The organism is Streptomyces sp. NPDC048185 (genome assembly GCF_043202495.1).
Taxonomy (GTDB): Bacteria; Actinomycetota; Actinomycetes; order Streptomycetales; family Streptomycetaceae; genus Streptomyces.
In genome coordinates, this window is record NZ_JBIDAN010000009.1 from 218,019 (window position 1) to 274,372 (window position 56,354).

Sequence of the window (56,354 nt, forward strand, 5' to 3'; positions counted from 1 at the left end):
CGACGGCAGGACCGCCACGAAGACCGGCTCGTCCGCGCTCTCGATCTTGTCGGCGAGCGCGTCCGCGTCCGCGTCGGACAGGAGGTCGGAGGCGGCCGGGTCCACGTAGACGGGACTCTCGCGCAGGGCCGCGCCGATCTCGGACACGTCCGTGGCCGCGTGGGCTCCGGGCGCACCGGCCATCAGCGCCGCGAGGGCGGCGACGACCGGCACGACCAGCAGGCGTATGAGGACTTGCATACGGACGTCCTTCATACGTTCGAAAGTACCCGAATCCCCCTCAATGAGACTTCAGTAAGGGGGCGGAAACCCTCGCTCACCGGGCCGGTGCGACCCCCGCGCGCAGCAGGCCGTACGTGTACGCGTCCTCCAGCGCCTGCCAGGACGCGGCGATGACGTTGTCCGCGACGCCGACCGTGGACCACTCGCCCGTCCCGTCGGACGTGGAGATGAGGACCCGGGTCGTGGACTGGGTGCCGTGCACGCCCTCCAGGATCCGGACCTTGTAGTCGACCAGGTCGAGCTTGGCGAGCTCCGGGTAGATCTTCTCCAGGGCGACCCGCAGGGCGCGGTCCAGGGCGTTGACCGGGCCGTTGCCCTCGGCCGTGGCGACGATGCGCTCGCCCTTGGCCCACAGCTTCACGGTGGCCTCGTTGGCGTGGGTGCCGTCGGGGCGGTCCTCGACGATCGCGCGCCAGGACTCGACCTCGAAGTACTCCAGCCGCCTGCCCTCGGCCTCCGCGCGCAGCAGGAGCTCGAAGCTCGCGTCGGCGGCCTCGTACGTGTAGCCCTTGAGCTCGCGCTCCTTGACCCGCTCGACGACCCGGCCGACGAGTTCCCGGTCGCCGCCGAGGTCGATGCCGAGCTCCTTGCCCTTGAGCTCGATGGAGGCGCGGCCGGCCATGTCGGAGACCAGCATGCGCATGGTGTTGCCGACCAGCTCGGGGTCGATGTGCTGGTACAGGTCCGGGTCGACCTTGATCGCGGAGGCGTGGAGGCCGGCCTTGTGCGCGAAGGCGGACACGCCGACGTAGGGCTGGTGGGTGGACGGGGTGAGGTTGACGACCTCGGCGATGGCGTGGGAGATCCGCGTCATCTCGCGCAGCCGGCCCTCGGGCAGCACCTTCTTGCCGTACTTCAGCTCGAGGGCGGCCACGACCGGGAACAGGTTGGCGTTGCCGACGCGCTCGCCGTAGCCGTTCGCCGTGCACTGGACGTGGGTCGCGCCCGCGTCGACCGCCGCGAGGGTGTTGGCGACCGCGCACCCGGTGTCGTCCTGGGCGTGGATGCCGAGCCGGGCGCCGGTGTCGGCCAGCACCGTGGCGACCACGGCCTGGATCTGCGCCGGGAGCATGCCGCCGTTGGTGTCGCACAGGACGACGACGTCGGCGCCCGCCTGGGAGGCGGCCCGGACGACGGCCTTCGCGTACTCGGGGTTGGCGCGGTAGCCGTCGAAGAAGTGCTCGCAGTCGACGAAGACCCGGCGGCCCTGGGCCTTCAGGTGGGAGACGGTGTCCGCGACCATGGCCAGGTTCTCGTCGAGCGTGGTGCGCAGCGCCAGTTCGACGTGCCGGTCGTGGGACTTGGCCACCAGCGTGATCACCTGGGCGCCGGACTCCAGCAGGGCCCTGACCTGGGGGTCCTCGGCGGCGGTCGTTCCGGCGCGACGGGTGGAGCCGAAGGCGACGAGCTGGGCGTGCCGGAAGTCGATCTCCTCCTGGGCGCGGGCGAAGAACTCGGTGTCGCGGGGGTTCGCGCCGGGCCAGCCGCCCTCGATGAAGCCCACGCCGAAGTCGTCCAGGTGCCGTGCGATGGCCAGCTTGTCCGCGACCGTGAGGTTGATGCCCTCGCGCTGCGCGCCGTCGCGCAGGGTGGTGTCGAAGACGTGGAACGAATCGTCGAGTTCGCTGGTTGCGGTCATGATCTGAAGGCTCCTGTATGGGATCTCGGTCTACCGGAATGACCGGCTCCACCATCCATCTATGATCCCTCGCGCTCTCTTCCCGGCTTGGGGTGGGCCAGGAAAACGAAAAACCTCTCGCGGGTGCGAGAGGTCTGCGCGCGGGTCGAGGACGACGGTGTCCACCCGTACCTGGTCGTACGTGGTGGTCACTGCGGACCGGCGCGCCTGCTGCCAATAATCATGGCGAACGAGAGCACGGGGGAAGTCTGGCACAGTCCCTCCCCGTTCTCACCGTCCGTCTCAGGATGCGGGCGGAGCGCGTCCGCGTCAGGACCGGGCGTAGAGGCCGTCGGTGAGGAACTCCCCCACGTGGCCGAGGACCTGCTCCCGATCCGTCCCGCGCAGCCCGATCGCGACGTGGATGGCGAAGCCGTCGAGGAGGGCGCGCAGCCGGGCCGCGAACCGGTCGGGGTCGACCGGGCGGAACTCGCCGCGCGAGACGCCCTCGGCGAGGAGGGCGACGAGGTCGCGGTGCCAGGCTCCCTCGATGGCGGCCTGCCGCTCGCGGGCGGCTGATTCGACGGCAGCGTTCTGCGAGCGGTTCCACACCTCCAGCCACAGCGTCCAGTGCGGGTCGCGGTGGCCGTCGGGCACATAGAGGTCGACGTAGGCGTCGAGGCGTGCCCGGGCCGTGCCGGTCCGGGTGAGCAGGCGGGCGCGCTCCGCGCCGAGGCGGCCCTCGCTCCACTCCAGGGTGCGCAGCAGCAGCTCGTCCTTGGAGTGGAAGTAGTAGAGGAGGTGCCCGCTGCTCATGCCGACCTCGCGGCCGAGCGCGGCCATGGTGAGCTTCTCCAGGCCGCGTTCGGCGATCATCTCCATGGCGGCGGCGAGCACGTTCTCGCGCGGCGGGGCCTGCCTGCGCCCACCACCGGCCATGTCGCTGCTCCTAGATCCTCGGCTGCTGCTGCGTGATGCAGTGGATGCCTCCGCCGCCCGCGAAGATCGTACGCGCGTCCACCAGGGTCACCGTGCGCTCGGGGAACAGGCGGCGGAAGATGCCCGCCGCGAGTTCGTCGTTCGGGTCGTCGAAGGCGCAGAGCACGACGCCGTCGTTGCACAGGTAGTGGTTGATGTACGAGTAGTCGACCCAGTCGCCCTCCTCGTCCTTCAGGACGGTCGGTGCGGGGATCTCGACGACCTCCAGGCGGCGGCCCCTGGCGTCGGTCTGGCCGCGGAGGATGTCCAGGTACAGCTGCGAGCGGGCGTGGTCGGGGTGGCGGGGGTCGCGCTGGCTGTGCACGACGACGGTGCCCGGCCGCGCGAAGGCCGCGACGATGTCGACGTGGCCCTGGGTGCCGTACATGCCGTAGTCGCCGGCCAGGCCGTGCGGGAGCCAGATCGCCTTGGTGGTGCCGAGCTTGGCGTGGATCTCCGCCTCGACCTCCGCGCGGGTCCAGCCGGGGTTGCGGCCGGAGCCGAGCTGGACGGTGTCGGTCAGCAGGACCGTGCCCTCGCCGTCGACGTGGATCGCGCCGCCCTCGTTGACGAGCGTGCTGCCGAGGACGGGGACACCCGCGAGATCCGCGACATGACGGCCGATCTTGGAGTCGTGCTCCCAGCGGGCCCAGTCCTGGGCGCCCCAGCCGTTGAACACCCAGTCCACGGCGGCCAGGCCGCCCTGCCCGTCCGTCACGAAGGTCGGGCCGATGTCCCGCATCCAGGCGTCGTCCAGCTCGCGCTCGACCAGCTCGACGTCGGGGCCGAGCAGCTCGCGCGCGGTGTCGCCCTGGCCGGGCCCGTGCACCATCGTCACCGGCTCGAAACGGCGCACCGCGCGGGCGACGGACGCCCAGGCCGCCCGGGCCTCGGCAAGCTCCTCGTCGTTCGTGAACGTCGGGTTGGGGCCGGGCCAGGCCATCCAGGTGCGTTCGTGCGGGGCCCACTCGGGGGGCATGCGGAAGGTCATGAAGGTGTCCCAGGAGGTCAGAGGAAGTAGAGACGGTTGAGGGAGACGGAGTCGGCCGGTTCGGAGCGCAGCGGGTCGCCGTCGAGGGTGACCAGGCCGGTGCGCTGGTCGACGTCGACCTGTCCGGTGCGGGAGTTCAGGCGCAGGTCGGCCGGGCCGATGCCGCGGGTGCCGCGTACGGCGACCCTGCGGCGGCGGGTCGGCATGGTGTCGCTGCCCTGGTCGAGGGCGGCCTGCGCGACGAAGGCCACCGAGATGTCGGCCGGTGTGGCGCCGTGCGCGCCGAACTGCGGGCCGAGGACGAGGGGTTCGCAACTGTCGGTGGCCGCGTTCGGGTCGCCGACCACGCCGTAGGCCGGGAAGCCGGACTTGAGGACCAGCTGCGGCTTGGCGCCGAAGTACTCCGGGCGCCACAGGACGATGTCGGCGAGCTTGCCGACCTCGATCGAGCCGACCTCGTGGGACAGCCCGTGGGCGATGGCGGGGTTGATGGTCAGCTTGGCGATGTAGCGCAGGACGCGTTCGTTGTCGTTGTCGTCGCCGGGGGCGCCGAACTCGGCCTTCATCTTGCCGGCCATGGCGAAGGTACGGCGGACCGTCTCGCCGGCCCGGCCCATGCCCTGCGCGTCGGAGGAGGTGATGCCGATCGCGCCCAGGTCGTGCAGCACGTCCTCGGCGCCCATGGTCCCGGCGCGGATGCGGTCACGGGCCATGGCGGCGTCGCCCGGCAGGTCGGTCTTGAGGTCGTGGACGGAGACGATCATGCCGTAGTGCTCGGCGACGGCGTCCCGGCCGAAGGGCAGGGTGGGGTTGGTGGAGGAGCCGATGACATTGGGGACGCCCGCCATCTTCAGCACGTTGGGGACGTGTCCGCCGCCGCAGCCCTCGATGTGGAAGGCGTGGATGGTGCGGCCCTCCAGGACGCGGAGGGTGTCCTCCACGGAGAGGCACTCGTTCAGGCCGTCGCTGTGCAGGGCGACCTGGACGTCGTGCTCCTCGGCGACGCGCAGCGCGGTGTCGAGGGCGCGTGTGTGGGCGCCCATGTCCTCGTGCACCTTGAAGCCGGACGCCCCGCCCTCGGCCAGGGCCTCGACGAGCGGCGCCTCGTGCGACGAGGAACCCCGGCCCAGGAAACCGATGTTGACCGGCCAGGCGTCGAACGCGCCGAACGCGTGTTTCAGGGCCCAGGGCGAGTTGACGCCGACGCCCCACACCGGGCCGAACTCCTGGCCGATGACCGTCGTCACGCCGGACGCGAGCGACGCCTCCATGATGCGCGGGGAGAGCAGGTGGACGTGGGTGTCGACGGCTCCGGCGGTGGCGATGAGGCCCTCGCCGGACACGATGGACGTGCCCGTGCCGACCACGACGTCGACGCCGTCGAGGGTGTCGGGGTTGCCGGCCCGGCCGATGGAGCAGATCCGGCCCTCGCGGATGCCGATGGAGACCTTGCGGATCCCCTGCGCCGCGTCGATCACGACGACGTTGCTGATGACGACGTCGCAGGTCTCGCGGACGGCGGCGGCCTTGAGGTGCAGCCCGTCGCGGGCGGTCTTGCCGAAGCCGGCGAGGAACTCGTCGCCGTGGCGCTGGGCGTCGGACTCGACGCGGACGGTCAGTCCCGAGTCGCCGAGACGGACGCGGTCGCCGGCGCGGGGGCCGTGGGTGGCGGCGTACTCGTACGGGGTGAGGCGGCGGGCCTCGGCGGGGTGGCCTCCTGGGCGGCTCATCGCTCTCCCTCCTGATCGGGTGTTTCCGTGACGCCGAGGTAGCCGCAGGCGGCGGCCCGGCGCAGGGCCTCCTCCTTCGCGCCCGGCGCGTCCAGCGGGCCGTCGACCAGACCGGCGAACCCGATCGCGACACGGCGCCCGCCGATCGGCACGAGCCCGACCTCGGCGCTCTCCCCCGGCCCGAAGCGGACGGAGGACCCGGCGGGCACGGCCAGGCGCATGCCGTAGGCCCGCTGCCGGTCGAAGTCCAGGCGCGGGTTGGCCTCGAAGAAGTGGAAGTGGGAGGTGACGGAGACGGGGACGGTCGCGGTGTTGGTGACCGTCAGCCGGATCACCGCCTCGGGGTCGGCGTGCTGCGGGCCGGGCAGCAGCGCGCCCGGGGCCCGCTCCCCCAGCCCGCCGCCGATGGGGTCGGAGACGACCGCGAGCCGGGAGCCGTCGTCGAAGACCGCCTCCACGTGCACCTCGGTGACGACGTCCGCGACACCGGGCAGCACGTCCTCGGGCCCGAGCACGGACCGGGCGCGCTCGATGGCCTCCGCGAGCCGGGCACCGTCGCGGGCGGCCTCGCAGACGGTGTCCGCGATCAGGGCCGTCGCCTCCGGGACGTTGAGCCGGAGCCCTCTGGCCCGGCGGGCACGGGCCAGTTCGGCCGCTCCGAAGAGCAGCAGCCGGTCACGTTCCGTGGGAGTCAGTCTCACGACGCGGCACCTCCTTGCCTTCCACGCGTTAGAGCATCACTCTAAACGCCGAGCACATGGATCGGAAACGTTGACGGACAGCCTTGGTGGACGTCACATTGAACGTCGCTCTAAACATCAGGCGGCCGTCGAAGGAGACCAGCCATGCCGATAGAACAGCGCGGTGTCGACACCATCCCCGAAGCCGAACGCACCAGCGGGCCCCGGGACCTGGTCTCGATCCTGCTGGGGTCCAACCTCTGCCTGGGCGTGATCGTCTTCGGCTGGCTGCCGCCGTCCTTCGGCCTCGACTGGTGGGGCTCGGTCAGTTCGGTGATGGCGGGAACGGTCGTCGGCACGCTGTTCACGGCCCCCCTCGCGCTGGTCTCGCTGCGCACGGCGACCAACCTGTCGACCTCGTCCGGCGCCCAGTTCGGCGTGCGCGGCCGGCTGGTGGGCTCGGTGGTCGGGCTGCTGCTGGCCCTCGGCTACACCGCGCTGACCGTCTGGATCGGCGGCGACGTCATGGTGGGGGTGCTCGGGCGGCTGTTCGGGCTGCCGGACGGCGGGGCCTCCTACGCCGTGGTGTACGGGCTGCTCGCGGCGGCGACCGTCGCGGGCGCGGTCTACGGCTACCGGGTACTGCTCGCCATGTCCCGGGTGCTGGCCTTCGGCATGACGGCCCTGCTGGTGCTGGGCGTGCTCGCCTACGCCCCCGACTTCACCACCGCCGCGCTGCCGGACGCGGGCGGCTATCTGCTGGGCGGGTTCTGGCCGACCTGGCTGCTGTCCGCCGTGGCCGCCGGACTGTCCGGGCCGATCGCCTTCATCACGCTGCTCGGCGACTACACCCGCTACATCTCCCCGGCCCGCTTCTCCTCCCGCCGCGTCCTGCACGCGACCTGGCTGGGGCTGCTGCTGGGCCTGCTGGTGCCGCAGCTCTTCGGCACCTTCACGGCGTACGCGGCGCGCGCCGCGCTGGACTACGCGGGCCCGCTGGTCGACGCCTCCCCCGGCTGGTACCTGGTCCCGCTGCTGCTCGCCGCCTCCGCGGGGTCGGTCGGCAACGCGGGTCTGATGCTGTACTCGATGGGCCTGGACCTGGACGCCATCCTGCCGCGCGCCTCCCGGGCGCGGGCCACCTGCACGGTGGCGGTCGTCGCCACGGTCTGCGTCTTCGCCGGGCACTACGCGTGGGACGCGCAGTCGGCGATGACGTCGTTCGTCCTGCTGCTCACGGCCATCGGCACGCCCTGGGCGGTCATCACCCTGATCGGCTTCGTCCGCTCCGGCGGGCAGTACGACGCGGACGCGCTGCAGGTCTTCAACCGGCGGGCGCGGGGCGGCGTCTACTGGTACCGGGCGGGCTGGAACGTCCCGGCCACGGTCGCCTGGGCGGCGGGCGCGCTCGTCGGCGTACTGGCGGTGTCCCTGCCGGCGTACGAGGGCCCGCTGCTGGCGTTCACCGGCGGGGTGGACTGCAGCTTCCTGCTGTCGGGGCTGGTGGGCGGGGTGGTGTACGTGCTCTCGACGCGGGGCGCGGTGGCGTCCGCGACAACGGAGCCCATCGCCCACACGCCCGAGCCACAGGGCGAACGCGCCTAGCCACACCTCCGGGAGGCCGCCGAGGCCCTCCGCACCCGCCCGGGCCACGCTCCGGACACGCCGCACGCAGGGCGCGGGGCCCGCTTCCCGGCCGACCGAGCCGCACGCGGGGCCGCCTGCTTCCCGGCCGACCGAGCCGGACGCGGGGCAGGGGCGCTGGGCCCGCTTCCCGGCCGGGCGAGCCGGGCGGTGGACGCGTGCAGCGCGCGTCGCGTCCCCGGTGCCGGGGGCCGGCCCGGTGGGCCCGGTGTGTCCGCTTCTCGGCCGACCGCGTCGGGTGGTGGCGGGCACGGGCCGGGGAACCCGGCGGTGCCCCCGGCGGGGCCCGCACCCGGACCCCCGGTGCCGGGCGCCTTACGCCAGGCGGTGCATCCAGCCGTGCTTGTCCTCGACCGTGCCCCGCTGGATGTCGAGCAGCGCGGCCCGCAGACGCAGCGTCACCTCACCCGGCTCGCCCCCGCTCTGCTTCCACTCCGCGCCGCTGCGCTTCACCGTGCCGACCGGCGTGATCACGGCCGCCGTACCGCAGGCGAAGACCTCCGTGAGGCTGCCGTTCTCCGAGTCGCGCTGCCACTGGTCCACCGACACGCGGCCCTCCTCGGCCTCGTAGCCGAGGTCGCGGGCGACGGTGAGCAGGGAGTCACGGGTGACGCCCTCCAGGATGGAGCCGGTGAGGGACGGCGTGATGATCTTGTCCCCGTACACGAAGTACAGGTTCATGCCGCCCAGCTCCTCGACCCACGTGCGCTCGATGGCGTCGAGGTAGCAAACCTGGTCGCAGCCCTTCGCTGCGGCCTCGGCCTGCGCGAGCAGCGACGCCGCGTAGTTGCCGCCGGTCTTGGCGTCACCCATGCCGCCGGGGACGGCGCGGACGCGGTCCTCGGAGACCCAGATGGAGACCGGCTTGACGCCGCCCGGGAAGTACGCGCCGGCCGGGGAGGCGATGACGATGAAGAGGTACTCGTTGGCCGGCTTCACGCCCAGGCCGACCTCGGTCGCGATCATGAAGGGGCGCAGGTAGAGGGACTCCTCGCCGCCGTGCGCCGGCACCCAGTCCTGGTCCTGGCCCACCAGCGCGTCACACGCCTCGATGAACGTCTCCACCGGCAGCTCGGGCATGCCGAGGCGGCGCGAGGACGCCTGGAAGCGCTGCGCGTTCTTCTCCGGGCGGAAGGTGGCGACGGACCCGTCGGGCCGGCGGTAGGCCTTCAGGCCCTCGAAGATCTCCTGCGCGTAGTGCAGGACCATGGTGGCCGGGTCGAGGGAGAGCGGGGCGTACGGGACGAGCTGGCCGTCGTGCCAGCCGCGGCCCTCCGTCCACTTGATCGTCACCATGTGGTCGGTGAAGTGGCGGCCGAACCCCGGATTGGCCAGGATCGCCCCCCGCTCGGCGTCGGAGAGCGGGTTGGCGGACGGCTTGAGCTCGATCGTGGGCGTCGTCATGGATTGATGTCCTTCACCGGTTGTCGTGACGGGCCGCGTTCACGCCCGTACGGCCGGTGGCCGGTGCTAGGACGTCCGAGCATTCCCTCATGTCGCGGCTTCGCGTTCGATTATCGCGCGCGGGCGGCGACGGATGAAACAGGGTGAATGCGGCCCAGGGTTCGATGGTCGCACCTGGCGGACGCAGCAGAAAGCCGCCGGGTGCCTTGGTTTTCGGACCCGGCGGCTTCGAAAGGTGTGGTTTCGCGTGCGCGGCCCGGTCAGCCGGCTACTCGTACGGCGAGGGCGTCGCCGATCTCGGAGGTGCTGCGGGCGGGCTTGCCGACCCGCTCGGCGAGGTCGGCGGCGACGGCCTCCTCGATCCGGGCCGCCTCGGCGTCGTGGCCGAGGTGGCGCAGCAGGAGGGCGACGGACAGGACCGTGGCGGTCGGGTCGGCCTTGCCCTGGCCGGCGATGTCGGGCGCGGAACCGTGCACCGGCTCGAACATCGAGGGGAATTCGCCGGACGGGTTGATGTTCCCGCTCGCGGCGACGCCGATGCCGCCGGAGACGGCCGCGGCGAGGTCGGTGATGATGTCGCCGAACAGGTTGTCGGTGACGATCACGTCGAAGCGCTCGGGCTGCGTGACGAGGTAGATCGTCGCCGCGTCGACGTGCATGTACTCCGTAGTGACCTCGGGGAACTCCTCGGCCACCTTGTTGAAGACGTTCGTCCACAGGTGACCGGCGAAGGTCAGCACGTTGTTCTTGTGGATCAGCGCGAGCTTCTTGCGGGGGCGGGCCTGGGCGCGGGCGAAGGCGTCGCGGACGACGCGCTCGACACCGTAGGCCGTGTTGACGGAGACCTCGGTGGCGACCTCGTGGGGGGTGCCCTTGCGGATGGTGCCGCCGTTGCCCGTGTACGGGCCCTCGGTGCCCTCGCGGACGACGACGAAGTCGATCTCCGGCTGGCCGGCGAGCGGGGTGGCGACACCGGGCAGGAGCTTCGACGGACGGAGGTTCACGTGGTGGTCGAAGGCGAAGCGGAGCTTGAGCAGGAAGCCGCGCTCCAGCACGCCGGACGGCACCGACGGGTCGCCGATCGCGCCGAGCAGGATGGCGTCGTGCGCCTTGAGGGCGTCGAGGTCGGCGTCGGTGAGGGTCTCACCGGTGGCGTGGTACCGCCGGGCGCCGAAGTCGAACTCCTTGGTCTCCAGCTTCACATCCTGCGGAAGGACGGCGGAGAGGACCTTCAGACCTTCGGCCACGACCTCCTGGCCGATGCCGTCACCCGGGATCACTGCGAGATTGATGCTGCGAGACATGACCGCACCCTACCCCTCGTCCCACGGGATGACATGCGGCGTCCGGCATGCGGACACCGCAGGCGTCACCCCGGGTCCCGCCCGTGCTCAGTGGCCGGTGGAGCCGCCGTTGTCCCGGCGGTCGAGGGCGCGCTGGAGGGCGGCCGCGGCGTTCTTGCGGTCGGAGTCGCTGGTACGGGAGGTGTGGCGGACTCGGCGGCGGACGGTCGTCTCGGCCATGGGGAATCGACTCCTTCGACGCAGATGCGGAGTGCGGAATGGGGGTTACGAGACGCCGGAAGGGGCGGGGAGCCGTGGGCCGCAGGGGTTGCCTGCACGGTGCCCGGCTCACGACCGCCATTCGCTTGATCGAGCGAGACGTTCGGCTCCTACAAAAGTAGGGGAGCGGCGCGCTTCTGTCTGCACAATTACTCGGACTTCCTACTATCTGAGACGGCCGAGCGGGTCACCCGGCGCCGACCTGCGGTTTCGCGTGAGCACGGCGTCCACACGACTGATCCTGCGCACGGCGTGTGGCATCGCGTTCCGGGCGCGGGAACGGTGAGGGCATGAGCGACACGGCCAGAGCACTTCTCGAGGGCGGCCCGCAGGATCTGCCCGAACGGGTCGTCCCGATCACGACCCCCGGTGAAGACCTGAAGATCGAGCTGCGGAACGGCTACGAGCACTTCAGGCCCACCGACCGCCGGGCGGACACACCGGAGGGCAGGCTCCGGGTGTACGAGTGGTGGGAGCGGACCGAGATGCCCGGCTAGACCCCCGGGCACGCGGACGGGCCAGGTCCGAAGACCTGGCCCGTCCGGGGTGCGCCGGGCGTCAGCCCATGTGCGGGTAGGTGTAGTCGGTCGGCGCGACCAGCGTCTCCTTGATGGCGCGGGTCAGGGTCCAGCGCATCAGGTTCTGCGGGGCGCCGGCCTTGTCGTTGGTGCCGGAGGCACGGCCGCCGCCGAAGGGCTGCTGGCCGACGACGGCGCCGGTCGACTTGTCGTTGATGTAAAAGTTGCCGGCCGCGTAGCGCAGCTTCTCCATCGTGTACGCCGCCGCCGCGCGGTCGTTGGAGATGACCGAGCCGGTGAGGGCGTAGTCGGACACCGACTCCATCTGGGTCAGCATCTCGTCGTACGCGTCGGCCTTGCTGTCGTCGTACACGTGCACCGCGAGGATCGGGCCGAAGTACTCGGTGCGGAACACCTCGTTCTCCGGGTCGGCGCACTCGATGACGGTCGGGCGGACGAAGTAGCCGACCGAGTCGTCGTAGGAGCCGCCGGCGACGATCGTGCAGGCGTCGTCCTCCTTGGCGCGGTCGATGGCGGCCTTGTTCTTGGCGAAGGACCGCTCGTCGATGACGGCGCCGATGAAGTTCGACAGGTCGGTGACGTCACCCATGGTGAGGTAGTCGACCTCGGCGGCGAACTCCTCCTTGAACCCGTCGTTCCAGATGGACGCCGGGATGTACGCGCGGGAGGTGGCGCTGCACTTCTGGCCCTGGTACTCGAAGGCGCCGCGGGTCAGCGCGGTCTTGAGCACGGCGCGGTCGGCCGACGGGTGGGCGACCAGGAAGTCCTTGCCGCCGGTCTCGCCGACCAGGCGCGGGTAGGTGCGGTACTTCTCGATGTTGTTGCCGACCGTCTTCCACAGGTGCTGGAAGGTCTTGGTCGAGCCGGTGAAGTGGATGCCGGCCAGGTCGCGGTGGTTCAGGGCGACCTCGGAGACCTCCAGGCCGTCACCGGTGACCAGGTTGATGACGCCCTTGGGCAGGCCGGCCTCCTCCAGCAGCTCCATGAGCAGCACGGCGGCGTGGGTCTGCGTCGGGGACGGCTTCCAGACCACCACGTTGCCCATCAGGGCGGGGGCGGTGGGCAGGTTGGCCGCGATCGCGCTGAAGTTGAACGGCGTGATCGCGTAGACGAAGCCCTCCAGCGGGCGGTGGTCCATGCGGTTCCACACGCCGGGCGAGTTGGCCGGGGGCTGCTCGGCCAGGATGTTGCGGGCGTAGTGGACGTTGAAGCGCCAGAAGTCGACGAGCTCGCAGGGGCTGTCGATCTCCGCCTGCTGGGCCGTCTTGGACTGGCCGAGCATGGTGGAGGCGGCGATGGTCTCGCGCCACGGGCCGGACAGCAGCTCGGCGGCGCGCAGGATGATCGCCGCGCGGTCGTCGAAGGACATCGCGCGCCACGCCGGGGCGGCGGCCAGGGCGGCGTCGACCGCGTCCTGGGCGTCCTGGCGGGTGGCGTTCGCGTACGTGCCCAGGCGAGCCTTGTGGTTGTGCGGCTGCACGACGTCGAAGCGCTCGCCGCCGCCCATCCGCTTGACCCCGCCGATGGTGCACGGCAGGTCGATCGGGTTGTCGGCCAGCTCCTTGAGCTTGACCTCCAGCCGGGCGCGCTCGGGCGAGCCGGGGGCGTAGCCGTGCACCGGCTCGTTGACGGGGGCGGGGACCTGGGTCACAGCGTCCATGGGTTCCGTAACTCCTTTAACTGAGCGGTCTTGCGAGCGGGTGGGCTCAGCCCTTGCTGACCATCGAGCGGACGAAGAACCGGAGGTTGGCCGGCTTCTCCGCCAGACGGCGCATGAAGTAGCCGTACCAGTCGGTGCCGTAGGCCGTGTAGACGCGCATGCGGTGACCCTCGGCGGCCAGTCGCAGGTGCTCGTCGCTCCGGATGCCGTACAGCATCTGGAACTCGTACTCGTCGAGCTTGCGTCCGGCGGACCGGGCCAGCTCCTGTGCGATGGAGATCAGGCGGGGGTCGTGGGACCCGATCATCGGGTAGCCCTCGCCCTCCATCAGCGTGCGCAGGATGCGGACGTACGCCTTGTCGATCTCGTGCTTCTGCTGGTAGGCGACCTCTGCGGGCTCCTTGTAGGCGCCCTTCACCAACCGTACGCGACTGCCGCTGTCGGCGAGGCGGCGCGCGTCGGCCTCGGTGCGGAAGAGGTAGGCCTGGATGACACAGCCGGTCTGCGGGACGTCCTTGCGCAGTTCCTCGTGGATGGCGAACATCGAGTCGAGGGTGGTGTGGTCCTCGGCGTCCAGGGTGACCGTGGTGCCGATCTCGGCGGCGGCCTCGACGACCGGGCGGACGTTCTTCAGGGCCAGCTCGTGGCCGCCGTCCAGCGCCTGGCCGAACATCGACAGCTTCACCGACATCTCGGCGCGGCTGCCGAGGTCGAGCGGCTTGAGCCGGTCGATCAGCTCCAGGTAGGCGTCGCGGGCGGCCTCGGCCTGGGCGGGGTTGGTGATGTCCTCGCCGACGACGTCCATCGTCAGCTCCAGGCCCTTGCCGGTGAGGTCCTGGATGATCGGCACGATCTCGTCGACCGTCTCGCCGGGGATGAACCGGTCGACGACCGGCTTGGTCACCGGCGCCGCCGAGACCAGACGTCGCATCTTGTCGCTGCGCGACGCGGCGAGAATCACGGGACCCAGCACGGGGCACCTCCACTTACCAAGCAACACAAGACCGATACCCGACGTTTCGGGAACGGCACGGAGAACCACCGTGAAATCTAGGGACCTCCCCGATCGTCGGCCATCGACAGCTGTCACGCATCCGTGCCACGGTTCTCAGACAGATGTATGAAGGCGCCGCGCAAATGCGGCAGAATGCCCACGTGACGTCGGATTCCAGAGGTGCGGCAGGTTCCGGGAGCTCCCGGGGCGACTACCAGGAGCTGGTCGACGAGGTCTCCGAGCTGCTGGGCGCCCCGGCGACCCTGGAGAACCGCGACTTCGAGCTGATCGCCTTCGGCGCGTACGACAGCGAGGGGGAGCTGGACCCCTCCGCCCTGGATCCGGTGCGCACCCGCTCGATCCTCACCCGCCGTTCGACGGCGGCCGTCCGGGCGTGGTTCGAGGGCTTCGGCATCACCCGGGCGACCGGCCCGGTGCGCATCCCGCCGACCCCGGAGGCGGGGGTGTACCGGGGGCGGATCTGCCTGCCGGTCCGCCACCGGGGTGTCGTCCTCGGGTACGTGTGGCTCCTGGACACCGACCCGGGCCCGACTCAGCGGCAGCTCACCGCGGCCATGGAGGTGACAGCCCGGATCGGCGCGCTGCTCGCGGACGAGGCGCAGCACGGCGCCGATCTCAGCCGGGAGCTGCGGGCCGTCCTGACCGCCGAGCGCGACTGGCAGCGGGACATGGCCGTCACCGAGCTGCGCACCGCCCTAGGCTCCCGCGCGGAGACCCTGCACACGGTGGTGTGCGTGGCCCCCTGGCCGTCCGCCGACCCCGAGGACGCGCCCTCGGTGCGTACGGTGCCGGGGGCGACGGCGCTGTGCACGGTGCCGTGGAGCGGGGCGGCCAGGTCGCTGGCCCTGCTGGTCCGGCTGCGCTCGACGGATGTGCTGACCCCGGCGACGTCGGCGGCGGGACGGCTGCTGGAGCGGGCGCGCGGGACGGCGGGGGCCGCGGCGGTGGCGGGCATCGCGGCGGGCGTCTCCGCGCCGCGCAGCGGGCTGGGTGAGCTGGCCGACGCCTGGTGGGAGGCGTCAGCGGCGGCCCGGGCGGCGCTCGCCGAGACCCGCTTCGGGCCGATCGCCGAGTGGGCGTCCATCGGACCGTTCCGGCTGCTGGCCGGGCTGCCTCCGCGGGCCGCGCACGACCCCGCCGTCCGGGCGCTGCTCTCCCCCGCCCACCGCGAGCTGGCCCGCACCGCCGAGGTGTACCTCGACCGCGCCGGCCAGGCCGGCCGTACCGCCGCCGAGCTGGGCATCCACCGGCAGACGCTGTACTACCGGCTCTCACGCGTGGAACAGCTCACGGGCCTGGACCTGGACGACGGCGAGGACCGACTGCTGCTGCACATGGCGCTCAAGGCGCATCGCCTGTAGCGGCCTCGATCACCCGCCGGAGCCCCTCGGTCAGGGCGTCGCCGTCCGGTGCGGACTTCGGGTCGAAGGTCCACTGGGCGATGAGGCCGGTCATCAGGGTCACGTAGAAGCTGCCGAGCGTGTCCGCGGTCTCGTCCGGCACGTCCTCCTCCCGGCCGCCCATGAGCAGGGGGATGATGCCCCGTCCGGCCTCCCGCTGGGCACGGGCGAGGTGGTCGCGCAGCTCCGGCATCCGGTCGCCCATGACGATGACCTCCATGCTGAGGTGCCACAGCGAGCCGGGCGCCCGCATGGTGCCGATGATGTTGGACCACACCAGGCGGAACCGTTCGAGGGAGCCGGGCTCCGTGCCGGCCAGAGCGGCACCGTCTCCCGCGAAGGCGTCGCCCATCCCCTCGACCAGCGCCACGTAGGCCTGCGCGAGCAGTGCGTCCTTCGACCCGTAGTGATAGCCGATGGACGCCAGGTTGGTCCCCGACTCCTTGACGATGTCCCGCGCGGTGGTGCGCGCGAACCCCTTCTCGAGCAGGCAGCGCTTCGCGCCCTCGAACAGATCCTCACGGTGTCCCATGACGTCACCCTACCCGCCCTCGCATACAGGCGTCTTAAACAATGTTCTATACAGACGTATAAGACGTGCGTACAGTCACCGTCATGACAACGAACCCGCCCCGCGCCGGGCGCCGCGAGTGGACGGCGCTCACCGTCCTGATGCTGCCGCTCCTCCTGGTCTCGATGGACGTCTCCGTCCTCTACTTCGCGATCCCCTCGATCAGCGCCGATCTGGAACCGAGCGGCACGCAGCAGCTGTGGATCTTCGACATCTACGGCTTCGTCCTGGCCGGTCTGCTGATGACGATGGGTTCGCTGGGCGACCGCATCGGACGGCGCAGGCTGCTGCTGATCGGCGCGGCGGCCTTCGGCGCGGCCTCCGTCGTGGCCGCCTACGCGCACAGCGCCGAGACCCTCATCGCCGCCCGTGCGGTCCTCGGCATCGGCGGCGCGACCCTGATGCCGTCGACGATGGCGCTGATCCGCACGATGTTCTCCGACCCCTCGCAGCGGGCGAAGGCGGTCGGGCTGTGGTCCGGGGTGATGACCGCGGGCATCGCGCTGGGCTCGGTGATGAGCGGCGTGCTGGTCGAGTACTTCTGGTGGGGCTCGGTCTTCCTGGTCAACCTGCCCGCGATGGCGCTGCTCCTGGTCCTCGGACCGGTGCTGCTGCCCGAGTCGCGCAGCCCCCGCGCCGGCCGCTTCGACCTGCTGAGCGTGCCGCTGTCGATGGCCGCGGTCCTGCCCGTGATCTACGGCCTGAAGGAGATCCCGACCGAGGGCTGGCACGTGCGGTACGTGATGTCGGTGACCGTCGGCCTGCTCTTCGCGGCCCTGTTCGTGCACCGCCAGCGCACCGCCGCGTCCCCGCTGATCTCACCCGAGCTGTTCCGCACCCGCGGCTTCACCCCGGCCGTCGTCCTCAACCTGGTGTCGGCCTTCGGGATGATGGGCTCCTCCTACTACACCACCCAGTACCTCCAGTCGGTGCTGGACAAGAGCGCGCTGGAGGCCGCGCTGTGGGCCCTGCTGCCGTCGGTGCCGATCGGTCTCGCCGCGCCGCTCGCCATGCGGCTGGTCCAGCGGGGCGTGGAGCGGGCGCACGTCGTCGCGGGCGGCTTCGTGGTCGCGGCCGCCGGGTACGGCCTGCTGGCCCTCTCCGGCACCGATTCCCTGTGGCTGCTGCTGGGTGCGTGCGCCGTCATGGCGAGCGGCATCGTCGCGGTGATGTCCCAGCTCGCCGACCTGGCGCTCAGCTCCGCACCGGTCGAGAAGGCGGGCGCCGCGTCCTCCCTGATGGAGACCGGCACGGAGTTCGGCGGCGCCCTGAGCCTGGCCGTACTCGGTTCGGTCGGCACGGCCGTGTACCACCGCGAGATGCCGGCCGCGGCGCCGGACGCGGCCCGGGAGACCCTGGGCGGCGCGCTGGCCGTCGCGCGTGACCTTCCCGGGACCGCGGGAGAAGCGCTGGCGACGGCGGCGCGGGCGGCGTTCACCCACGGGATGCAGGGCGCGGCCGTCGCGGGCGCGGTGCTGCTGCTGGTGGCGGCCGTCCCCGCGGCGCGAGCACTGCGCGGGATCCGGGTGCGCGAGGAGGCGGAGACGGCGAACGCCGGACAGGCCGACTCGCTCAGCCCGTCCGGCGTTTGAGGAACGTGTCAGACCAGGTTCACCGACCGGGCCGAGGCAGCGCCGATCTCCGAGGCGACCTCGGTCAGCACCGCGGCGGGCACCGTGTCGTCGACGGTGAGGACGGCCAGCGCCTCGCCGCCGACGGTCGCGCGGGCGACTTGCATGCCGGCGATGTTCAGGCCCGCCTCGCCGATGACCCGGCCGACGGTGCCGACGACGCCCGGACGGTCCTCGTAGCGCAGCACCACCATGTGGTCGGCGAGGGCGAGGTCGACGTCGTACTCGCCGATGGCGACGATCTTCTGCACGTGCTTCGGGCCGGCCAGCGTGCCGGAGACCGACACCTCCTGGCCGTCGGAGAGGGTGCCGCGGACGGTGACCACGTTGCGGTGGTCGGCCGACTCGGAGCTGGTGGTCAGGCGGACCTCCACGCCGCGCTCCTGGGCGAACAGCGGGGCGTTGACGTAGGACACGGTCTCGTCGACGACGTCCTCGAAGACACCCTTGAGGGCCGAGAGCTCCAGCACCTTCACGTCGTGCTGGGTGATCTCGCCGTAGACCTCGACGTCGAGGCGGACGGCGACCTCGCCGGCCAGCGCGGTGAAGATCCGGCCGAGGCGCTCCGCGAGCGGCAGGCCCGGCTTGACGTCCTCGGCGATGACGCCGCCCTGCACGTTCACCGCGTCGGGGACCAGCTCACCGGCGAGGGCGAGGCGCACCGACTTGGCGACGGCGATGCCGGCCTTCTCCTGGGCCTCGTCGGTGGAGGCGCCGAGGTGCGGGGTGCAGACGACCTGGTCGAACTCGAACAGCGGCGAGTCGGTGCACGGCTCCTTGGCGTACACGTCCAGGCCGGCGCCGGCGACGCGGCCCTCCTTCAGCGCCGAGTACAGCGCCTCCTCGTCGACGATGCCGCCGCGCGCGGCGTTGACGATGCGGACGCTCGGCTTGACCTTGCGCAGCGCCTCGTCGCCGATCAGGCCGAGGGTCTCGGGGGTCTTGGGCAGGTGGACGGTGATGAAGTCGGAGACCTCGAGCAGCTCGTCCAGCGACACCACCTTGACGCCCATCTGCGCGGCCCGCGCGGGCTGCACGTAGGGGTCGTAGGCGACGACCTTCATGCCGAAGGCCGACATGCGCTGCGCGACGAGGGCGCCGATGCGGCCGAGGCCGACGACGCCGAGGGTCTTCTCGGCCAGCTCGACGCCGGTGTACTTGCTGCGCTTCCACTCGCCGTTCTTGAGCGCGGCGTTGGCCTGCGGGATGTTGCGGGCGGTGGCGACGAGCAGACCGCAGGCCAGCTCGGCGGCGGTGACGATGTTGGAGGTCGGGGCGTTCACGACCATCACGCCGGCCTTGGTGGCGGCGGAGACGTCGACGTTGTCCAGACCGACGCCGGCCCGGGCGACGACCTTGAGCTTCTTGGCGGCGGCGATGGCCTCGGCGTCGACCTTGGTGGCGGAGCGGACCAGGATCGCGTCCACGTCGGCGATGGCGGGGAGCAGTTCGGCCCGGTCCGCACCGTTGCAGTGGCGGATCTCGAAGTCGGGGCCGAGCGCGTCCACGGTCGCGGGCGACAGCTCTTCGGCGATGAGTACGACGGGTTTCGAGCTCACGTGAGTCCTCACAAGTCCAATGCGGACGGCCGTCCCGACGGCCGCATGCGGTGGAGGGGAGTGACACCGGGAAAGGGCGGCGTGGTGACGTGCCGGCACTTCTCCGGGGTCGCTAGGCCGCGTGGAAGACGCACGACGCTGTGAGCCTGACGCGTATGTGTGCAGCAGTCTAGTGGCGTGGCGGATGCCGTCCTGCGCCTCTGCGGAAGGATCACCCGTCCGTGGCTGGACGGGATGGACAACGCCGCACCTACGACGTTACCCCGGGTTCGCCGAAGGGGCCGGAGCGATGTGCTCCGGCCCCTTCGGCCGTGAGGCTTACGCCTCCTCGTCGACCCAGCTCATGAGCTTGCGCAGCTCCTTGCCGGTGGTCTCCAGCAGGTGCTCGGAGTCCTGCTGCTTGTACTCGTTGTACTTCTTCAGACCGCCGTGGTACTCGTCCATCCAGTTCTTGGCGAACGTGCCGTCCTGGATCTCGGCGAGGACCTTCTTCATCTCGGCCTTGGTGGCGTCGGTGATGATCCGCGGGCCGGTGACGTAGTCGCCCCACTCGGCGGTCTCGGAGATCGACCAGCGCATCTTCTCCAGGCCGCCCTCGTACATGAGGTCCACGATCAGCTTCAGCTCGTGCAGGCACTCGAAGTAGGCGATCTCCGGCTGGTAGCCCGCCTCGGTCAGGGTCTCGAAGCCCGCCTTGACCAGCGCCGCGGTGCCACCGCAGAGGACGGCCTGCTCACCGAACAGGTCGGTCTCGGTCTCCTCGGTGAAGGTCGTCTTGATGACGCCGGCGCGGGTGCCGCCGATGCCCTTCGCGTACGACAGGGCCAGCGCGAAGGCGCTGCCCGTGGCGTCCTGCTCGACGGCGGCGATGCAGGGAACGCCGCGGCCCTCCTCGTACTGACGGCGCACCAGGTGGCCCGGGCCCTTCGGGGCGACCATGCAGACGTCCACGCCGGCCGGGGGCTTGATGAAGCCGTAGCGGATGTTCAGGCCGTGACCGAAGAACAGCGCGTCGCCGTCCTTCAGGTTGTCCTTGATGTGCTCCTCGTAGACCTGGGCCTGGATGGGGTCCGGGACGAGGATCATGATGACGTCGGCCTCGGCGGCGGCCTCGGACGGGCTCACCACGCGCAGGCCCTGCTCCTCGGCCTTGGCCTTGGACTTGGAGCCTTCGTGCAGACCGACGCGCACGTCGACGCCGGAGTCGCGCAGCGACAGGGCGTGGGCGTGGCCCTGGCTGCCGTAACCGATGACCGCGACCTTGCGGCCCTGGATGATGGACAGGTCGGCGTCGGCGTCGTAGAACAGCTCGGCCACTGGGTTCTCTCCTTGTGTGCAGGTGTTGCGTCCCACCGTATGCCGGTGAGGGGAAGGGAAGTTTCGGGGTCTCGGAATGCGGGCGGCCGGGCGTGGCGCCGGCCGCCCGCTTTCCGCCGTTACGCGGACCGGTCCAGTGCGCGCAGCGAGCGGTCCGTGATCGAACGGGCGCCGCGGCCGATGGCGATCGTGCCGGACTGGACGAGTTCCTTGATGCCGTACGGTTCCAGCATCTTGAGCATGGCGGACAGCTTGTCGCTGCTGCCGGTGGCCTCGATGGTGACGGCCTCCGGGGAGACGTCGACCGTCTTGGCGCGGAAGAGCTGGACGATCTCGATGATCTGGGAGCGCGTCTCGTTGTCGGAGCGCACCTTCACCAGAACGAGTTCGCGCTGCACGGCCTGGGTGGGCTCCAGCTCGACGATCTTGAGCACGTTGACCAGCTTGTTGAGCTGCTTGGTGACCTGCTCCAGCGGGAAGTCCTCGACGCTCACGACGATGGTGATGCGGGAGATGTCGGGGTGCTCGGTGACACCGACGGCGAGCGAGTCGATGTTGAAGCCGCGGCGGGAGAAGAGGGCGGTGATCCGCGCCAGGACGCCGGGGGTGTTCTCCACCAGGACGGAGAGCGTGTGCTTGGACATGGTCTGCTTCCTCTGCTTGAAAGTCCTGACGGCTCTCAGTCGTCTTCGCTGTCGCCGAAGTCGGGGCGGACGTCCCGGGCGGCCATGATCTCGTCGTTGGAGGTGCCGGCGGCGACCATCGGCCAGACCATCGCGTCCTCGTGGACGATGAAGTCGACGACGACGGGGCGGTCGTTGATGGAGTTCGCCTCCTCGATGACCTTGTCGAGGTCGGCGGGGTCCTCGCAGCGGATGGCGTAGCAGCCCATGGCCTCCGACAGCTTGACGAAGTCGGGGACGCGGGTGCCGCGGGCGTCCGGGTTGATGTCCTCGGGACCGGAGTGCAGCACCGTGTTGGAGTACCGCTGGTTGTAGAAGAGGGTCTGCCACTGGCGGACCATCCCGAGGGCGCCGTTGTTGATGACGGCGACCTTGATCGGGATGTTGTTCAGGGCGCAGGTGGTCAGTTCCTGGTTGGTCATCTGGAAGCAGCCGTCGCCGTCGATCGCCCAGACGGCCCGGTCGGGCATGCCGGCCTTGGCGCCCATGGCGGCCGGGACGGCGTAGCCCATGGTTCCGGCGCCGCCCGAGTTCAGCCAGGTGGCGGGCTGCTCGTACTGGACGAAGTGCGCGGCCCACATCTGGTGCTGGCCGACGCCGGCCGCGAAGATCGTGCCCTCGGGCGCGAGCTGCCCGATGCGCTCGATGACCGCCTGGGGGGAGAGCGAGCCGTCCCCGGGCTGGTCGTAGCCCAGGGGGTAGGTGTCGCGCCAGCGGCTGAGGTCCTTCCACCAGGCGGTGTAGTCGCCCCGGTTGCCCTCGCTGTGCTCCTTCTGGACCGCCTGGACGAGGTCGGCGATGACCTCGCGGGCGTCGCCGACGATCGGCACGTCGGCCTCGCGGTTCTTGCCGATCTCCGCCGGGTCGATGTCGGCGTGGACGATCTTGGCGTACGGGGCGAAGCTGTCCAGCTTGCCGGTGACGCGGTCGTCGAAGCGGGCTCCGAGGGCGACGATCAGGTCGGCCTTCTGCAGCGCGGTGACGGCGGTGACCGCACCGTGCATGCCCGGCATTCCCACGTGCAGCGGGTGGCTGTCGGGGAACGCGCCGAGCGCCATCAGGGTGGTGGTGACGGGCGCTCCGGTGAGTTCGGCGAGGACCTTCAGCTCGGCGGTGGCCTGCGCCTTGAGGACGCCGCCGCCGACGTAGAGCACGGGGCGCTTCGCGGCGGTGATGAGCTTGGCCGCCTCGCGGATCTGCTTGGCGTGCGGCTTGGTGACCGGGCGGTAGCCGGGCAGGTCCATGGCCGGCGGCCAGGAGAAGGTCGTCTGCGCCTGCAGCACGTCCTTCGGGATGTCGACGAGGACGGGGCCGGGACGGCCGGTCGAGGCGATGTGGAACGCCTCCGCGATCGTCTTCGGGATGTCCTCGGCCTTGGTGACCAGGAAGCTGTGCTTGGTGATCGGCATCGTGATGCCGACGATGTCCGCCTCCTGGAAGGCGTCCGTGCCGATCGCCTTGGTGACGACCTGGCCGGTGATCGCGACCAGCGGCACCGAGTCCATGTTCGCGTCGGCGATCGGCGTCACCAGGTTGGTGGCGCCGGGACCCGAGGTCGCCATGCACACGCCGACCTTGCCGGTCGCCTGCGCGTAACCGGTGGCCGCGTGGCCCGCACCCTGCTCGTGCCGGACGAGCACGTGACGCACCCGGCTGGAGTCCATCATCGGGTCGTACGCGGGGAGGATCGTGCCACCGGGAATGCCGAATACGGTGTCGACCCCGACCTCCTCGAGCGAGCGGATGAGGGACTTCGCACCCGTGACGTGCTCGGGTGCGGACTGGTGTCCTCCGGATCGGGGCCGCGGCTGCGGGTGATGGGCCCCGGTGGCCTGCTCGGTCATCGGCATTCTCTTCTCGATGCTGAGGGTTTTTGCGAGGGTTGGGCGATCTGCGGCTGTTGCTCGGCAGGTGCCTGTGCAACAAAAAACCCCTCGTGCCATAAGGCAAGCGAGGGGAGCGCGCCGGGTGTGGGTCGCTGGGAGTCCGGGTCGGTCCGGACGTCACCAGCTTCAGCCGACGCGCTTTCCAAGTACGAGAATTCGGGTGCGCATGGCACTGACCCTCCCCCCGGCACGCACCCACTGTCAAGTGGGTGGGACGGGCGTCTCATTATGTGAGCGCAGGGCTGTTGCGCCTCCCAGGACGGCCGGCATGCCGGACCCCAGGCCACCGGCGACCGGGCCGGGGGGAGCGTTGCCGACGCCCGCGCCGACGGTGTCGGTGTACACCCCCGCGCCGCCGCCGGCGAACGCCGGTTCGGCCGGTCCGTGCGGCACCGCGTAGTGACCGGTGCCGAGCGCTCTGCGCAGCCGGTGCTCGTCCAGCGGCCCGGAGAAGGCCATGCCCTGTCCGTGCGTGCAGCCCATCGCCCGCAGGGCGACGATCTGCTCGGGCAGGTCCACTCCGTCGGCCACGGACATGAGCCCGAGGTCGGTGGCGATGCGGAGCAGCCCGCTGGTGATCTTGTGCAGCCGGGCGGACTCGACGACGCCCTCGACCAGGCTGCGATCCAGCTTGAGGACGTCGACGGGGAGCCGCCGCAGGGCGGTGATCGCCGCGTAGCCGCTGCCGAACCCGTCGAGCGTGATCCGGACACCCACCCGCCTGAGTGCGTTGAGCCGGCGCTCCAGCTCGTCCAGGCCGACCCGGGGGTCGGTGTCGGACAGCTCGATCACGAGGGAGCCCGGCGGCAGCCCGTGCCGGGTGAGCAGGGCCTCCACGGAGCCCAGCGGCATGGAGCGGTCGAGCAGCCGGCGGGCGCCGATGCGCACGGCCACCGGCACCGACAGGCCCGCCGCCGCCCGTTCCGCCGCCTGCTCGACGGCCTCCTGGAGCACCCAGCGGTCCAGCTCGGCGGTCTTGCCGCCGTCCTCGGTGACCCGGAGGAACTCGGCGGGAGTGAACAGCACGCCTTGGGACGACCGCCAGCGCGCCTGGGCGCACACGGACGAGATCCGGCCGTCCGTCAGGGACACCACCGGCTGGTGCAGCAGCGCGAACTCGCCCTCGTGCAGCGCGGCCCGCAGCCGCCCGGCCAGCTCGGCCTTGCGCACGACGTCCTGCTGCATCTGCGGCCGGTACAGCTCGACGCGGCCCTTGCCGGCCGCCTTGGCGCGGTACATGGCGAGGTCGGCGTTGCGCAGCAGCTCGCCCGCGCCCAGGCCCGGTTCGGCGAACGCGACGCCGATGGAGGCGTTGACGCGGACATCGTTGCCGTCGATGAGGTAGGGCTGCGAGAGGGTCGTCCTAAGGCGGTCGGCGAGCTCCAGGATGTGTCCTTCGCGCGCGGTGCGGTCGCGGGTGCCGTCGCCGGCGATCAGGGCGGCGAACTCGTCGCCGCCCAGCCGGGAGGCGGTGTCCCCCTTGCGGACGGCCTCCTGGAGTCTGTGCGCGGCCTGGACGAGCAGCTCGTCCCCGGCCTGGTGCCCGATGGTGTCGTTGACCGCCTTGAAGCCGTCGAGGTCGATGAAGAGCACCGCCGTGCCGCGCAGGGCGGCGCCCCGGTCGGAGGCGCGGCGGCCGGACAGGGCCTGCTGGACGCGCCGGGTGAACAGGGCGCGGTTGGGCAGGTCGGTGAGCGGGTCGTGCTCGGCGTTGTGCTGGAGCTGCGCCTGGAGCCGCACTCTTTCCGTCACGTCACGGCTGTTGAAGATGAGGCCCCCGTGGTGCCGGTTGACGGTCGACTCGACGTTGAGCCAGCCGCCGGCCCCGGACCGGAAGCGGCACTCGATGCGCGTGGTGGGTTCCTCGACCGGGTCGGCGGCGAGGAAGCGGCGCACCTCGTGCACCACGCAGCCCAGGTCCTCCGGGTGGATGAGCCCCGCCAGCTCGCTGCCGACGAGGTCCTCCGCCGGGCGGCCGTAGACCCCGGCGGCGGCCGGGGAGACGTAGCGGAGGAAGCCGTTGGGCGCGGCGATCATGATCACGTCGCTGGAGCCCTGCACCAGGGAGCGGAAGTGGTTCTCCTTCTGGGCCAGTTCCTGGGTGAGGGTGATGTTGTCGAGCAGCATGATGCCCTGGCGTACGACCAGGGCGAGCACCACCGTGCCGCAGGTCAGGAGCACCACGCGGTCGACGCTGCGGCCGTTGAGGACGTTGTAGAGGATCCCCAGGGTGCAGACCGCGGCGGCGAGGTAGGGCGTGAGCGCGGCCAGGGACCCGGCGATGGGCCGGGCGGCCGGGTAGCGGCTGTGCTCGTCGCCCGGCACGGACGCGGGCTGGGGGGCGGGCACCGGACGAGGGCTCTCGACGCGCCGGCCCGGCACGTGCTCGTGGACCACCCGCGTGTGTCCGCCGGCTCCGTCCCCGTCGTGCGGCCGCAGGCGCCACGACGCGGCCCAGGGGGCGTACGCCAGCAGCAGCGAGCCCGCGAACCATCCGGCGTCGAGCAACTGGCCCGAGCGGTAGTTGTTGTGCAGCAGCGGCGAGGTGAACAGGGCGTCGCACATCACCGTCAGGGCGAGCGCGCCGATGGCGGTGTTGACCGTGGACCGGCCCCGGGGCAAGCGCCTGAAGTGCAGCGCGAGCACCATGCTGATCAGGGCGATGTCCAGCAGCGGATAGGCCACGGAGAGCGCGGCGTGCGCGACGCTGGAACCGCCCTCGGCCTTCGCCGCCTGGGCGAGCGCCAGGCTCCAGGCCAGGGTCAGCAGCGAGCCGCCGATCAGCCAGGCGTCCAGGCCGAGACAGATCCAGCCGGCCTTGGTGACCGGACGCTTGGCCAGCACCAGCAACCCCACGATGGCGGGCGGCGCGAAGCACAGGAAGAACAGGTCGGCGTAGCTGGGGCTGGGCACCGGCTGCCGCAGGACGACCTCGTACCAGCCCCAGACCAGATTGCCCAGGGACGCCATCGCCGAGGAGAGGGCGAACAGGAGCCAGGCGGGCCGGAAGCGGACCCGGCGGCCGCGGGCGTAGACGAAGCACGAGACGGCGGCGGCGCCGGCGGCGGCGCTGAGCCCGAAGTCGCCCATGATCGTCGCGATGTACTCGGATCCCCAGCCGAGCGCGGAACCGACGGCGTACGCCCCGCAGACCAGTGCCAGGGCGAGCTGGCGGAAGAGGGCCGGACCGCCGAACGCCGGTGCCGGCGCGGGCGGCAGGGGGCCGGACGCGGTAGGCGTCCGCGGTGCTCCGTCCAGCGTGGACACGGACGTGGGCGGACTCACCGTGGCCTCCCGGTCCGCGCCGCCGCCGCGTCCCGGGGGCCCGGGTGCGCCGGAGTCGCCTGCCTCCTGCGGCTGTTGTGCCTGCGCTGGTGGTGTCCGTGGTGTCCGTGGTGTCCGTGGTGACCGTGGCGGCCACCGTGGTGACCGTACCCGTCCCGTCTGCGCGTGGCCGTGCGCCAGGGTCGCCGGTGGCGGCTCCGCCGCGTCGGGTCGTTCGTCCATAGGCCGTGCATCGCCCGTCGCCCCCCTCACAGTCTGGGTTGTCCGTCCCCGGCGCCGAACCGTGCGCGGCGCGCATCCCCTGTCGGACGATACACCAGTCTCGTCACTCAGGGACATAGCTTCTCTACGCTCCGTGACGACCAGGGAATATGCGGGTACCCACCGCACCCGGAAAGTTGCGGAGGGTACCTGAAACGGATTACCCGCCCGTCGTCAGGATCACGTTGCGCAGCGGCTCCCGGTTCACGAATCGGGTCAGCTGGTCCACCAACAACCGCTCGGCGCGCGGCAGGAACGCGGACGTCGGCCCGCCGACGTGCGGGCTGACGAGCACTCCCGGAGCCTGCCACAGGGGGTGGCCCGGCGGCAGCGGTTCGGGGTCGGTGACGTCGAGGGCGGCGGTGATGCGCCCGCTCTCCAGTTCGGCGAGCAGCGCCTTGGTGTCGACGACGGGGCCGCGCGCCACGTTGACGAGCAGGGCCCCGTCCTTCATCCGGGCCAGGAAGTCCGCGTTCACGAGGCCGCGGGTCGTCTCGGTGAGCGGCGTGGAGAGGACGACGACGTCCGCCTCGGGGAGCAGCGCGGGCAGTTCGGTGAGCGGGTGCACCGGGCCGCGCGCCGTGGTGCGGGCGGAGCGCGCGACGCGCGCCACCCGCGCGACCTCGAACGGCACGAGCCGGTCCTCGATCGCGGCGCCGATCGACCCGTATCCGACGATGAGCACGTTCCGGTCGGCGAGCGCGGGCCGGAAACCGCCGAGCCACTCGCCCCGGTCCTGCGCCCGCACGAAGTCGGGGACACCGCGCAGCGACGCCAGGATCAGGGTCAGCGTCAGCTCGGCGGTGCTGGCCTCGTGGACACCGCGCGCGTTGCACAGGCGCACGCCCGCGGGCAGGTGGCCGAGTCCGGGCTCCACGTGGTCGATGCCGGCGGAGAGCGTCTGGACAACCTGGACGGACCGCATCAGGGGCAGTGGGCGCGTCCCGAGCCCGCTGGGCTTCATGTAGGGGACCACGTAGAACGCGCAGTCGGCCGGGTCGGCGGGGAAGTCCTCCTCGCCGTTCCAGTAACGGTAGGCGGGACCCTCGGGGAGGCCCTCTATCTCGTCCGGCGGGATGGGCAGCCACACGTCAGCAGTCATGTCAGGAGGCTATGTCAGGACCGTGGAACGGCAGAGGTTAGGTTGGGTGGCCTGACGAGGGAGGGTCACGACCAGGTGGAGCGCAGGACGATCGGCGCGACGGCACTCGCGGTGGGGGCCGTCGGACTGGGGTGCATGCCGATGAACTGGGCGTACAGCGCGTCGCGGCAGCGGGGGGACGAGTCGGTCAGGGCGGTGCACCGGGCCCTCGACCTGGGTGTGTCCCTGCTGGACACCGCGGACATGTACGGCCCGTTCACCAACGAGCTGCTGCTGGGGCGGGTGTTGAAGGAGCGGCGTTCCGACGCCTTCGTGTCGACGAAGGTCGGACTGCTGGTCGGTGATCAGCACATCGTGGCCAACGGCCGTCCCGGCTATGTGAAGCGCGCCTGCGACGCCTCCCTGCGCCGGCTGCAGACGGACGTCATCGACCTCTACCAACTGCACCGCGCCGACCCGGAGGTGCCCGTCGAGGAGACCTGGGGCGCGATGGCGGAGCTGGTCCGGGCGGGGAAGGTGCGGGCGCTCGGCCTGTGCGCGGTCGGTGCCCGGTCGGCCCGGCGGCCGGGGGCGCGGCTGCACGACGCGACGGTGCGGCAGCTGGAGCGGGTGCAGCAGGTGTTCCCGGTGAGCGCCGTGCAGGCCGAGCTGTCGGTGTGGTCGCCGGAGGCGCTGCGCACGCTGCTGCCCTGGTGCGAGAGCAGGGGCGTCGGTTTCCTCGCCGCGATGCCGCTCGGCAACGGCTTCCTGACCGGCACCCTGACGCCCGGGCAGGGCTTCGAACCGGAGGACCTGCGCGCCCGGCATCCCCGTTTCACCGCCGAGATGATGGCCGCCAACCAGCCGATCGTGGCCGGTCTGCGCAGAATCGCGGCCCGGCACGGCGACGACGTCACGGCGGCGCAGGTGGCGCTGGCCTGGGTGCTGGCGCAGGGCGGGCACGTGGTGCCGGTGCCGGGCACCAAGCAGGAGCGCTGGGTGACGCAGAACGCGGGGGCGGCCTCACTGCGGCTGAGCGGGCCGGACCTGGCGGAGATCGGGGGCCTGCCGACGGCGCAGGGCTCGTGGGACTGAGGCGACGGTCCGGCTTCGGGATTCGGGGATCGGGAACCTGGAAAGGCCCAGCGGTGTATGACAGGGAGAACCGCCGCGTCGAAGGGACTCAGATCGTGCGACGTCGATCCGTGACGGCCGTGCTGGCCGCCGCCCTCCTGCTGACGGCCGGCTGCTCCTCCGACGACGGGGAGCCGTCGGGCGCGGCCGGGAGCGCCTCCGCCGGCGGGACGACGGCGGGTTCGTCGTCCCCGGGCCCGTCCGCCGGGGAGACACCGCCCGCGAAGGGGTCGGTGAAGGTCGTCCGTACGGTCGCCACGGGGCTGAAGAGCCCGTGGGGTCTGGCCCCGCTGCCGGGCGATGGTCTGCTGGTCTCCTCGCGCGACGAGGCCACGATCACGCGGGTCGACGAGAAGACGGGGCGCACGACGGAGCTCGGCGAGGTGCCCGGGGTGTCGCCCGCCGGGGAGGGCGGCCTGCTGGGCATCGCCCTCTCCCCCGACTACGCGTCGGACCACATGATCTACGCGTACTTCACCTCCGCCTCGGACAATCGCATCGTGCGCATGCTGTACGACGCGAAGAAGCCGCCGGGAGAGCAGCTGGGCGCCCCGGACACGGTGTTCAAGGGCATCCCCAAGGGCGTCATCCACAACGGCGGCCGGATCGCGTTCGGGCCGGACGGGATGCTGTACGCGGGCACCGGCGAGAGCGGTGAGCGGGGCCTGTCGCAGGACAGGAAGTCCCTCGGCGGCAAGATCCTGCGCATGACGCCGGAGGGCGAGCCGGCTCCCGGCAACCCGTTCCCGGACTCCCCGGTGTACTCGTACGGGCACCGCAACGTGCAGGGGCTGGCCTGGGACGCCGAGCAGCGGCTGTTCGCCTCGGAGTTCGGGCAGGACACCTGGGACGAGCTGAACGCGATCAAGCCCGGCGGCAACTACGGCTGGCCGGAGGCGGAGGGCAGGTCCGGCGACTCCGCCTTCCAGGACCCGATCGCCCAGTGGAACACCGACCAGGCCTCGCCCAGCGGCGTCGCCCTCGCCGAGGGTTCCGTCTGGATGGCGGGCCTGCGCGGCGAGCGGCTCTGGCGCGTCCCGCTGAAGGGCACCCGGGCGTCGGCGGACCCGCAGGCGTTCCTGGAGGGGAAGTACGGCCGGCTGCGCACGGTGGCCGCGGCGGGCGGTGACAGGCTGTGGCTCGTGACCAGCGACACGGACGGCCGGGGCGACGCCAAGGACGGGGACGACCGGATTCTTGAGCTGAAGGTGACGTAGGCGCCGGCGCCGCCCGTCACTCGTCCTGGCCGGGTGCGGGCGGGTCCTCGGCGGTCGCCTCCCGCTCGCTCCCGGGCCTGCCGGGGCTCGCCCGGTGGACGACGACCCTGCCCGACGCGAGATCTATCGGGCCGCGGCCCGGGTCGCCGTCGCCGACGTCCTCCCGGGTCAGTTCGAGCCGGTTCTGCTCGTCGCGGGTGTGCTTGCGGCCGGGGGCGAAGAGCTCCTCGAAAGCGTTGAACACGCGCCCTCCCTCGATCGGCGTCCCTCCAGCGTATGCCTCAGTCGGCCGAACGGGTGGTGAGCGTCCCGGCCGGGAACAGCGCGAGCCGGTGCGCCAGCGCCGCCGCTTCGCCGCGGCCCGAGACGCCGAGCTTGGCCAGGATGTTGGAGACGTGGACGCTGGCGGTCTTGGGCGAGATGAAGAGCTCCTCGGCTATCTGGCGGTTGGTGCGGCCGTCGGCGACCAGCCGGAGGACGTCGCGCTCCCGGCTGGTGAGGCCGAGTGCTTCGGCCGGGTCGCCGGGGGCTGTGGCCGGTGCGGCGGCGTGGCCGAGGACGAGTCCGGCGCGCTGGGCGAGCCGGTCGACGGCGTCTTCGAGGGGGCGTGCGCCGAGGTGGCGGGCGACGGTGCGGGCGAGGCGGAGCAGTTCCGTGGCACGGGCCCGTTCGTCGTCGCCGCCGGCGGCCAGCAGGGCACCGGCCAGCCGGTGGCGGACGCGGGCGAGTTCGTAGGGCCGCTCCAGGCACTCGAACGCGGTGACCGTCTCCGTCCAGGTCCGCACCGTGTCCCGGCCCCGGGCGCGGTCGAGTTCGGCGCGGACCCACCGCTCGTGGGCCAGCCAGACCGGGGCGCCCGTGGTGAGTGACTTGGCGGCACCGGCGAGGCGTTCGAGCACCTCGGCGCGCCCCTGTTCGGCGGCCGGCAGACCGTGTGCGCCGGCCTCGGCCTCGGCGGCGGCCAGCAGCAGGGGCCAGCCGTAGCGCTGGGTGCCGGGCGGGAAGCCCGCCTCCAGGGCCCGGTCGAGTTCGGCCCGGGCGTCGAGGACTCGGCCCTCCACGGCGGCGAGGCGGATGGTGAGGGCGGCGAGCGGCAGCTGGTACTGCGGCGTGAGGTTGTGCGTGCCGTAGGCGGCGCGGGCCTCGGCGAGCAGCCGGGCGGCCTCGGCCGTCTCACCGCGGGCCAGCGCGACGACGGCACGCTTCGTGCAGGCGCCGCCGCGTGGTGCGGGCCCCCGGCCCGGGGCGCCGGCGGTGAGCGCTGCCTCGACCGCCTCGTCCCAGCGCCCCAGGGAGATGAGCGACTCGGAGAGGTTCCCCCACACCCAGGCCTCGGACTCCAGCAGGCCCGTCCGGCGGGTGAGGTCGACGCCTTCGCGCAGGATGCCGACCGCCTCCTCGGAGCGGCCGACGCTCTCCAGGACCGAGGGCAGGTTGACGTGGCTGCGGGCGACCACGACGGACTGCCCCTGCGCCACGACCCGGTCCCTGACCTGGTACATCTCGGCGAGCCCGGCGTCGATGTGGCCGGCGTCGACCATCAGTCCGCCGAGGGTGAGCCGGGCGTTGAGTTCGATGTCGGCGGCGCCCACCATCCGCGCGTACTCCACGGCGCGCTCCGCGGCGGTCACGGCGTCCGGGCCGGGGTTGTGGAGCATCGACCAGTTGGCGGCCATGGCCAGCACCTCGGCGTGCACCTTGGACGGCGGCAGGCCGCGGACCAGTTCCTGGGCGATGCCGAGCTCCCGCCAGCCGTCACCGCGGCCCTGGGCCTGGACCAGCAGGGAGCGCTGCGTCCAGAACCACGCGGCGCGCTGCGGGTCCCGTCCGTTCGGCCGGGCCTCGGGGCCGGACTCCTGCTCCTCCTCCAGCAGGCGCAGAGCCCGCTTGGTGATCTTCAGGGCGCGCTCGCGTTCCCCGCACAGCCGCCCGGCCACGGCGGCCTCGGCCATCAGGTCCAGGTAGCGCAGGGGCGCGGTCTCCGGGTGGCAGCCGCAGGGCGGGTAGACCTCGGTGTAGTCGACGGGGCGCAGGGTGGCGCGTACGTCGTCGGGGGCGGAGTCCCACAGTTCCATGGCCCGTTCCAGCAGCCGGAGCTGTTCGGAGTAGGCGTGGCGGCGCCGGGCCTCGACGGAGGCGTCCAGCACGGCCGGCAGGGCCCTGGCCGGGTCGTGAGCGTGGTACCAGTAGCTGGCCAGGCGCATCACGCGCTCGTCGGCGGGCACCAGCGTCGGGTCCGCGTCCAGGGCCTCGGCGTAGCGGCGGTTGAGGCGGGAGCGTTCGCCGGGGAGCAGGTCGTCGGCGACGGCCTCGCGGACCAGGGAGTGGCGGAAGCGGTAGCCGTCGCCGTCGGGCGCGGGGAGCAGGAGGTTGGCGTTCACGGCGGCCCGCAGCGCCTCGATGAGGTCGTCCTCGGCGAGCCGGGCGACGGCGGCGAGCAGCCGGTACTCGACGGTGGAGCCGCCCTCGGCGACGATCCGGGCGACGCGCTGCGCGCTCTCGGGCAGGGCCTCGACGCGGACCAGGAGCAGGTCGCGCAGGGAATCGGTGAGGCCGGTGCAGCAGCCTTCGTGGGCGGCGACGGCGAGTTCCTCGACGAAGAAGGCGTTGCCGTCGGAGCGTTCGAAGATCTCGTCGATCTGGAGCTGGTCGGGTTCGTGGGCGAGGATGCCGGCGATCTGGCGGCCGACCTCGTCGCGGGTGAAGCGGCCGAGCTCGATGCGGCGGACGGTGCGCAGCCGGTCGAGTTCGGCGAGCAGGGGGCGCAGCGGGTGGCGGCGGTGGATGTCGTCGGAGCGGTAGGTGGCCAGGACGACGAGGCGGCCGGTGCGCAGGGTGCGGAAGAGGTAGGCGATCAGGTGGCGGGTGGAGGCGTCGGCCCAGTGCAGGTCCTCCAGGACGAGGACGACGGTGTGCCGGGCGGCGACGCGCTCCAGCAGGCGGGCGGTGAGCTCGAAGAGGCGGGCCATGCTCTCCTCGTCGTGCCGTCCGCCGCCGGTGCCCGGCGCGGTCTCGCCCAGTTCGGGCAGCAGCCGGGCCAGTTCCTCCTCCTGCCCGGCGGCAGCGGCGGCCAGCTCCTCGGGCAGTTCGCGGCGCAGGGCGCGCAGCGCGGTGGAGAAGGGGGCGAAGGGCAGTCCGTCGGCGCCGATCTCGACGCAGCCGCCGAGTACGACGACGGCGCCCCGGCGGCGTGCGGCGGCGGCGAACTCCTCGACCAGGCGGGTCTTGCCGACGCCGGCCTCGCCGCCGAGCAGCAGCGCCTGCGGCTCTCCCCCGGCGCCGGACGCCGGGGAGGCGTCCTGGCCGCCGGCGCGGGCGAGGGAGTCGTGCAACGTGTCCAGTTCGCCTGCGCGGCCGACGAACACGGGACTGACGGACCTGGTCTCCACGTGCCTGAGCATCGCACGGGGGTCCGGCGGCGGGGCACCGGTTTTCGACAGGCGGACGGTGGCCGGTACGACGGCGGGGAGGGAGGCCGTGCGGCCTCCCTCCCCGGTCCCCCCGTTCACGCGGCCCGGGCCAACCGGTGCCGGCGCGGCAGGAACCTATGGCTCTCCGCCGGGGCCGTGTCGTGGCGGGCGTCCCGGCGGGCCGCGCGGCGGGCGCGGGCGGCCTCGCGGGCCAGCCTGGCCTCGTCGGCCCGGCGGATCAGTTCGGCGGCGCGGAGCTGCTGGATCTCGTACTCGTACATGGTGTGTCCCTCGGTGAGAGTCCGGTTCGGAATCGCTCGCTGCGATGCCTCCACCTTCGTCTCCCAGGGGGGTGGCCCACATCGGGTAAGTGCCGCATCTTCGGCGGCCGCGCGGGGCCTTAGACGTACGTGAGGGGTCTTAGGGCGTGCGCCGGGGGCGCCGCGATGCCCTAAGACCCCTTACGGACGGCGGGGACGTCAGCCCACGGACGGCACGGCCAACATGACGTCGGTGTACTTGAGCACGGCGAGGATCAGGCCGATCACACCCAGCGCGACGCCGGCCCAGGAGACCGACTTGATCCACGCGGCCTGGGGCCTGCCGGGCGCGCCGAACGCGGGCCGGACCAGCACCACGACGCCGACGATCAGCGCGATCAGCGCGAACACGCCACCCCACAGGGCCGTGGCCTGCCAGGCGTCGCCGTATCCCTTTTCGAGCATGGTCTGGACGTTGGAGGACTGGGTCGTCTCCAGCTGCCCGAAGACCGCCTCGCGGGCGGAGGCCACGGTGCCGACCCAGCTGCCGGTCAGCGAGACGATGCCCAGCCCGGCGGAGACGACGGCACCCGCGCCCTGGCCGACGCCGGTCGGGCCCTCCTTCTCGACGGCACCGGCTTCGGCGTCGGTCTCCGCATCGGTCTCGTCCACCGCGGGGCCGTCGACCGTGGCGTCACCGTCCACGGCCGTGTTCTCGGCGGCGTCGGTCTTCGCCACCTCGTCCACCTCGTCCTGGTCGGTCTTGCCGACGGTCTCGTCCACTGTCTTCGTTCCCATGCCTCGCACCGTACGGACGCTCTCTGAGAGGTCCCTTAATGATCGTTGTGAGCGTCGCGCGCGCGTGCCGCACGCCACTCGGGAGCCAGCACGGCCCACACCTCCATGTCCTGGCGGACGCCCCGGTGGGGGAAGCTCTCGCGCAGTACGCCCTCCCGCATCATGCCGAGCCGCCGGGCGGCGTTGACACTGGGGGTGTTCGCGGACGACGCGTGCCACTCCACGCGGTGCATGCCGCGCTCGTCGAAGGCCCAGTCGATCAGGACCCGGGCACCGCGGGTGACCAGGCCCCGGCCCGTTCCCGCCGGCTCCAGCCAGCAGCCGATCTCGCAGACGCCGGTGGCCGCGTCGAAGACCCGGAAGAGCAGCCCGCCGACGAGCTTGCCGTCCAGCCACAGCCCGTGCAGGAAGCCGCTGTCGGCGGCGTGCCGGTCGGCGTAGGACTGCAGCAGTTCCCGGGCGGAGTCGACGTCGGTGGCCTTCGCCCCGAAGGGGATGTGCCGGGTGATGAAGTCCCTGCCCCGGTCCAGGTGGGCCAGGAACTCCTCGGCGTGCCAGGTCTCCAGGGGGCGCAGTTCGGCTCCGTCGTCACCCAGTGATATCGCGTACATCGCGCTGCCGTTCCTCCTCCGCCAGGACGTCCGCCACTTCGGCGTCCGTCGCCGCGGCCAGCCTCTCATGGGCGGCTCGGCACTCGGGCGGCTCGATGCTGAGGCGGGGCAGCCAGGCGTCCAGCCGGCGCGGCAGCCACCAGTTGGCCCTGCCGAGCAGGTGCATCAGCGCGGGCACCAGGAGGGTGCGGAGCACGAAGGCGTCCAGGGCGACGGCGGCGGCCAGCGCGATGCCGAACATGGCGATCACCCGGTCGCCGCTGAGCACGAAGGCGAGGAACACCGAGATCATGATGACCGCGGCGGAGTTGATCACCCGGCTGGTCTCGGCGAGGCCGACCCGGACCGCCCGGCGGTTGTCGCCGGTCTCCAGCCACTCCTCGTACATCCGGCTGACCAGGAAGACCTGGTAGTCCATGGAGAGCCCGAAGAGCACCGACACCATGATGACGGGCAGGAAGGGCTCGATCGGGCCCGCGCTGCCGAGCCCGAGCAGTTCGCTGCCCCAGCCCCACTGGAAGATCGCGACGACGATCCCGAAGGAGGCGGCCACGGCGGCGACGTTCATCGCCGCGGCCTTGAGGGGGATGCCGACGGAGCGGAAGGCCAGCAGGAGCAGCAGGCAGCCGAGGCCGACGACGACGCCGACGAAGAGGGGCAGCTTGCCGACGATGACGTCGGCGAAGTCGTCGTAGCCGGCCGTCACGCCGCCCACGTGGACGTCCAGCGCGGTACCGGTCTCGGCGCGCGGCAGCACCTCGGAGCGCAGCCGCTCGACCAGGTCGCTGGTCTGCCGGGACTGCGGCGCCGACTCGGGTACGACGGTGAGGTACGCGGCGTCGCCGCCGGAGTTGTACGTGACCGGTGTGACCGAGGAGACGCCCTCGGTGGTGCGCAGGGTGGCGTCGAGGTTGTCCAGCGCGAGGCGGTCCTCGGCGCCGCGGACCTCGGTGACCAGGGTGAGCGGGCCGTTGACGCCAGGACCGAAGCCGTCGGCGAGCAGGTCGTAGGCCTGGCGGGTGGTGGTGCCCCGTGGGTCGTTGCCCTGGTCGGAGGTGCCCAGGCGCAGGCCGAGGGTGGGCACGGCGAGGACGGTGACGACGACGAGGGCGAGGGCGCCGAGCAGCTTGGGGTGGCGCTCGACGAAGGCCGACCAGCGGGCGGCGAACCCGGTGGGCACCTCCGGCTCGGGTCCGTGCTCGGCGAGCCGGCGCCGTTCGCGCCGGTTCAGGGCGCGCGGGCCGATGTACGACAGCAGGGCCGGCAGCAGCGTCACGGAGGCCGCGACGGTGAGGATCACGGTCAGCGAGGCGGCGAGGGCGACTCCGTTGAGGAAGCCGAGCCGGAGGATCAGCATGCCCAGGAGGGCGATGCAGACGGTGGCACCCGCGAAGACGACGGCCCGTCCGGTGGTCGCGACGGCGTCGGCGGCGGCCTCGGCGACGGACAGGCCCCGCTTCAGTCCGCGCCGGTGCCGGGTGACGATGAACAGCGCGTAGTCGATGCCCACGCCGAGCCCGATGAGGGTGCCCAGCATGGGGGCGAAGTCGGCGACGGTCATGGCGTGGCCGAGCAGGGTGATGCCGGCGTAGGCGGTGCCGACGGAGACCAGTGCGGTGGCGATGGGCAGCAGGGCCGCGGCGACCGAGCCGAAGGCGAGGAAGAGGACGACCGCGGCCACGGCCACGCCGACGACCTCGGCGAGGTGGCCCTCGCCGGTCTCGGTGAGCGCTATGGCGCTGCCGCCCAGTTCGACCCGGAGTCCGTCGGTCTCGGCCGCCTCGGCGGTGTCGACCACGGCCCGTGCCTGACCGGCGTCGATGTCCTGGGAGGCGTCCTCGAAGGTGACGGTGGCGTACGCGGTGCGGGCGTCCTCGCTGATCCGGGGCGAGTCGGGCTCGTCGTACGGGTTGGTCACCGCGGCCACCCCGGGCAGGTCCGCCACGCGTTCCAGCGTGCGGGTCATGGCCTGTTCGACGTCGGCGGCGCGGACGCTGCCGCCCGTGGTGTGCCAGACGATCGTGTCGCTGTCGCCGCCGAGGCCGGGGAAGCCGGATTCGAGCAGCCGGTAGGCGCGGTCGGAGCCGGTGCCGGGGATCCCGTAGTCGTTGGAGTACGCGGAGCCGGCGACCGTGGCGGCCGCGGCCACGCCGCCGAGGGCGAGCAGCCAGAGCAGGACGGCTGTGAGGCGACGTCGAACACACCAGCGTGCGAGGGCTGCCACGAACGTGCTCCCGGGTGTCTATTTGTGGATCTTTGTCCGGGAACCGATGTTCATGGTGTGAACAGCCCGCAAAGAACGCATGAGCGATGCGAGGACACTCTTTCAGCCGAACGTGATCGTTTGCGGAGTTCGTGGCCTTCTTCACAGAAGCGGGGGACGGGCCGCCGGAAATCGGGGTGCGCGCCGGGCCCGTCGCCGCTATGCATGGCGGTCTATGTCTATGCCTGATCTCACTCACTCCGCCTATCCGCGCAGCAACGGTTACGACCCGCGCTGGATCATCGAGCACCAGATGGGACCGCATCCGCTGTGGCTCCTGGAATGGCTGGCCCCGGCGCTGGGCCTCGACGGCCTGCCGCCCGGCGCCCGGGTCCTGGACCTGGGCTGCGGACGGGCGCTCACCTCGGTCTTCCTGGCCCGGGAGTACGGCCTTCAGGTCACTGCCGCCGACCTGTGGATCCGGCCCGACGAGAACGCGCGGCGCGTCGCCGAGGCGGGCGTCGCCGACCGGGTGCTGCCGGTGTACGCCGAGGCGCACGACCTGCCCTTCGGTGAGAGCACGTTCGACGCGGTCGTCAGCATCGACGCCTACCAGTACTTCGGCACAAGTGACCTGTACCTGCCGACGCTCACGCGGCTGCTGAGGCCCGGCGGGCGGATCGGCGTGGTCGTACCGGCGCTGCGGGAGGAACCGGAGGGCGTGGAGCCGCCGGAACATCTGAAGCCGCACTGGGATCCGGGGTTCTGGGCGTTCCACTCGCCCGCCTGGTGGCGACGGCACTGGACCCGCAGCGGCGCCGTCGAGGTCGAGGCCGCGGACTGGCAGCCCGACGGCTGGCGGGACTGGCTGCGGTGGAGCGAGATCTGTGCGGCGGAGAGCCCGAGCGAGTTCATGGCGGGGATGGCACGCGACTCGGTGGAACTGCTGCGTGCCGACGAGGGGCGCGCGCTGGGCTTCGCCCGGGTCGTCGGGCGCCGTACGGACTGACACAGCGCCGCACGCCGTGGCGCCGCCACCGCACGGCTGACGCGGCACCGTACGCCGTGGCTCATGAGCCGCGGCACGGCCGTGCGGCGTGACACGCCGAGGGGGATGCACCGTGACCGATGCATCCCCCCGAAGCGGTGAGAGGCGGCGTCAGCCCTCGACGCCCAGCTTCTCCAGGATCAGCTCCTTGACGCGGGCCGCGTCCGCCTGACCGCGGGTCGCCTTCATGACCGCGCCGACCAGGGCACCGGCCGCGGCCACCTTGCCGCCGCGGATCTTGTCGGCGACGCCCGGGTTGCCGGCGATGGCCTCGTCGACGGCGGCGGTGAGCGCACCCTCGTCCGAGACGACCTTCAGACCGCGCTTCTCGACGACCTCGTCCGGCGTGCCCTCACCGGCGAGGACGCCCTCGATGACCTGGCGGGCCAGCTTGTCGTTCAGGTCGCCCTTCGTGACCAGCTCGGTCACCCGGGCCACCTGCTGCGGCGTGATCGCCAGCTCGTCCAGCGACTTCTGGGACTCGTTGGCGCTGCGGGCCAGCTCGCCCATCCACCACTTGCGGGCGGAGGCCGCGTCGGCGCCGGCGTCGATCGTGGCGACGATCGGGTCCAGCGCGCCGGCGTTCAGGATGGCCTGCATGTCGGTGCCGGAGATGCCCCACTCCTCGCGGAGCCGGTTGCGGCGCACCAGCGGCAGCTCGGGCAGGGCGGACCGGATCTCCTCGACCCACTCGCGGGACGGGGCCACCGGCACCAGGTCGGGCTCCGGGAAGTACCGGTAGTCCTCGGCCTCCTCCTTCACGCGGCCCGAGGTCGTGGACCCGGTGTCCTCGTGGAAGTGGCGGGTCTCCTGGATGATCGTGCCGCCGCCGTTCAGGACCGCCGCGTGCCGCTGGATCTCGAAGCGGGCCGCGCGCTCCACGGACCGCAGCGAGTTGACGTTCTTCGTCTCGGAGCGGGTGCCGAACTTCTCGGTGCCGTTCGGGCGCAGCGACAGGTTGACGTCGCAGCGCATCTGGCCCATCTCCATGCGCGCCTCGGACACGCCGAGCGCGCGGATGACCTCGCGCAGCTCGCGGACGTACGCCCGCGCGACCTCCGGCGCACGCTCCCCCGCGCCCTCGATCGGCTTGGTGACGATCTCGATGAGCGGGATGCCGGCGCGGTTGTAGTCCAGCAGGGAGTGGGACGCGCCGTGGATACGGCCGGTGGCGCCGCCGACGTGCGTCGACTTGCCGGTGTCCTCCTCCATGTGGGCGCGCTCGATCTGGACGCGGAAGGTCTCACCGTCCTCCAGCTGCACGTCGAGGTAGCCGTCGAAGGCGATCGGCTCGTCGTACTGGGAGGTCTGGAAGTTCTTCGGCATGTCCGGATAGAAGTAGTTCTTCCGGGCGAAGCGGCACCACTCGGCGATCGAGCAGTTCAGCGCGAGGCCGATCTTGATCGCCGACTCGACGCCCGTCGCGTTGACGACCGGGAGCGCGCCGGGCATGCCGAGGCAGACCGGGCAGGTCTGGGTGTTCGGGTCGGCGCCGAGCTCGGTCGAACAGCCGCAGAACATCTTGGTCTTGGTGCCGAGTTCGACATGGACCTCGAGGCCCATGACGGGGTCGTACGACGCCAGCGCGTCCTCGTACGACACCAGGTCGGTCGTGGTGGTCACGGTGAAACTTCCCTCTCAGCCCAGCAGGACGTCGTCGTCGCCCAGCCGCTTCAGCTCGCGGTAGAGGATGGCGAGGCCGGTGACGATGGCGGCGGCGGACACGGCGGCGTCGACCAGACGGAGCGTGTCGCTCTCGGTGCGGGCCAGCTTCGCCTGCTTGGCGACGCTGACCGCGCCGAACGCGGTGGTGGCCATGGACAGGTACAGGCCCGACTTGGACTTCTTGAAGCCCTTGGCCTTCGACAGTGCCTTGCTCACAGCGACGGAGCCTCCTCGATCAGCGGGTGGCCCCACTTTTCCACGAAGGCGGCCTCGACGGCGGCGCCGACCTTGTAGAGCCGGTCGTCCTTCATGGCGGGGGCGATGATCTGCAGGCCGACCGGGAGGTTGTCCTCCGGGGCGAGGCCGCAGGGCAGCGACATGGCCGCGTTGCCCGCCAGGTTGGTGGGGATGGTGCACAGGTCGGCCAGGTACATGGCCATCGGGTCGTCGGCGCGCTCGCCGATCGCGAAGGCCGTGGTCGGGGTCGTCGGGGAGACGATCACGTCGACCTGCTCGAACGCCTTCTCGAAGTCACGCGTGATGAGGGTGCGGACCTTCTGGGCGCTGCCGTAGTACGCGTCGTAGTAGCCGGAGCTCAGGGCGTACGTGCCGAGCATGATGCGCCGCTTGACCTCGGGGCCGAAGCCGGCCTCGCGGGTCAGGGAGGTGACCTCCTCGGCGGAGTGCGTGCCGTCGTCGCCGGTCCGCAGGCCGTAGCGCAGGCCGTCGAAGCGGGCGAGGTTGGAGGAGCACTCGGAGGGCGCGATCAGGTAGTACGCGGAGAGCGCGAGGTCGAAGGACGGGCAGTCCAGCTCGACGATCTCGGCGCCCAGCTCCTTCAGCAGCTCGACGGACTCGTCGAAGCGCTGGATGACGCCGGCCTGGTAGCCCTCGCCGCGGAACTGCTTGACGACACCGACGCGCATGCCCTGCACGCTGCCGTTGCGGGCGGCCTCGACGACCGCGGGGACCGGGGCGTCGATGGAGGTGGAGTCCATCGGGTCGTGCCCGGCGATCACCTCGTGCAGCAGGGCCGCGTCCAGGACCGTGCGGGCGCAGGGGCCGCCCTGGTCCAGGGAGGAGGAGAAGGCCACCATGCCGTAGCGGGAGACGCCGCCGTACGTCGGCTTCACACCGACCGTGCCGGTGACGGCCGCGGGCTGGCGGATGGAGCCGCCGGTGTCCGTGCCGATGGCGAGCGGGGCCTGGAAGGCGGCGAGGGCCGCGGACGAGCCGCCGCCGGAGCCACCGGGGATCTTGGTGAGGTCCCAGGGGTTGCCGGTCGGGCCGTACGCGCTGTTCTCCGTGCTCGACCCCATGGCGAACTCGTCCATGTTGGTCTTGCCGAGGATGACGACGTCGGCGGCCTTCAGGCGCTTGGTGACGGTCGCGTCGTACGGCGGGAGCCAGCCCTCGAGGATCTTCGAACCGACGGTCGTGGGCACGCCCTCGGTGGTGAAGATGTCCTTGAGCGCGAGCGGCACACCGGCCAGCGGGCCGAGCTTCTCGCCGCGCTCGCGCTTGGCGTCCACCGCACGGGCCTGGGCGAGGGCTCCCTCGCGGTCGACGTGCAGGAAGGCGTGCACCTTCTCGTCGACGGCCTCGATGCGGGCCAGGTGGGCCTCGGTGACCTCGACGGCGGTCAGCTCGCCGGAGGCGATCTTCGCGGCGATCTCGGCCGCGGTGAGCTTGATGATGTCGCTCATGGCGGTTACTCCTCCCCCAGGATCTGCGGCACCTTGAAACGCTGCTGCTCCTGGGCCGGGGCGCCGGAGAGCGCCTGCTCGGGCGTGAGCGACGGACGGACCTCGTCCGCGCGCATGACGTTCGTCAGCGGCAGCGGGTGAGAGGTCGGCGGTACGTCTTGGTCGGCGACCTCGCTGACGCGGGCGACCGCGCCGATGATGTCGTCCAGCTGTCCCGCGAAGTGCTCGAGCTCTTCGGGCTTCAGCTCCAGACGCGCCAGCCGGGCGAGGTGGGCGACCTCCTCGCGCGTGATGCCAGGCATGCAGCGTTCCTCTGGGGTGAGTGCGTGTGTTTCGGGCCGATCGGTTCGGGCCCAATCCTATGGGGCCGGGCCGGGTGGCCGTTAAACGGTTTCCCCCGGTGCCGCTCCCCCGCGCCGCGTCTCCCATGCCTCGCTGCTCAGGAAGTGGTTGTCGTAGAGGTCCTGGACGTCGAGGATGCTCTCCGGCGGGACCTCGCCGAGGCGGATGCGCTGCAGGTGGCGGAAGTACTCGAAGCGTTCGACGCCCGGTGTGAGGACGATGAGCAGGTCGGCGTCGGCTCCGGGCACGGCGGCGAAGGCGTGCGGCTTGCCGGGCGGGACGACGACGAGGTCCCCGGGGCCCGCGGTGACGACCTCGTCGCCCGAGAGGACGTCGGCGGCGCCGTCGAGCAGGAAGAACATCTCGGCGGAGTTGTCGTGCCAGTGCGGCTTGGCACCGTCGGCGCCCGCCGTGAGGGTGACGCGCTGGGTGGACAGGGCTCCGCCGGTCGAGCTGCTGTCGGCCAGCAGCCGCACGGTGGTGGGCGCGCGGCCGACGACTTCTGCCTCGGCCGCGCGGACGATCACGGACTTGTCGGACCTCGGAACGAACAGCGACATCGTCGGACCCCTTGGCGATGGTACGTACGGGTGTGTCCGGACGGCTCGGGGCAGCCCGCCCCGATCAAACCACCGGTGACGCGCCGGCCCGCGCGCCGCGCACGCGGGTACCCCCGGATGCGGCACCCGGTCACCGGCGGACGCCCGCCCGCCGAGGGACCGCTGCCCGGGTGAGCCGCACCCGGAGCCCGTGAGCGCGGCACCCCTCGTCGGGCGCGCCGGCCGGCGGAGCGTCACTCGCCGGCCGGCGCCACGAGGAAGCCGGTCCGGTCACCACCGATGCGGCGCGGCGACCGGCCCGCCCGGGCTCGTCCCGCCCGGCCGTGGCGCGGTGTCCCCCGGGTGCCCCGGCGAGGAGACCGCCCCTCCGCTCAGCGCGTACGGACGTGTCACTCGTCGGTCGCCGCCGCGGGGAGCGCAGCGGCGGGGCGGACCCAGCCGCGGGAACCCCGGGCGCGCAGCCACGCCGTGGTCTCCTCGGGCGGCATGGCCGCCGCGACCAGCCAGCCCTGCACGGCGTCGCAGCCCAGGTCGCGCAGGCGTTCCCAGGTCTCGTCGTCCTCGACGCCCTCGGCGACGACGAGCAGGCCGAGGGAGTGCGCGAGGTCGACGGTGCAGCGCACGATCTCGGCGTCCTCGGTGTCGACGGCCAGCCGGGCCACGAACGAGCGGTCGATCTTGAGCTCGCTGACCGGGAGCCGGCGCAGGTGCACGAGGGAGGAGTAGCCGGTGCCGAAGTCGTCGAGGGACATCTTCACGCCGTGCGCGGTCAGTCCGGCGAGGGTGTCGGCGGCGCGCTGCGGGTCCTCCAGCAGGACGTGCTCCGTGATCTCGAGCTGGAGCGCCCCCGCCGGGACGCCGTGCCGGGCCAGCCGCGCGGCGACCGAGCCGGCGAAGCCGGGGGTGTGGACGTCGCGCGGGGAGACGTTGACCGCGACCGGCACGAACAGGCCCTGGGCGCGCCACCGGGCGACCTGTGCGAGCGCCGTCTCCAGCACGTACTCCGTCAGGTGGGGCATCAGCCCGGAGGACTCGGCGATCGCTATGAACTCGTCGGGCGGCACGCTGCCGCGCTCGGGGTGCACCCAGCGCACCAGTGCCTCCAGGCCGGCCACCTGTCCGTCGAAGCGGACCTTGGGCTGGTAGTGCAGCCGGACCTCGTGGGCGTCCAGGGCCCGCCGCAGATCGCCCAGCAGGCCGAGCCGGTCGGGGGTGTTGGAGTCGCGCTTGGACTCGTAGGCCTCCACACCGGTGCGGTCCCGCTTCGCCTGGTACATCGCCACGTCCGCCCGGCGCAACAGCCCCTCGGCGTCCAGCGCGTGGTCGGGGAAGACGGCGACCCCGGCGCTGGCCTCCAGGACGAGGGTGAGCCCGTCCAGGTCGAGCGGCGAGCTGAGCGCGGCGACGAGGCCACGGGCGACCCGGGTGGCCGAGGTGGTGGAGTCGGCGACCGGCAGCAGCACGGCGAACTCGTCACCGCCCAGCCGCGCGGCCTCCGCCCCGCGCGGCAGTGCCAGCCGCAGCCGGTCCGCGGTCTGCAACAGCAGCCGGTCACCGGCGAGATGTCCGAGGGTGTCGTTGACCGACCGGAAACGGTCCAGGTCGATCAGCATCAGGGCGGAGCGGGCGCCGACCCGTTCGGCGTCGTCCAGCGCGCTCCAGGTCCGCTCCAGCAGCCACTGCCGGTTGGGCAGTCCGGTCAGCGGATCGCGCAACTGCTCCTCCGCCCGGGCGCGGGCGATCCACAGCGTGGAGTCGAGGGCGATCAGCGGGATGGAGAACAGCGGCAGCAGCAGCGGCTTGGCGACGGCGACCACGCAGACCAGCGGCGCGATGCCGAGCAGCGCGACGGCCACCAGGCCGTGCCGGACCAGGGCGGTGCGGGCGACGGTGGGCAGTCCGGCCCGCGGGGTGTGCAGGTACCACAGCAGGGCGCGGGTGACGGCGAGGTAGGCGACGGCGACGAGCACCACCTTGGGGGCCGCGTACACCCCCCAGGAATTCGGGTCCCAGGGGTGCTCCACGGACGGGACGGAGCCGCAGATCCCCAGCAGCAGCGCACCCGCCGCGATGCCGAGGATGTCCACCGCGCCGTGCAGGACGCCCTGCCGCCAGCGGCCCCGGCGGGCTATGCCGACCAGGACGACGACGGTGAGGCTGACCATGCCGGCCGGGACCCAGCCGTAGAGCAGCAGGACGGCGAGGGTGAGGGCCGCGCCCGAGCCGGTGCCGCCCCACCAGCGGGAGCGGCCGAGCATGACCAGGTGGCCGACGACGATGCCGGTCAGCACGGCGAGGGACCAGCCGGCGGTGCCGGAGGGGAAGAGGGCGTGGCCCTCGGCGAAGGCCCGGTAGAAGCCGGCGCCCAGGACGAACGCGGCCGCGGCCACGACCGCCGCGGGCAACGCGGGCCAGGACGGGTGCCGTTCGGCGTCGGACATCGCGGGCGCGCCGGCGGCCGGCGGCGCGGTGCCCGGGGCGTCCGCCGCGGGGGGCCGCGCGCCACCACCGCGCCGCCCGAGCCACCGGCTCACGTGCCACGTCCCCACCAGGTGACGCAGACGCAGCCGTGAGCCCGCGGCGGCGCTCTCGGTCGGTTCCATTCCCGTCCCTCTCACAGCCGGGGGTGCCCACGCCACGCGGCCCTGCGCCCGACACACCCTCAACGGCTCCGCGTTGGAGAACCCTGCCCCCTGTTCCTTGGGGCAGGGGGATGCCCCCGACCGCAGCTGGGCACGGCAGGCGCACCCCTCAACAGTAGGCCGCAGAAGGCTTCCAGGGGCACCGGTCGCCGACGGTTGCCCGAATGCGACCCGGCCACCCGTATGCATCTGGTATGCGCCGATCGGGTGGCCTTCAACCGCTATTCCTCGGCCGAAAGCGCGGCGGCGGTGGCCGCTTCGGGTCCTTCCTCGAGCAGGACGGTGAAACCGTCCTCGTCCAGGACGGGCACCTTGAGCTGCATCGCCTTGTCGTACTTGGAGCCGGGGTTGTCGCCCACCACCACGAACGACGTCTTCTTGGACACCGACCCGGTCACCTTCGCGCCCCGGCTCTGCAGGGCGTCCTTGGCTCCGTCCCGCGTGAACTTCTCCAGGGTGCCGGTGACGACCACGGTGAGTCCTTCGAGCGGGCGCGGGCCCTCGTCCTCGCCGGTCGACTGTTCCTCCAGCGGGACTCCGGCCGCCTTCCACTTCCGCACGATCTCGCGGTGCCAGTCCTCCGCGAACCACTCCTTGAGGGAGGCGGCGATGATGGGGCCGACCCCGTCGGTGTTCGCCAGCTCCTCCTCGGTGGCCTGCTCGATGCGCTCGACCGAGCGGAACTGACGGGCGAGTTCCTGGGCCGCGACCGGGCCGACGTGCCGGATGGAGAGGCCGTTGAGGAAGCGGGCGAGCGGCCGGCTCTTGGCCTCCTCGATGTTCTTCAGCAGGGCGAGGGTGTTCTTCTTCGGCTCGCCCTTCTGGTTGGCGAAGACCGTGACGATCTTCTCGTCGCCGGTCTTGGGATCGCGCTTGGGCAGCCCGCTGTCCGGGTCGAGGACGTAGGCCTTGATGGGCAGGAGCTTGTCGACGGTGAGGTCGAAGAGGTCGCCCTCGTCCACCAGCGGGGGGTCGGCCGGTTCGAGCGGCGCGGTCAGCGCGGCGGCCACGACGTCACCGAAGTGCTCGATGTCCAGGCACTCGCGGCCGGCGAGGTAGGAGAGGCGGCCGCGCAGCTGGGCCGGGCACTTGCGGGCGTTGGGGCAGCGGAGGTCGATGTCGCCCTCCTTCATGGCCCGCAGGGGCGTCCCGCACTCGGGGCACTCGGCCGGCATGACGAACTCACGCTCGCTGCCGTCCCGCAGGTCGGCGACGGGGCCGAGGATCTCGGGGATCACGTCGCCGGCCTTGCGCAGCACCACCGTGTCGCCGATGAGGACGCCCTTGGCCTTGACGACCTCCTGGTTGTGCAGGGTGGCGAACTCCACCTCGCTGCCGGCCACGGTGACCGGCTCGACCTGCGCGTACGGCGTGACGCGGCCGGTGCGCCCGACGCCCACCTTGATGTCGACGAGCTTGGTGTTGACCTCCTCGGGCGCGTACTTGTAGGCGATGGCCCAGCGCGGGGCGCGCGCGGTGGAACCGAGGCGTCCCTGGAGGCGGATCTCGTCGAGCTTGACGACGACGCCGTCGATCTCGTGCGCCACGGAGTGCCGGTTCTCGCCGTAGTAGGCGATGAACTCCCGTACGCCGTCGAGGTCGTCGACCACCCTGTTGTGCGGGGAGGTGGGCAGGCCCCAGGTCGCCAGGAGGTCGTACGCCTGGGAGAGGCGGGTCATGCCCGTGTAGCCCTCGAGGGCGCCGATGCCGTGGACGACCATGTGCAGCGGCCGGGAGGCGGTGACGCGCGGGTCCTTCTGGCGCAGCGAACCGGCCGCCGCGTTGCGCGGGTTGGCGAAGGGCTTGTCGCCGCCCTCGACCAGCCGGGCGTTGAGCTCCTGGAACTTCTCCATCGGGAAGTAGACCTCGCCGCGGATCTCCACCAGGTCGGGGACCTCGTCGCCGGTGAGGCGCTCGGGGATCTCGGCGATGGTGCGGACGTTGGGCGTGATGTCCTCGCCGGTGCGGCCGTCGCCGCGGGTGGCGGCGCGGACGAGCCGGCCGCGCTCGTAGGTGAGGTTGACGGCCAGTCCGTCGACCTTCAGCTCGCACAGGAAGTGGTACTTCTGCTCGCCCAGCTCCTTGGCGATGCGCTCGGTCCAGGCGGCGAGCTCGTCGTCGTTGAAGGTGTTGTCGAGGGAGAGCATGCGCGAGCGGTGCTCCACCGCCGTGAACTCCGTCTCGTAGGAACCGGCGACCTTCTGGGTCGGCGAGTCCGGGGTGCGCAGCTCCGGGTACTCCTCCTCCAGTGCCTCCAGGGAACGCAGCAGCCGGTCGAAGTCCGCGTCGCTGATGACGGGGGCGTCCTTCACGTAGTACCGGAAGCGGTGTTCCTCGATCTGCTCAGCGAGCTGCACGTGCTTCTCGCGCGCCTCGGCGGGCACGCTCGTCGTCTCCGCCTGCTTGTCGCCGGCCACCGTGTCGTCCTCCCGTTACTCTGGGTTGTCCGCGAGGGATCTCGCCGCCCGGACGCAGTGGGCGAGCGCGCGGCGGGCGTACTCGGGGGACGCGCCCGCGAGTCCGCACGACGGCGTCACCGTGACCGCCTCCGCGAGAAGCCCCGGATGCAGCCCCAGCCTGCGCCACAACGTCCTGACCCCCATGACGCTACCGGCAGGGTCCGACAATGGGCCGTCCGTCCCCGGCACGACACCGGTGAACAGCCGGGTGCCGCCCTCCACCGCCTCACCGATCGCGTCGTCGTCACGCTCGGTGAGGAGGGAGAAGTCGAAGGAGATGCCCGCGACGCCGGCCCGGCGCAGCAGGGCGAAGGGGACGTCGGGTGCGCAGGAGTGGACCACGACGGGTCCCTCGCCGTGCACCCCGACGGTGTCCCGGAGGGTCGCCTCCACGACCTGCCGGTCCACGGCCCGGTGGGTGCGGTAGCCGCTGGCGGTGCGCACCTGGCCGCGCAGCACGGCGGTGAGGGAGGGCTCGTCGAGCTGGAGGACGAGCGTCGCGCCGGGCACGCGGCGCCGGAGTTCGGCGAGGTGCAGGCGCAGGCCCTCGGCGAGGGAGGCGGCGAGGTCGCGGGTGGCGCCCGCGTCGGACAGGACGGCCTCGCCGCCTCGCAGTTCCAGGGCGGCGGCCAGTGTCCAGGGGCCGACGGCCTGGACCTTCAGCGGCCCCTGGTAACCCTGCGTGAACTCCTCCAGCGCGTCGAGGTCCTCCCCCAGCCACGCCCGGGCCCGCTTGGTGTCGCGGCCCGGGCGGTCGCCGAGGCGCCAGCCGCTGGGCTCCACGCGCGCGTACAGCTCGACGAGCATTCCGGCGCTGCGGCCGATCATGTCGGCACCGGGGCCGCGGGCGGGGAGCTCGGGCAGGAAGGGGAAGTCCTCGAAGCCGCCGGTGGCGGTCTTGACGGCCTCTCGGGCGTCCTGGCCCGGCATGCTGCCGACGCCGGTGGCGGGGGCGAGGGGGAGGGTGTCGTTCACGGGAAGAAGCGTACGCAGGGGTGGGGAGGTTGTTCGCCCCCGCCGCCCCTTCCCGTTCCGTCCCCGGGGGCTGCCGGCCCCGGACCCCGACTGTCGGCCTGGACGGCCTCGTCCTCGAACGCCGGACGGGCTGAAAAACAGCGGTCCGCTATCTGCCCGGGCGCACCGTCAGGTCGTTGACCTCCGCGTCCCTGGGCAGGTCCAGGGCCATGACGATCGTCGTGGCCACCGACTCGGGGTCGATCCACTGCGCGGGGTCGTACTCCTTGCCCTCCTGCCGGTGGACCTTGGCCTGCATGGGGCTGGCGGTGCGGCCGGGGTAGACGGAGGTGACGCGGACGCCGTTGGCGTGCTCCTCCTGGCGCAGGGAGTCGGCCAGGGCCTTCAGGCCGTGCTTGGAGGCGGCGTACGCGGCCCAGCCGGCGTGCGCGTTGAGCCCGGAGCCGGAGTTGACGAAGAGGACGTGCCCCTGGGCGACGCGGAGCTGGGGCAGGAAGAGGCGGGTCAGCTCGGCCGGGGCGACGAGGTTGACGCCCAGCTGGTGGCGCCAGGTCTTCGGGGTGAGGTCGCCGACGGGGCCGAGGTCGACCACGCCCGCGATGTGCAGCAGGGAGTCCACGCGGTCGGGCAGCGTCTGGTGCGAGAAGGCCCAGGACAGCTTGTCCGGGTCCGCGAGGTCGCCGACCAGCGTCTTCGCGCCGGGGAACGCGGCCGCCAGTTCCTTCGCGCGGCCCGCGTCGCGCGCGTGCAGCACGACCTCGTCGCCGCGCTCGTGCAGGCGGCGGGTCACGGCCGCGCCGATGCCGGAGCCCGCTCCGGTGATCACATGTGTAGCCATGCCCGCCATGCTCGCATCACCGCGGGCTCAGGCCACGCCCTGGCTCTCCTCCAGGTAGGCCAGCGCGCCGACCGGCTCCTCGGCGAAGAACACCAGCTCGGTGAGGGGACGCGGCAGGAAGCCCTCGTCCTCCATGCGGCGGAACTGCTCCCTGAGCCCGTCGTAGAAGCCCGCCGTGTTGAGCAGCACGACCGGCTTGTCGGTGTGCCCGTGCTTCTTCAGTTCGAGGATCTCCGTCGCCTCGTCCAGGGTGCCGGTGCCGCCCACCATGATCACCACGGCGTCGGCCTTCTCCAGCAGCAGCCGCTTGCGCTCGGCGAGGTCCTTGGCGATGACCATCTCGTCGGCGCCCTCGCGCGCCTTGGCCGCCAGGAAGTCCACGGAGACGCCCAGGAGCCTGCCTCCGGCCTCGTGCACACCGTCGGCGACGACCTTCATCAGCCCGGTGTCCGAACCGCCCCACACGAGCGTGTGCCCGCCCTTGCCGAGGAGGGTGCCGAACTCCTTCGCGGGGCGCGTGTAGCGCTCGTCGAGGTCGGCGGCGGAGAGGAAGACGCAGATGTTCATGCATCCACGGTACGGGGGGCGTGCCGCCCGGGAAGAACCCGGCTCCGGGGCACGCTGTACCGGAGACGTGGTCCACCCGAGGAGGAGCGAGCATCGTGACGAAGGGTCATCGCATCACCATCGAGCGGAGCGACCGGCACGTGCGCGTGGTGCACGGCGGGCAGGTCCTGGCCGAGAGCGACGGGGCACTGGCCCTGCACGAGACGGGCTGTCCCGACCGGTACTACCTCCCCGCCGAGGACGTACGCACGGACCTGCTGACGCCGTCCGCGACGCGGACGCACTGCCCGTTCAAGGGCGACGCGTCGTACTGGTCGCTGCCGGACGCGGAGGATCTGGTCTGGGCCTATCCGGACCCGAAGCCGGACGTGGCGGAGATCAAGGACCACCTGTGTTTCTACGACGTCGAGGTGTCCTCAGGGATGAAACCCGCGCAATAGGGCAATCTGCACCACCATGGACAAGAAGACGCTTTCGCGCGACGGCACGCACCTCGCGTACGAACGCACCGGGCAGGGACCGGCCGTGGTCCTGGTCAGCGGGGCGATGTCCACGGGTGCCACGCTCGCACCCCTGGCCACGGCGCTGTCGGACCGCTTCGACGTCACCGTGTACGACCGCCGGGGCCGGGGCGAAAGCGGTGACACGGCGCCCTACGCGGTGGAGCGCGAGGTCGAGGACCTGGCGGCGCTGATCGAGGCGGTCGGCGGCGAGGCGTCGCTGTACGGCGTCTCGTCGGGCGGCGCACTGGTCCTGCGGGCCGCGGCGAGCGGGCTGCCGGTGCGCCGGGTCGCCGTCTACGAGGTGCCGTACGCCATGGACGACGACTCGGCCCGGGCCCGCGCGCAGTACACCGAGCGGCTGGGCGAAGCGCTCGGGCAGGGGCGGCGCGGGGACGCGGTGGAGCTGTTCCTGCGGCTCACCGGCCTGGGCGAGGAGATGATCCGGGGTGCCCGCCGGTCGCCGATGTGGGCCGGCATGGAGTCGGTCGCGCCGAGTCTCGCGTACGACGACGCGGTGATGGGCGACGCCCGGGTGCCGCGGTCCCGGTTGGCGGAGATCGCCGTTCCCGTGCTGGCCCTGGCGGGCGACGCCGGCGCCGGCTGGATGCGCGAGGCTGCGCGGGCCGTCGCCGACGCCGTGCCCGACGGCGCGTACCGGGCCCTGGAGGGCCAGAGCCACATGGTGGAGCCGGGCGTGCTGGCGCCGGTGCTGGCGGAGTTCTTCGCGGGCTGAGACGTCAGGCCACGCCCGCCGTGGCGCGCACGGTCGACGCGATCGTCGCCGAGCCCACCACGCGCGTGCCGTCGTACAGCACGATCGCCTGGCCGGGGGCGACCCCGCGCACCGGCTCCGTGAAGGTCACCTCCAGGGTGCCGTCGACCAGTTCGGCGCGGACCTCGGTCTCGCCGCCGTGGGCGCGCAGCTGGGCGGTGTAGGTGCCGGGGCCGGTGGGGGCGGCGCCGCACCAGCGGGGCTTGATCGCGGTCAGCGCGGTGACGTCCAGCGCCTCGGCCGGGCCCACCGTGACCGTGTTGTCCACCGGGGAGATGTCGAGGACGTAGCGGGGCTTGCCGTCGGGCGCGGGCGTGCCGATCCGCAGGCCCTTGCGCTGGCCGATGGTGAAGCCGTAGGCGCCCTCGTGGGTGCCGAGCCGATTGCCGGACTCGTCGACGATGTCGCCCTCCGCCCGGCCCAGCCGGTCGGCGAGGAAGCCCTGGGTGTCGCCGTCGGCGATGAAGCAGATGTCGTGCGAGTCGGGCTTCTTGGCGACGGCCAGCCCCCTGCGCTCGGCCTCCGCGCGGATCTCGTCCTTGGTGGTGAGCGTGTCGCCGAGCGGGAACATGGCGTGCGCGAGCTGGCGGTCGTCCAGGACGCCGAGGACGTAGCTCTGGTCCTTGGCCATGTCGGAGGCGCGGTGCAGTTCGCGGGTGCCGTCCTCGCGCAGGATCACCTTCGCGTAGTGGCCGGTGCAGACCGCGTCGAAGCCGAGCGCGAGGGCCTTGTCGAGCAGCGCGGCGAACTTGATCTTCTCGTTGCAGCGCAGGCACGGGTTCGGGGTGCGGCCCGCCTCGTACTCGGCGACGAAGTCCTCGACCACGTCCTCGCGGAAGCGGTCGGCGAGGTCCCAGACGTAGAAGGGGATGCCGATGACGTCCGCGGCGCGGCGGGCGTCCCGGGAGTCCTCGATGGTGCAGCAGCCCCGGGCGCCCGTGCGGAAGGACTGCGGGTTGGCGGAGAGCGCCAGGTGGACGCCGGTCACGTCGTGCCCCGCCTCGGCCGCGCGGGCGGCGGCGACGGCGGAGTCGACTCCGCCCGACATGGCGGCGAGGACACGGAGGGGACGGGTGCGCTGCGGGGTGTCAGTCATAACCCTTCCAGGGTACGGGGGCGCGGGAACCGGAGCGCGCGTATATGCGTTGAAGATCGCATGGGGGCGAAGAGCGGGTCCGCGGGCGGATCCAGGGACGCGGACCGGCGCATCGGGCGCCGGGCGCTGATCGTCGGCGGCACGGCGGCGGCCCTGGGCACGGCGGTGCTGGCGCGCGACGAGCTGGCGCGGCTGTGGTGGCGCACGCCGGGCGTGGAGAAGCCCCGCGAGGAGGGCGCCGTCGACTACTCGGGCGCCCGGTGGGTGGCGGCGTCGGACGCCAACTGGCGGCGCGCGGACCGGCCCGATGACTTCGGCATCGACATGGTGGTCGTCCATGTCACACAGGGCAGTTTCGCGAGCGCCGTGAAGGCGTTCCAGGACCCCGGTCACAAGGCCGCCACGCACTACATCGTCGGCCAGGACGGGCACGTCACGCAGATGATCCGCGAGCTGGACGTGGCCTATCACGCGGGCAACCGGGAGTACAACGAGCGCAGTGTCGGCATCGAGCACGAGGGTTTCGTGGACCGGCCGCAGGACTTCACGGACGCGATGTACACCGCCTCGGCCCGGCTGACCGCCGTTGTCTGCGCGCGGTACGGGATACCCGTCGACCGCGAGCACATCATCGGCCACGTGGAGGTGCCGGGCACCGACCACACCGATCCGGGGCCGCACTGGGACTGGGACCGGTACATGAGGCTGGTCCGGCGGGCGGCGACGAGCGGCCCGTCCCCCGGCGCCTCGAGAAGCGCCTGACCCGCACGTCGGTCACGTCAGTCCGGCCGCCCGTGCGCGTTCCACCGCCGGTCCGATCGCCTTGGCGAGGGCCTCGACGTCGGCCTCGGTGGAGGTGTGGCCGAGGGAGAAGCGCAGGGTGCCGCGGGCGAGGTCCGGGTCGGTGCCGGTGGCCAGCAGGACGTGGCTCGGCTGGGCGACGCCGGCGGTGCAGGCGGACCCGGTGGAGCACTCGATGCCCTGGGCGTCGAGCAGCAGGAGCAGGGAGTCGCCCTCGCAGCCGGGGAAGGTGAAGTGGGCGTTGGCCGGCAGCCGGTCCACCGGGTCGCCGCCCAGCACGGCGTCCGGGACGGCCGTGCGGACCGCGTCGACCAGGCCGTCGCGCAGGGCCCCGATCTCGCGGGCGAACCACTCGCGCCGCTCGGTGGCCAGGCGACCGGCCACGGCGAAGGAGGCGACGGCGGGCACGTCGAGGGTGCCGGAGCGGACATGGCGTTCCTGGCCGCCGCCGTGCAGGACGGGCACGGGGGTGTACTCACGGCCCAGCAGCAGCGCGCCGATGCCGTAGGGGCCGCCGACCTTGTGTCCGGACACCGTCATCGCGGCGAGCCCCGAGGCGGCGAAGTCGACGGGGAGCTGACCGACGGCCTGGACCGCGTCGGCGTGCAGCGGGACGCCGAACTCGGCGGCCACGTCCGCGAGTTCGCGGACCGGCATGATCGTGCCGATCTCGTTGTTGGCCCACATCACGGTGGCGAGGGCGACGTCGCCGGGGTCGCGGGCGATGGCCTCGCGCAGCGCCTCGGGGTGGACGCGGCCGTACGCGTCGACCGGCAGGTACTCGACGGTCGCGCCCTCGTGTTCGCCGAGCCAGTGGACGGCGTCCAGGACGGCGTGGTGCTCGACGGGGCTGGCCAGCACCCGGGTGCGGGCGGGGTCGGCGTCGCGGCGGGCCCAGTACAGGCCCTTGACGGCGAGGTTGTCGGCCTCGGTACCGCCGGAGGTGTAGACGACCTCGCTGGGGCGGGCGCCGAGGGCGTCGGCGAGGGTCTCGCGGGCCTCCTCGACGGTGCGCCGTGCGCGGCGGCCGGACGCATGGAGGGAGGAGGCGTTGCCGGTGGCGCCCACGTGCGCGGTGAGTGCCTCGACCGCCTCGGGGAGCATCGGGGTGGTCGCGGCGTGGTCGAGGTAAGCCATGGTGGGGCCGATTCTACGGGGCGGCCCCGCGCGGCCTCGGGTCAAGGCCGGTCTCTTCGGCGAACCGGGACCGGGCCGCGCCGCGGGTGGCTCACAGACTCCACGACATCGTGTGGTCCGCGGACATGACCGCGACCAGGACCAGCAGGTCGGCGACGCCCAGTCCGAGACCGAGGAGGGCCCGGCCGCGGCGGGCGGTGCCGCGCCACAGGGCGACGCCGGCCAAGGCGATGGCGACGGGGCCCAGGAAGACGTTGAGGACGAGCAGGCCGAGGAGGCCGAGGACGAAGGACGCGACGGCCATGCCGTCGGTGTCCCGGATACCGGTCCGGCGGGTGGCCGGTGCGGTGAGCTGCACGGTGTTCTCCCTACGGTGCGTCGGTGGGCCGGACGGTGCGTCGGTGGACCGGCGGCGGTCAGTGGGCGGAGCCGCTCCGGCGGCGGCCGTGCCGCTCGCGGATCGCGAAGACGCCGAGCCAGACGGCGATGACCAGGCCGACGGCGACGGAGAGACTGAGCGGCGCGTGGGCGACGGTGCCCAGGACGGCGCCGAGGAGCAGGAGCGCGACGACGAGAAACAGCATGGAGCGGATCCCCCAACCTTCGGTGAACGGTTGTAGTTACAGTTGTTCACTGACTTTCCAGTCTAGCGCGCTCCAAGGCTTTCCAATTCCGGAGAACAGTTGTTAACTGCATGGCATGAGTCACACCCTCGGCGTTCGGCAGGCCCAGAAGCAGAAGACCCGTCAGGCACTCCTGGACGCGGCGCTCGCGCTGCTGGAGGAGCAGAGCCTGAGCAGCCTGGGCCTGCGCGAGGTCACCCGTGCCGTCGGCGTCGCCCCGACCGCCTTCTACCGGCACTTCCGCTCCACCGCCGACCTCGGTGTGGCCCTGGTGGAGGAGGCGCTGGGCAGCCTGCATCCGATGATCCGGACGACGGTGTCGCCCGCGGAGGACAGTGACGAACGCATCGCCCGCGCCGTGGAGCTGATCGCCGGCCACGTGGCCGCGCACCCCGCCCATGTTCGGTTCATCGCCCGGGAGCGCCACGGTGGGGTGCAGCCGGTGCGGGAGGCCATACGCGACCAACTGGCCCGGTTCGCCGAGGAGGTGCAGGCCGAGCTGGCCAAGGACCCGCAGTCGGCGGGCTGGCACGACGACGACCTGCTGATGCTCGCGGGCCTCTACGTCGACCAGATGCTGATCACGGCGTCGCTGTTCCTGGAGACGCTGGAGGCCCCGGAGGAGGAGCGGCGGAACGTGGCAGCCGTCGCCAACCGCCGCATGCGGCTGATCAGCATCGGCCGCCGGCACTGGCTGGACTGACCGGGTGGGACGACGCGGAACGCGCCCCGGGGCGCCGGGACGGACAGATCCCGGCGCCCCGGGGCGCGGTGACGGGAAGGGCGGACGGCCCCGCCCGGAGCGTCAGCCGAGCCGGACCCGGGCCAGCTGACGGGACTGGGCGACCAGGCGGTCGGCGCTGTCCCACACCTCGGCGTCCTCCTCCAGGAAGCCGCCGGCGAGGTTGCGGGTGGTGATGGACACGCGCAGCGGGCCCGGCGCCGGGCGGCAGCGCACGTGCACGGTCAGCTCGACGGTCGGCACCCAGCCGGTCAGCCCGATCTCGAAGGCGGTCGGCGGCAGCGCGTCCACCGCGAGGAGCAGCGAGAGGGGGTCGGCGTCACGGCCGTCGGCGAGCCCGAACCAGGCCCGCATCTCACCCTTGCCCGAGGGCTGCCCGAGCGCCCAGCCCAGGGTGGCGGGGTCAAGCTTGAGCATCAGCCGGTCGGTGATGGCGGAGCTGCCCTCCACGGGGGCGGGACCGTCCTC

General features: G+C 72.2%; 50 protein-coding genes (2 of these 50 cut by a window edge). 11 read left to right on the forward strand and 39 right to left on the reverse strand.

Going from position 1 to position 56,354, the window contains the following annotated elements; all coding sequences use genetic code 11:
* The 6 genes from ACGF3H_RS25820 to ureA form a co-directional block, all read right to left on the reverse strand.
* Positions 1-255, reverse strand: the 5' portion of a protein-coding gene (locus ACGF3H_RS25820) for a hypothetical protein (protein WP_362489061.1). 1,080 nt of this gene lie to the left of the window's left edge; 255 of the gene's 1,335 nt are visible here — the first part of the coding sequence; the start codon lies at positions 253-255; its stop codon lies off the left edge, out of view.
* A gap of 61 nt (positions 256-316) precedes the next feature.
* A complete protein-coding gene (gene cimA, locus ACGF3H_RS25825; RefSeq protein WP_362489060.1) occupies positions 317-1,921 on the reverse strand; it encodes a citramalate synthase in 1,605 nt (534 codons plus the stop codon).
* 309 nt (positions 1,922-2,230) lie between these two features.
* Positions 2,231-2,839: a TetR/AcrR family transcriptional regulator gene (locus ACGF3H_RS25830; RefSeq protein WP_362489058.1), complete on the reverse strand. Its 609-nt coding sequence runs from the start codon at positions 2,837-2,839 to the stop codon at positions 2,231-2,233.
* A gap of 10 nt (positions 2,840-2,849) precedes the next feature.
* A complete protein-coding gene (locus tag ACGF3H_RS25835; RefSeq protein WP_362489056.1) occupies positions 2,850-3,869 on the reverse strand; it encodes an agmatine deiminase family protein in 1,020 nt (339 codons plus the stop codon).
* A 17-nt stretch (positions 3,870-3,886) separates the two neighbouring features.
* A complete protein-coding gene (locus tag ACGF3H_RS25840) occupies positions 3,887-5,599 on the reverse strand; it encodes an urease subunit alpha (RefSeq protein ID WP_362489054.1) in 1,713 nt (570 codons plus the stop codon).
* Entirely contained in the window at positions 5,596-6,300 is a 705-nt protein-coding gene (gene ureA, locus ACGF3H_RS25845; RefSeq protein ID WP_362489052.1) for an urease subunit gamma, read from the reverse strand. The genes ACGF3H_RS25840 and ureA overlap by 4 nt, the downstream gene beginning before the upstream one ends.
* Positions 6,301-6,444: 144 nt before the next feature.
* Here ureA and ACGF3H_RS25850 point away from each other — a divergent pair, with 144 nt between their 5' ends.
* Complete coding sequence (locus ACGF3H_RS25850; protein ID WP_362489050.1) at positions 6,445-7,884, forward strand: cytosine permease; 1,440 nt, start codon at positions 6,445-6,447, stop codon at positions 7,882-7,884.
* Between the two features lie 354 nt (positions 7,885-8,238).
* Here the strand turns inward: ACGF3H_RS25850 and ACGF3H_RS25855 are convergent, their stop codons facing one another.
* The 3 genes from ACGF3H_RS25855 to ACGF3H_RS25865 all read right to left on the reverse strand — a co-directional run bounded on the left by ACGF3H_RS25855 (position 8,239) and on the right by ACGF3H_RS25865 (position 10,850).
* Positions 8,239-9,327: a branched-chain amino acid aminotransferase gene (locus ACGF3H_RS25855; protein WP_362489048.1), complete on the reverse strand. Its 1,089-nt coding sequence runs from the start codon at positions 9,325-9,327 to the stop codon at positions 8,239-8,241.
* A gap of 260 nt (positions 9,328-9,587) precedes the next feature.
* Positions 9,588-10,631, reverse strand: coding sequence for a 3-isopropylmalate dehydrogenase (locus ACGF3H_RS25860; RefSeq protein WP_362489046.1), 1,044 nt, complete (start codon positions 10,629-10,631; stop codon positions 9,588-9,590).
* A gap of 87 nt (positions 10,632-10,718) precedes the next feature.
* On the reverse strand, positions 10,719-10,850 hold the full coding sequence (locus tag ACGF3H_RS25865) for a hypothetical protein (protein ID WP_077799388.1): 132 nt from the start codon (positions 10,848-10,850) through the stop codon (positions 10,719-10,721).
* 329 nt (positions 10,851-11,179) lie between these two features.
* On the opposite strand from ACGF3H_RS25865, the gene ACGF3H_RS25870 reads away from it, so the two are divergent.
* Positions 11,180-11,386, forward strand: a complete 207-nt coding sequence (locus ACGF3H_RS25870; RefSeq protein ID WP_362489044.1) for a DUF5988 family protein — start codon at positions 11,180-11,182, stop codon at positions 11,384-11,386.
* A gap of 61 nt (positions 11,387-11,447) precedes the next feature.
* On the opposite strand, the gene pruA is transcribed toward ACGF3H_RS25870, so the two are convergent.
* A complete protein-coding gene (gene pruA / locus ACGF3H_RS25875) occupies positions 11,448-13,088 on the reverse strand; it encodes an L-glutamate gamma-semialdehyde dehydrogenase (protein WP_362489042.1) in 1,641 nt (546 codons plus the stop codon).
* A gap of 46 nt (positions 13,089-13,134) precedes the next feature.
* A complete protein-coding gene (locus tag ACGF3H_RS25880; protein ID WP_362489040.1) occupies positions 13,135-14,061 on the reverse strand; it encodes a proline dehydrogenase family protein in 927 nt (308 codons plus the stop codon).
* 164 nt (positions 14,062-14,225) lie between these two features.
* On the opposite strand from ACGF3H_RS25880, the gene ACGF3H_RS25885 reads away from it, so the two are divergent.
* Complete coding sequence (locus tag ACGF3H_RS25885) at positions 14,226-15,464, forward strand: helix-turn-helix domain-containing protein (RefSeq protein ID WP_362489038.1); 1,239 nt, start codon at positions 14,226-14,228, stop codon at positions 15,462-15,464.
* Here the strand turns inward: ACGF3H_RS25885 and ACGF3H_RS25890 are convergent.
* Positions 15,445-16,035 carry a TetR/AcrR family transcriptional regulator gene (locus ACGF3H_RS25890; RefSeq protein WP_362489036.1) on the reverse strand — a complete coding sequence of 197 codons (591 nt, stop codon included), beginning with the start codon at positions 16,033-16,035 and terminating at the stop codon, positions 15,445-15,447. The two genes, ACGF3H_RS25885 and ACGF3H_RS25890, sit on opposite strands and share 20 nt — an antisense overlap.
* Positions 16,036-16,118: 83 nt before the next feature.
* Here ACGF3H_RS25890 and ACGF3H_RS25895 point away from each other — a divergent pair, with 83 nt between their 5' ends.
* Complete coding sequence (locus ACGF3H_RS25895) at positions 16,119-17,666, forward strand: MFS transporter (protein WP_362489035.1); 1,548 nt, start codon at positions 16,119-16,121, stop codon at positions 17,664-17,666.
* 8 nt (positions 17,667-17,674) lie between these two features.
* On the opposite strand, the gene serA is transcribed toward ACGF3H_RS25895, so the two are convergent.
* The 6 genes from serA to ACGF3H_RS25925 all read right to left on the reverse strand — a co-directional run bounded on the left by serA (position 17,675) and on the right by ACGF3H_RS25925 (position 27,798).
* Entirely contained in the window at positions 17,675-19,264 is a 1,590-nt protein-coding gene (serA, locus tag ACGF3H_RS25900) for a phosphoglycerate dehydrogenase (RefSeq protein ID WP_362489033.1), read from the reverse strand.
* Between the two features lie 318 nt (positions 19,265-19,582).
* Positions 19,583-20,581, reverse strand: a complete 999-nt coding sequence (gene ilvC / locus ACGF3H_RS25905) for a ketol-acid reductoisomerase (protein WP_085571218.1) — start codon at positions 20,579-20,581, stop codon at positions 19,583-19,585.
* A gap of 119 nt (positions 20,582-20,700) precedes the next feature.
* Positions 20,701-21,225 (reverse strand): acetolactate synthase small subunit, encoded by a 525-nt coding sequence (gene ilvN, locus ACGF3H_RS25910; RefSeq protein WP_362489030.1) that lies wholly within the window; start codon positions 21,223-21,225, stop codon positions 20,701-20,703.
* A 35-nt stretch (positions 21,226-21,260) separates the two neighbouring features.
* The gene (locus ACGF3H_RS25915) at positions 21,261-23,108 is read right to left on the reverse strand and encodes an acetolactate synthase large subunit (RefSeq protein WP_362489028.1); all 1,848 of its coding nucleotides are present in this window, start codon (positions 23,106-23,108) and stop codon (positions 21,261-21,263) included.
* Between the two features lie 243 nt (positions 23,109-23,351).
* Complete coding sequence (locus tag ACGF3H_RS25920) at positions 23,352-26,435, reverse strand: EAL domain-containing protein (protein WP_362489026.1); 3,084 nt, start codon at positions 26,433-26,435, stop codon at positions 23,352-23,354.
* Between the two features lie 421 nt (positions 26,436-26,856).
* Positions 26,857-27,798, reverse strand: coding sequence for a 2-hydroxyacid dehydrogenase (locus ACGF3H_RS25925; protein ID WP_362489024.1), 942 nt, complete (start codon positions 27,796-27,798; stop codon positions 26,857-26,859).
* 75 nt (positions 27,799-27,873) lie between these two features.
* Between ACGF3H_RS25925 and ACGF3H_RS25930 the strand changes: the two genes are divergently transcribed.
* Together ACGF3H_RS25930 and ACGF3H_RS25935 are read left to right on the forward strand one after the other, a co-directional pair.
* The gene (locus ACGF3H_RS25930; protein ID WP_362489022.1) at positions 27,874-28,872 is read left to right on the forward strand and encodes an aldo/keto reductase; all 999 of its coding nucleotides are present in this window, start codon (positions 27,874-27,876) and stop codon (positions 28,870-28,872) included.
* A gap of 95 nt (positions 28,873-28,967) precedes the next feature.
* Positions 28,968-30,128, forward strand: a complete 1,161-nt coding sequence (locus ACGF3H_RS25935) for a PQQ-dependent sugar dehydrogenase (RefSeq protein ID WP_362489020.1) — start codon at positions 28,968-28,970, stop codon at positions 30,126-30,128.
* 16 nt (positions 30,129-30,144) lie between these two features.
* Here the strand turns inward: ACGF3H_RS25935 and ACGF3H_RS25940 are convergent, their stop codons facing one another.
* The 6 genes from ACGF3H_RS25940 to ACGF3H_RS25965 form a co-directional block, all read right to left on the reverse strand.
* Positions 30,145-30,372 carry a DUF6191 domain-containing protein gene (locus ACGF3H_RS25940; RefSeq protein WP_362489019.1) on the reverse strand — a complete coding sequence of 76 codons (228 nt, stop codon included), beginning with the start codon at positions 30,370-30,372 and terminating at the stop codon, positions 30,145-30,147.
* A 37-nt stretch (positions 30,373-30,409) separates the two neighbouring features.
* Positions 30,410-33,529, reverse strand: a complete 3,120-nt coding sequence (locus tag ACGF3H_RS25945; RefSeq protein ID WP_362489017.1) for an AAA family ATPase — start codon at positions 33,527-33,529, stop codon at positions 30,410-30,412.
* Between the two features lie 104 nt (positions 33,530-33,633).
* Positions 33,634-33,819, reverse strand: a complete 186-nt coding sequence (locus ACGF3H_RS25950; protein WP_362489015.1) for a hypothetical protein — start codon at positions 33,817-33,819, stop codon at positions 33,634-33,636.
* 198 nt (positions 33,820-34,017) lie between these two features.
* The gene (locus ACGF3H_RS25955; RefSeq protein ID WP_362489013.1) at positions 34,018-34,596 is read right to left on the reverse strand and encodes a hypothetical protein; all 579 of its coding nucleotides are present in this window, start codon (positions 34,594-34,596) and stop codon (positions 34,018-34,020) included.
* Positions 34,597-34,631: 35 nt separating this feature from the next.
* Complete coding sequence (locus ACGF3H_RS25960) at positions 34,632-35,207, reverse strand: GNAT family protein (RefSeq protein WP_362489011.1); 576 nt, start codon at positions 35,205-35,207, stop codon at positions 34,632-34,634.
* Complete coding sequence (locus tag ACGF3H_RS25965; RefSeq protein ID WP_362489009.1) at positions 35,185-37,431, reverse strand: MMPL family transporter; 2,247 nt, start codon at positions 37,429-37,431, stop codon at positions 35,185-35,187. The genes ACGF3H_RS25960 and ACGF3H_RS25965 overlap by 23 nt, the downstream gene beginning before the upstream one ends.
* 220 nt (positions 37,432-37,651) lie before the next feature.
* Here ACGF3H_RS25965 and ACGF3H_RS25970 point away from each other — a divergent pair, with 220 nt between their 5' ends.
* Entirely contained in the window at positions 37,652-38,419 is a 768-nt protein-coding gene (locus tag ACGF3H_RS25970; RefSeq protein ID WP_362489007.1) for a methyltransferase domain-containing protein, read from the forward strand.
* Positions 38,420-38,569: 150 nt separating this feature from the next.
* Here ACGF3H_RS25970 and gatB read toward each other — a convergent pair whose 3' ends face one another.
* The 10 genes from gatB to ACGF3H_RS26020 all read right to left on the reverse strand — a co-directional run bounded on the left by gatB (position 38,570) and on the right by ACGF3H_RS26020 (position 50,212).
* Positions 38,570-40,081: an Asp-tRNA(Asn)/Glu-tRNA(Gln) amidotransferase subunit GatB gene (gene gatB / locus ACGF3H_RS25975; protein ID WP_362489005.1), complete on the reverse strand. Its 1,512-nt coding sequence runs from the start codon at positions 40,079-40,081 to the stop codon at positions 38,570-38,572.
* A gap of 15 nt (positions 40,082-40,096) precedes the next feature.
* Positions 40,097-40,339: a hypothetical protein gene (locus ACGF3H_RS25980; protein WP_161164393.1), complete on the reverse strand. Its 243-nt coding sequence runs from the start codon at positions 40,337-40,339 to the stop codon at positions 40,097-40,099.
* Positions 40,336-41,829 carry an Asp-tRNA(Asn)/Glu-tRNA(Gln) amidotransferase subunit GatA gene (gene gatA, locus ACGF3H_RS25985; RefSeq protein WP_362489004.1) on the reverse strand — a complete coding sequence of 498 codons (1,494 nt, stop codon included), beginning with the start codon at positions 41,827-41,829 and terminating at the stop codon, positions 40,336-40,338. Before gatA ends, ACGF3H_RS25980 begins: the two co-directional genes overlap by 4 nt.
* 5 nt (positions 41,830-41,834) lie before the next feature.
* Positions 41,835-42,131, reverse strand: a complete 297-nt coding sequence (gatC, locus tag ACGF3H_RS25990; protein ID WP_070023066.1) for an Asp-tRNA(Asn)/Glu-tRNA(Gln) amidotransferase subunit GatC — start codon at positions 42,129-42,131, stop codon at positions 41,835-41,837.
* Between the two features lie 81 nt (positions 42,132-42,212).
* Entirely contained in the window at positions 42,213-42,731 is a 519-nt protein-coding gene (locus ACGF3H_RS25995) for a cupin domain-containing protein (protein WP_362489001.1), read from the reverse strand.
* A 389-nt stretch (positions 42,732-43,120) separates the two neighbouring features.
* Positions 43,121-45,334 carry a bifunctional diguanylate cyclase/phosphodiesterase gene (locus tag ACGF3H_RS26000; RefSeq protein ID WP_362488999.1) on the reverse strand — a complete coding sequence of 738 codons (2,214 nt, stop codon included), beginning with the start codon at positions 45,332-45,334 and terminating at the stop codon, positions 43,121-43,123.
* A 260-nt stretch (positions 45,335-45,594) separates the two neighbouring features.
* A complete protein-coding gene (ligA, locus tag ACGF3H_RS26005) occupies positions 45,595-47,790 on the reverse strand; it encodes an NAD-dependent DNA ligase LigA (protein ID WP_362488997.1) in 2,196 nt (731 codons plus the stop codon).
* 15 nt (positions 47,791-47,805) lie between these two features.
* Positions 47,806-48,762: a methionine synthase gene (locus tag ACGF3H_RS26010; RefSeq protein WP_362489295.1), complete on the reverse strand. Its 957-nt coding sequence runs from the start codon at positions 48,760-48,762 to the stop codon at positions 47,806-47,808.
* Between the two features lie 193 nt (positions 48,763-48,955).
* On the reverse strand, positions 48,956-49,645 hold the full coding sequence (locus ACGF3H_RS26015; protein WP_362488995.1) for an SDR family oxidoreductase: 690 nt from the start codon (positions 49,643-49,645) through the stop codon (positions 48,956-48,958).
* A 27-nt stretch (positions 49,646-49,672) separates the two neighbouring features.
* Complete coding sequence (locus tag ACGF3H_RS26020) at positions 49,673-50,212, reverse strand: TIGR00730 family Rossman fold protein (protein WP_362488993.1); 540 nt, start codon at positions 50,210-50,212, stop codon at positions 49,673-49,675.
* A 95-nt stretch (positions 50,213-50,307) separates the two neighbouring features.
* Here ACGF3H_RS26020 and ACGF3H_RS26025 point away from each other — a divergent pair, with 95 nt between their 5' ends.
* Both ACGF3H_RS26025 and ACGF3H_RS26030 read left to right on the forward strand, forming a co-directional pair.
* Complete coding sequence (locus ACGF3H_RS26025) at positions 50,308-50,652, forward strand: DUF427 domain-containing protein (RefSeq protein WP_362488991.1); 345 nt, start codon at positions 50,308-50,310, stop codon at positions 50,650-50,652.
* A gap of 16 nt (positions 50,653-50,668) precedes the next feature.
* Positions 50,669-51,448, forward strand: a complete 780-nt coding sequence (locus tag ACGF3H_RS26030) for an alpha/beta hydrolase (RefSeq protein WP_362488990.1) — start codon at positions 50,669-50,671, stop codon at positions 51,446-51,448.
* 4 nt (positions 51,449-51,452) lie between these two features.
* Here the strand turns inward: ACGF3H_RS26030 and mnmA are convergent, their stop codons facing one another.
* Positions 51,453-52,583 (reverse strand): tRNA 2-thiouridine(34) synthase MnmA, encoded by a 1,131-nt coding sequence (mnmA, locus tag ACGF3H_RS26035; RefSeq protein WP_362488988.1) that lies wholly within the window; start codon positions 52,581-52,583, stop codon positions 51,453-51,455.
* Positions 52,584-52,643: 60 nt separating this feature from the next.
* Between mnmA and ACGF3H_RS26040 the strand changes: the two genes are divergently transcribed.
* The gene (locus ACGF3H_RS26040; protein WP_362488986.1) at positions 52,644-53,345 is read left to right on the forward strand and encodes an N-acetylmuramoyl-L-alanine amidase; all 702 of its coding nucleotides are present in this window, start codon (positions 52,644-52,646) and stop codon (positions 53,343-53,345) included.
* 12 nt (positions 53,346-53,357) lie between these two features.
* Here the strand turns inward: ACGF3H_RS26040 and ACGF3H_RS26045 are convergent, their stop codons facing one another.
* From ACGF3H_RS26045 to ACGF3H_RS26055, 3 genes are all read right to left on the reverse strand, one after another.
* Complete coding sequence (locus tag ACGF3H_RS26045) at positions 53,358-54,521, reverse strand: cysteine desulfurase family protein (RefSeq protein WP_362488985.1); 1,164 nt, start codon at positions 54,519-54,521, stop codon at positions 53,358-53,360.
* Between the two features lie 91 nt (positions 54,522-54,612).
* Positions 54,613-54,879: a DUF4190 domain-containing protein gene (locus tag ACGF3H_RS26050; RefSeq protein WP_362488983.1), complete on the reverse strand. Its 267-nt coding sequence runs from the start codon at positions 54,877-54,879 to the stop codon at positions 54,613-54,615.
* 58 nt (positions 54,880-54,937) lie between these two features.
* Positions 54,938-55,105: a hypothetical protein gene (locus ACGF3H_RS26055; RefSeq protein ID WP_362488981.1), complete on the reverse strand. Its 168-nt coding sequence runs from the start codon at positions 55,103-55,105 to the stop codon at positions 54,938-54,940.
* Between the two features lie 115 nt (positions 55,106-55,220).
* Here ACGF3H_RS26055 and ACGF3H_RS26060 point away from each other — a divergent pair, with 115 nt between their 5' ends.
* A complete protein-coding gene (locus tag ACGF3H_RS26060; protein WP_362488979.1) occupies positions 55,221-55,847 on the forward strand; it encodes a TetR family transcriptional regulator in 627 nt (208 codons plus the stop codon).
* A gap of 102 nt (positions 55,848-55,949) precedes the next feature.
* On the opposite strand, the gene ACGF3H_RS26065 is transcribed toward ACGF3H_RS26060, so the two are convergent.
* Positions 55,950-56,354, reverse strand: the 3' portion of a protein-coding gene (locus ACGF3H_RS26065) for a thioesterase family protein (protein ID WP_362488977.1). It continues 456 nt past the right edge of the window; 405 of the gene's 861 nt are visible here — the last part of the coding sequence; its start codon lies off the right edge, out of view — the gene reads right to left on this strand; the stop codon is at positions 55,950-55,952.

Excerpts from the sequence above, each read along its gene's own strand:
- cimA (WP_362489060.1), bottom strand. The coding sequence starts at position 1,921 with ATGACCGCAACCAGCGAACTCGACGATTCGTTCCACGTCTTCGACACC.
- ACGF3H_RS25830 (WP_362489058.1), bottom strand. The coding sequence starts at position 2,839 with ATGGCCGGTGGTGGGCGCAGGCAGGCCCCGCCGCGCGAGAACGTGCTC.
- ACGF3H_RS25835 (WP_362489056.1), bottom strand. The coding sequence starts at position 3,869 with ATGACCTTCCGCATGCCCCCCGAGTGGGCCCCGCACGAACGCACCTGG.
- ACGF3H_RS25840 (WP_362489054.1), bottom strand. The coding sequence starts at position 5,599 with ATGAGCCGCCCAGGAGGCCACCCCGCCGAGGCCCGCCGCCTCACCCCG.
- ACGF3H_RS25850 (WP_362489050.1), top strand. The coding sequence starts at position 6,445 with ATGCCGATAGAACAGCGCGGTGTCGACACCATCCCCGAAGCCGAACGC.
- ACGF3H_RS25855 (WP_362489048.1), bottom strand. The coding sequence starts at position 9,327 with ATGACGACGCCCACGATCGAGCTCAAGCCGTCCGCCAACCCGCTCTCC.
- ACGF3H_RS25860 (WP_362489046.1), bottom strand. The coding sequence starts at position 10,631 with ATGTCTCGCAGCATCAATCTCGCAGTGATCCCGGGTGACGGCATCGGC.
- ACGF3H_RS25865 (WP_077799388.1), bottom strand. The coding sequence starts at position 10,850 with ATGGCCGAGACGACCGTCCGCCGCCGAGTCCGCCACACCTCCCGTACC.
- ACGF3H_RS25870 (WP_362489044.1), top strand. The coding sequence starts at position 11,180 with ATGAGCGACACGGCCAGAGCACTTCTCGAGGGCGGCCCGCAGGATCTG.
- pruA (WP_362489042.1), bottom strand. The coding sequence starts at position 13,088 with ATGGACGCTGTGACCCAGGTCCCCGCCCCCGTCAACGAGCCGGTGCAC.
- ACGF3H_RS25885 (WP_362489038.1), top strand. The coding sequence starts at position 14,226 with ATGCGGCAGAATGCCCACGTGACGTCGGATTCCAGAGGTGCGGCAGGT.
- ACGF3H_RS25890 (WP_362489036.1), bottom strand. The coding sequence starts at position 16,035 with ATGGGACACCGTGAGGATCTGTTCGAGGGCGCGAAGCGCTGCCTGCTC.
- ACGF3H_RS25895 (WP_362489035.1), top strand. The coding sequence starts at position 16,119 with ATGACAACGAACCCGCCCCGCGCCGGGCGCCGCGAGTGGACGGCGCTC.
- ilvN (WP_362489030.1), bottom strand. The coding sequence starts at position 21,225 with ATGTCCAAGCACACGCTCTCCGTCCTGGTGGAGAACACCCCCGGCGTC.
- ACGF3H_RS25915 (WP_362489028.1), bottom strand. The coding sequence starts at position 23,108 with ATGACCGAGCAGGCCACCGGGGCCCATCACCCGCAGCCGCGGCCCCGA.
- ACGF3H_RS25925 (WP_362489024.1), bottom strand. The coding sequence starts at position 27,798 with ATGACTGCTGACGTGTGGCTGCCCATCCCGCCGGACGAGATAGAGGGC.
- ACGF3H_RS25945 (WP_362489017.1), bottom strand. The coding sequence starts at position 33,529 with ATGCTCAGGCACGTGGAGACCAGGTCCGTCAGTCCCGTGTTCGTCGGC.
- ACGF3H_RS25950 (WP_362489015.1), bottom strand. The coding sequence starts at position 33,819 with ATGTACGAGTACGAGATCCAGCAGCTCCGCGCCGCCGAACTGATCCGC.
- ACGF3H_RS25955 (WP_362489013.1), bottom strand. The coding sequence starts at position 34,596 with ATGGGAACGAAGACAGTGGACGAGACCGTCGGCAAGACCGACCAGGAC.
- ACGF3H_RS25960 (WP_362489011.1), bottom strand. The coding sequence starts at position 35,207 with ATGTACGCGATATCACTGGGTGACGACGGAGCCGAACTGCGCCCCCTG.
- ACGF3H_RS25970 (WP_362489007.1), top strand. The coding sequence starts at position 37,652 with ATGCCTGATCTCACTCACTCCGCCTATCCGCGCAGCAACGGTTACGAC.
- gatA (WP_362489004.1), bottom strand. The coding sequence starts at position 41,829 with ATGAGCGACATCATCAAGCTCACCGCGGCCGAGATCGCCGCGAAGATC.
- gatC (WP_070023066.1), bottom strand. The coding sequence starts at position 42,131 with ATGCCTGGCATCACGCGCGAGGAGGTCGCCCACCTCGCCCGGCTGGCG.
- ACGF3H_RS25995 (WP_362489001.1), bottom strand. The coding sequence starts at position 42,731 with ATGTCGCTGTTCGTTCCGAGGTCCGACAAGTCCGTGATCGTCCGCGCG.
- ACGF3H_RS26000 (WP_362488999.1), bottom strand. The coding sequence starts at position 45,334 with ATGGAACCGACCGAGAGCGCCGCCGCGGGCTCACGGCTGCGTCTGCGT.
- ACGF3H_RS26010 (WP_362489295.1), bottom strand. The coding sequence starts at position 48,762 with ATGCCGGGCCAGGACGCCCGAGAGGCCGTCAAGACCGCCACCGGCGGC.
- ACGF3H_RS26015 (WP_362488995.1), bottom strand. The coding sequence starts at position 49,645 with ATGGCTACACATGTGATCACCGGAGCGGGCTCCGGCATCGGCGCGGCC.
- ACGF3H_RS26020 (WP_362488993.1), bottom strand. The coding sequence starts at position 50,212 with ATGAACATCTGCGTCTTCCTCTCCGCCGCCGACCTCGACGAGCGCTAC.
- ACGF3H_RS26030 (WP_362488990.1), top strand. The coding sequence starts at position 50,669 with ATGGACAAGAAGACGCTTTCGCGCGACGGCACGCACCTCGCGTACGAA.
- mnmA (WP_362488988.1), bottom strand. The coding sequence starts at position 52,583 with ATGACTGACACCCCGCAGCGCACCCGTCCCCTCCGTGTCCTCGCCGCC.
- ACGF3H_RS26040 (WP_362488986.1), top strand. The coding sequence starts at position 52,644 with ATGGGGGCGAAGAGCGGGTCCGCGGGCGGATCCAGGGACGCGGACCGG.
- ACGF3H_RS26045 (WP_362488985.1), bottom strand. The coding sequence starts at position 54,521 with ATGGCTTACCTCGACCACGCCGCGACCACCCCGATGCTCCCCGAGGCG.
- ACGF3H_RS26055 (WP_362488981.1), bottom strand. The coding sequence starts at position 55,105 with ATGCTGTTTCTCGTCGTCGCGCTCCTGCTCCTCGGCGCCGTCCTGGGC.
- ACGF3H_RS26060 (WP_362488979.1), top strand. The coding sequence starts at position 55,221 with ATGAGTCACACCCTCGGCGTTCGGCAGGCCCAGAAGCAGAAGACCCGT.